Raw genomic sequence first — 54,499 nt, 5'->3', positions numbered from 1 at the left:
ATCAGCCGCCTGACCTCTTCGTGAGGGATCGGCCCGAGCGACACGCAATGCTGGAGACGCGCGTGCTGTCCTTCAGGCCCGTCGAGAGGACCAGCGGCAAAGAAGGGCCATTCCGCGATCGCGGCCGCGGCATCCAGCACCGCGGCATTTTTTCCCTCGTCCCACCAACGGGCTGCCGCGAAGACGAATGTTTCGCGATGCGCGGCCGCCTGGCCTGGCGCCGCACTGTTGTAGACGACGCTCAGGCGGGGGATCGGGCCATAGCAGGTCTCGAGCATATCGGCGTGGCTCCGGCTCGGCGCCACCACGGCATCGGCCCGATCCAGGCCCGCCCTGTTGCGATCCTTCTGCCAGGCCCAATCATTCGCGACCGCCTGGCCGCGCACCGCGTGCAGCCATGTGACGACACAGGAATGCGATACCGCGACCACCGGGCAGGGCAGGTCGAGACCGGCCGCCTGCGCCGGGGCGTTCAGGTGAAGCAGATCGATGGCGTAAACCTTGGCAAGCTCCCGCAATTCCTCGGGAAGCCGATCAAGGTCGCGCTGGTCGTGCGTCATCCAGTCCGGCGGACTCTTGAGCCATTCCAGGGCAGCGAAGGATCGCGCCTCGTCCGCCTGTTCGGCGGAAGGCGGTGGCCCCAGGCCGGCAAGCACGACGCCGTTGCCGGCGGCGGCGAGCTCGCGTGAAAGATCGAGCGAATATTGCCACACGCCGCCGACGGCATCGGTGGTCATCAGAATACGCCTTGGACGGTGGATCAGTGACTGCAGCATGACGCTTCCAACTCGGTCAGCGCGCGCGGCTGCTTGTCCTGGATGTCGCTGAAGGAGGCGAACGAGGCGAGGTAGTGTTCATGGGCCCGCTCCCAGGCGAGGTCGTCGGGCTCGCCCCACAGCGCGCGGTAGCTCGGCGAACTGGGGTAGGGATAGAGCGGCACCGGCTCGTTGGCCCATACGCCGTTGTCGATGAGGTGCCCGCGCCAGTAATCCACCAGCGCGGGATCGTCCTCGACCACGCCGATCAGGTTGGCCTGGACGAACGGGACGTGGCGGCGGGCATTGACCAGCAGCGCGGCCAGTTCCTCGGTACCCAGCCGGCAGCGCTTGGCCAGCATCTCTCGGCCTTCGACGGTGAGGCTTTCGAGGCCTGCTTCGATCGACACACAGCCGGCGGCGCCCAGGAGTTCCAGCAATTCCGGCTTCCACAGGTCGATGCGGGTCTGAACGCCGAACTGGACATCGCGGCCGACCAACGCCTCCAGGAGCGCCTTCTGCGGCAGGAAGATCTCGTCGATGAAGTAGATATAGCCGACGCCTTGTGCAATCAGGCCGTCGATCTCGGCAATGACGGCCTCATGGTTCCTGCGGCGGTAGGCGTCGCGGAAATCGATCTTGGCACAGAAGCTGCAATTGTAGGGGCAGCCCCGCGACGCTTCGACCTCTGCTCCAGCACCGTGCTGCTGGGAGTCGAAACGATGATGGTGGTGCGTGTGGGCGGCGATCCAGTCGGTCGGCCAGCGCAGGGCCGGATGGTCGATGAAACGGCTGGCATGCACGTCGCCGTTGGCGGCCAACGCGCCGCCTTCAAGCCGGGCGGTGTGGGATACCGTGCTCCAGTCGCGCTGCCGGGCAAGTTCGGCCACGACTTCCTCGCACTCCCCCCGAACCACCACATCGACGCCGAGCTTACGCAAGGTCGGAGCAGGCGTGGCCGAGCCGTGCGGTCCGACCGCCACCGTGCGGCCGCCGCGTCCCGAGAGCTGGGCCAGGAATTCCCCCGGCACGCGCAGCTCGGGCGGAGCGCATCGCCAGAACAGATAGGTGGGCGCCGTGGTCACCACCGACATGTCAGGAGCGAAGGCGGCGACCCGATCCGCCAGCATCGCGTTGTCGAGGTTCTGCAACTGCCCGTCGAGCATCAGGACCTCGTGACCGTCTGCCTCCAGCAGCGCTCTGGAGTAGCCGAGTTCCAAAGGCAGATGCGGCTGGCGGCAGCCGAAATAGATGCTGTGCTCGTATGTCCAGTGCGGATTGATCAAGGCGACTTTCATGCGACGTACCTCGTGACTTCCGCTTGCGGCGTGAGACGATGCTGACGCAGCCAATCGGCAAGGTCGCGAATGCCATCGCGCCACGACATATGGGCCTTCCAGCCCAGCGCTGCTTCTATCTTGCGGGTGTCGGCGACGAAGAAGGGTTGGTCGCCGGTGCGCTCCTGGTCGTAGCGGAGTGTGACCTCGTGGCCGGTCATGCGGGCGATCTCCGCCAGAAGCGTGCGCAGGCTGACGGCGTTTCGTGGCCCGCCGCCCAGGTTGAAGGCCTGCCCCTTGAATTCGCCGATCCTGGCCAGCACGGCGCGATAGGCCGCCACGGCATCGGAAACGTGCAGGATATCGCGCACCTGCCTGCCATTGCCGTAAATGGTGATCGGCCGGCCGCGGAGCGCGCTCAGCAGGAAATGGGCAACCCAGCCCTGGTCCTCGGTGCCGAACTGGCGCGGACCGTAGATGCAGCTCATGCGCAGCACGGCGGTGGGCAGGCCGTAGGACTTGGCGTAGTCGAGCACATACTGGTCCGCGGCACCCTTGGAGCAGCCGTAAGGCGTGCAAAAATCGAGCCCGATCGTTTCGTCGACACCGCTGGCGGCGATCGTCTCGTCGCAAGGCTCGTAGCGATCGTCCACTTCCCGCACGGCAATCTGCGGCAGGCCGCCATAGACCTTGTTGGTGCTGGCGAAGATGACAGGCGCCCCGGTCCGGCGCGCGGCCTCGAGCACGTGGAATGTGCCCCGGAGATTGATGTCGAGGTCTTCTCCCGGCTGCACAAGGCTCGTGGTGACCGCGGTCTGCGCGGCCAGATGGAAGATAGCCTTGGCCGGGGCCAGAGCCGCCAGCATGGCGCCGGCGTCGCGCACGTCCACCGTCTTAACCGTGAGGCGGCTACCATGTTTGCCCGCAAGCCATTCGAGGTTCTGTTCGACGCCCGACCGGCTGAGATTGTCGACGACCAGCACCGGCTCGCCATCCGACAAAAGGCTGTCGGCAAGGTTCGAACCAATGAAGCCGCTGCCGCCGACTATGGCCACCGGCGCCATGCGCGGATGCTGCGTCATGACACCAGCCCCCGCTCTTCCAGCTCCCGCTTCATGTCGGCGCCGCGGTCCACCGCGCCGGTGTTGCGCACCCAGGTGACGAATTCGTCGAGTGAATTCTCCAACCGGTGCCGGGGCTCGAAGCCGAGCAGCTCACGCGCCTTAGAAATGTCGGCGAAGCAATTGCGGATATCGCCGGAGCGCGCCTTGCCGAGAATCTCGGGCGAGCGTCCCGACTGTCCCATCGCTTCGGCAAGCAGGCGCGCGACCTCGCTGATCGGGTAGGCGTGGCCGCTGCCGATGTTGATCGCGTGCCCGGCCGCCTGGCGCTGTTCCAATGCCAGCCGGAAGGCTCGGGCGACATCGAGCACATGGACAAAGTCGCGCTTCTGGCGGCCGTCCTCGAAAATCATCGGTCGCTTGCCGTTGGCAAGCCGCGAGGCGAAATTGGCGAGCACCCCGGTATAGGGATTGGACAGCGCCTGCCCGGCGCCGAAGACGTTGAACAGGCGCAGCGCCACCGCGTCCATGCCATAGGCCTGGCCGAAGATAAGCACGGCGCGTTCCTGCGCGTATTTGGTGAGCGCGTATATCGACGCGAGATCGGCCTGTTTTTCCTCGTCGGTCGGGACCGGTGAAAGCCTTTCGCCATCGGCCGACAAAAGGTCCCACTGGCCGCTCTTGATGTCGTCTGGCCTGCGGCGTGCATTGTCGATGCGCCGTCCGTCCGGCGTTTCGTAAAGACCCTCGCCATAGATGCTCATCGAAGACGCCACGACGATGCGTTCGACCGGCCGCTTGATCAATGCCTCGAGCAGGGTTGCGGTGCCGAGATCATTGGTGCCGACATAGCGCGCGATCTCGTACATGGATTGCCCGACGCCGACCTCCGCCGCCAGGTGGATCACGGCATCGACATCGGAAACAGCCTCGGTCACCGCGCCCCGGTCGCGGACGTCACCCTTTATCAATTCGCTGCCGGCGGGCAGGCTGATCGCCTCGGCGCCATGCACCTGTTCCAGAAGGACATCCAGAACACGCACCGTATAGCCATGTTCGACGAGTTCCTGGGCGACGTGGCGGCCAATGAAGCCGCAGCCTCCCGTAATCAGTACACGTTTCACGATAGCTCCCTTGCAGAGTAGGCGTTGGGGCCCCGAACTGCCGGGCAAAAGGTTTGTTCCCTGACTTCAACAAAGTTCCTTCCCGTTGAGGGACAAATGGGCGCCGTCTTCCGTTCCGGCACCGGGAACAATGCCGCATTTGCGCTGTTAGGCCGCTAATCAACCTGCACCGAGAAAGGGAACCGGCATGTCCGAGGCCAAGACGACCACCAATCACGATGAGATCCGCAAATGGGTGGAGGAGCGCGACGGCCATCCGGCCGTGGTGCGGACAGGAGGCAAGGGCGGCATCCTGAGGATCGATTTCGGCGAGCCGGAGGAGACGCTGGAGCCCGTGGAATGGGACGAGTTCTTCCGGATCTTCGACGAGAATGACCTCGCCTTCCTTCACCAGGACAGAGCGGGCAGCGGCGGAACCAGCCGCTTCAACAAGTTCGTCGAGCGCGGCTCCAAGGGCTAATCCACAGGCAGGCGACAGGCCAGGTCTACGGTGCTGTCGGCGGGAGAGGCGGCCCCTGAGGTCCTTAGCAGCCGCTGTCGCGATCGTCCTCGATGGCCGGATCGGCGACCTGATTGCAATGTATGTCGCCCTTGCCGTGCTATGTCAGCGCTTTCATGGGATGCTCCCTCGTCCGAACCTGCGCTTTCCAGAAATGTTGGCTTCCAGAAATGTTACTGGCGCGTTGCCGCGCTCAGCTTCTGCTGGCTGAGCCGGGCTCGGCCATGCGGCGATACCGCTCGGCCAATATCCCTGCCGGGGTGAAGCGGGAGCCGGCGACCTGCATCTTGTTGGTCCAGCCGCTAATGACCTGTTCTTCGCCGGCCATCACGGCGTCATAGCCGTCCCTGGCCACGTCGGCGGGATTGTCTTTCTCATCGGTTGCGATCTTCGTATCCATCATGTCGGCGCGTTCAAAAAAACGGGTTTGTGTGGCGCCCGGCATCAGCAGCGTGACCGTGACGCCGCTGTGCTTCAGCTCGTGACGAAGCGCGATCGCGAACGAAGCGATGAATGCCTTGGTGCCGTTGTAGATGGCCTGGAAGGTGCCGGGCATGAAGCCCGCGATCGACCCGGTGAACAGGATCCGGCCGCGGCCCCGCCTCACCATCCGGGGGGTAAGTCGGTGCGCGAGGTGGATCGTGCCGGTGACGTTGGTGTCGATGACGCGGCGCACCTTGGCCCAATCCTGATCCACGAAGCCTCGGCCCAGCCCGCGTCCCGCGTTGAGGAACAGCAGGTCGATGTCACGGTCGCCGATCCTCGAGATCAGCTGGTCAACGCCGTCCTCGGTGGCAAGGTCCGCTTCCACCGCGTCGACGGCAACACCTTGAGATCGAAGCGCCTCGCCGGCATCCTCGATCGCCGGTTCATCGGCGACAATGACGAGATCATAGCCGTCTTTCGCGCACAGTTTCGCAAGTTCCTTGCCGATGCCGCTCGAGGCGCCGGTGACGACGGCGAGTTTAGCGTTTCCCATTCTGTCCTCTCGACTTGAAGTGCTGGCCAACCTGAAGTGTTTGGCCGAACAAGCAGCTGGCTCGAATGTTCCCCCGGCGCACGCGAAACGGTCAGGCTGGAAATCCTGGGAGTAACATGGACGACGACACCGGATCCTGACTGCGTCTCACCAAGTTCCGGCAGCAGGGAAACCAGGCTCGTCGGGCCTGTCGGCAGCCCGGCACAAAATCTTCCTGCCGGTGGAACATCGATGGATGTTGGCAGTTTTGTCCCGCCTCAGACACCGCGTCCCGATGTCTGTTGAAATCTGTGGGCCACAGCCGACAGCACGTGCCGCCGATATTCTCGCCACGGCTTCAGGGGCGGCTTGGAGCCGCCCTTCGCCGCGACAACTCTTCATGAGCGTGCGCCGACAAACGATGACAGGAGCCAGTTATGAAACACCAAACACTCGAACACCTCCAATCAATAGCCGACATCACACCGCTTGCCTCGGTCTCGTTGACGACCAGAGCACAGCGAATGGAGCGTTGGGCGGAACTGCTCGACCAGCATCCGTCCCGTTGCCTCGCCGCGCTCTCCGGGACCGAACATCTTCACTCGGCGGTGCGGGAAGTGGCGCGGACGGCTGGATCGCCGCTCACCGTTGCCTTCGAGGACCCGCTGCTGCGTGCATCCGGCTTGAAATCCGACACGTATGGAGAAGCCAAGCGCTTCTTCGAACTATCGGATTGGGAATTGCACGACATCGTCTGCAGCTGCCATGTAGGTACAATGATGCAGGCAAACTGGGTTGCAGGCCGGGTCCGCAGGGTTGTTGGCGGGAACAGGATTGTCGCTTGGCTGAGACGGCTGATGGTGAATTGACGTTTTCATGCGCGCGAGATTGAGGCTGCAACGGTATAGGTGACAGGCATTGGCTAATTGAGCAGGTCGGCAGCTTTACCGGCGGATATTTGCAGCAGGTAATTCAGCCATTGTTCCGTCGAGATATCAGCAGGACGATCCCCGACTTCGCGGATGGCGAGTTCCAGTGTCGTTTCCACCAGCCGGTCCGCGGCACTGGCATCGCGAAGCATCAGGCGCGCCGCCAATCGAAGTTTGGGCAGCAGCGACAGGACATCGGCAGGTTCGTCGATTTGATCCTGTCGGGCCTCAGCGGGGAAAAGCGCCGCGATGATCTTCCTGCGATCGGCTGACTTCAAAAGATTGGCGGCGTGCTCGAGGCGGGAAGGGATGACGTTGCGGTCATGGGCACTGTAGAAGACGAAGGGAACGCCACGTTCGACCAGGCGGTCGGCAATGGGAAAGACGGGGGTTCCGTTCAAGTCTATATCCAGTACGGCCGCGTCCGCCTGCTCGGCATAAGGCCGGGCCTGCACAACGCTTTGGGCCGGCCCCAGGATGGTAGCCCCGAGCCCTGAGAAATAAAGCGCGAGGTCCTCGGCGACGACGAATTCGTCCTCGACGATGAGAACCTTCGCGCCGGTAAGAAACTGCACTCGGCCCTCCCGTTTAGCTCCCAACAGGCTTCGCCGGGGCGTCCAGCAGACGTGTCACCGGATCGATGCACTGTGCTGTAAGGACGGTTGCTAGCTGCACGAAGCCTGAAACGTTGATATTTCCTCAGTCGATTCAACGTCGCGCAACATACGAGGTTCCAATCCTATTGCGACGCTTCGGCTCAACCCGGTTTTCCCCGGACCCCGTGGCCCGCATGGGGAAAGCCGTGGCCGCACTTCAATCGTATGGATCATAGCACGACCAGGCGCACGCAATGCCGCCGCCCGACATGGCTAAGATGAGCCGGGGCTTACGAAAAACGCCTTGCGTCCTAAAATTCTGGCAGGCGCGAAAAAAAAAAAAAAAAAAAACGCATAGGGTAGCCTGCTGTCGCTGCCGCCTTATCTATCTTAGGCTGCCCAGAGAAAGACGGCCTTCGTGTCACAAGAACCGAGACACCCTATTGTCGGCATTGGCGCGTCCGCTGGCGGCGTCCCCGCCATGGAAAGCTTCTTCCGAGGCCTGCCCGAGGCTTCCGGCATGGCTTTCATAATCATCACCCATCTCAGCCCCGAAAGGGAAAGCCTGCTCCACGAGGTGCTGAGACGATATACCAGCATGCCGGTGGCGGTCGCGAAAGACGGGGCGGGAGCGGAGCCGGATCACGTCTATGTCATGCCGCAGAACGCCGTCCTGTCGATCAAGGATGGCACGCTGAAGCTTCAGCAAACCAATTTGAGAAACCGGGAGCGCAAGCCCATCGACGTCTTCTTCAGCGCCCTGGCCGAGGACCAGGGCGAATACGCCGTCGGCATCATTCTGTCTGGTGGCGACGGTGATGGAACCCTGGGCGCTAAAATGATCAAGGAACACGGCGGCTTCGTGCTGGCGCAGGCTGGCGACGGCTCCGGTCCCCGCAACCCCGACATGCCGCAAAGCGCCATTGTCAGCGGCGTCGTCGATATCGCTCTTCCGGCGGAAGAGATGGGTGAGAAGCTCGTCGAATTCGCACGCGGCTTCGGCGTGCTCGACCTTTTGAGCGAAGGCAACGGAAAGGGCCCGGCGGAGGACACCGATCGCGCCCGCGAGGAAATCTACGGCATACTGCGCGACCGCTCCGGCCATGATTTCTCCGGATACAAGACCAAGACCTTCATTCGTCGGGTCAAGCGGCGCATGCAGATCAACCAGATGAAGTCCATGAATGGCTACATCGACCTGCTGCGGAAAGATCCGCGCGAGGTCACGTCGCTGTTTCGCGACCTGCTCATCAACGTCACCAATTTCTTTCGCGACGCGGAAGCCTTCGAACTGCTTGAGCAGAAGGTCATTCCGAATTTGTTCGAGGGCAAAACCGCATCCGATACGGTCAGGGTCTGGGTTCCGGGTTGCGCCACCGGCGAAGAAGTCTATTCGCTCGGCATCCTGCTGCGCGAGCATATGGACAAACTCTCGACGGTGCCCAAAATACAATTGTTCGCGACCGACATCGATGAGCCGGCGCTCACCGTCGCGCGCGCGGCACGCTATCCGGCCAACCTGCTCGAAGGCGTCTCGGAACAAAGAAGAGAGCGCTTCTTCGTCAATGAAGGTGGCAGCTTCGCCCTGACCAGCGAAGTGCGTGAACTCTGCATCTTTTCGCCGCACAGCGTCATCAAGGATCCGCCGTTTTCGCGCATGGATCTGGTTTCATGCCGCAATCTTCTGATCTATTTCGGGCCCGACGTTCAGAATCGGGTTCTCCCTATTTTCCATTACGCCTTGAAACCTGGCGGCTATCTTTTTCTTGGTACGTCGGAGAGCGTAGGCCAACACTCCGACCTCTTCTCCACCGTGGACAAGAAACAGCGCATCTTCAGGGCCCGTAAGGACGTCGCGCCGAAATCGCGCCTTCCGTTGCTGGTGGGCGAGAACGTCAAAGGCGCTCACCTCTTCTCGGATGGAAGGACGGGGAAGGGCAGCGAGATCGGCAATGGCGCGTTCCGCCAGTCCGTTGAAGCGCAGGTTCTGGACCGCTATGCGCCGCCGCATGTGGTCGTCAATGCCGAGGGTGACGTGGTCTACTATTCCGCGCGGACCGGAAAATATCTCGAAGCCGCTCAAGGCATACCCAGCCGCCAATTGCTGAGCATGGCGCGGCGGGGGCTCCGGCTCGATCTGCGGGCGGCCTTGCGCGAGGCCGCCGCCGGCCGTCAAATCGTCATGCGCGAACACATCGCCATGGATGGCGAGGACGAGCGGGTGCAACTGGTGAACATAATCGTCGAGCCGCTGTCTGAACAGAGCTCCGGCGAGACGTTTTACCTTGTCCTGTTCCAGCCGGTCGGTCCGTCTCGCGACAAGGCGGAAGCCCAGCACGCGAGCCAAAGCCCAGACGAAATCGCACATATCGAGCGCGACCTGCGCGACACCCGCGAACGGCTGCAATCGACGATTGAAGAGTACGAAACCGCCTTGGAGGAGGTGAAGTCCTCCAACGAGGAACTGGTCTCGGTCAACGAGGAAGCCCAGTCGACCAACGAGGAGCTGGAGGCCTCGAAGGAGGAGATGCAGTCCCTCAACGAGGAGCTGAACACCATAAATGCCGAGCTCACGAATAAGATCGAAGAGCTCGACCGCGCAAACAGCGACCTCAGGAACCTGTTCGAAAGCACGGAGATCGCAACGGTGTTCCTCGACCGCGATCTGGTGATCCGTACCTTCACGCCCGCGGCCTCCGCCTATTTCAACCTGCGCGCCTCCGACGTCGGGCGTCCGCTAACCGATCTGTCCAGCCAGTTGGACTATCCGGAAATGCACAACCAGATCCGGCGCGTGTTCCAGACGGGCGAGCCGATCGTGCATCACCTTGCGCGCGATACGCAGGGCCGCTTTCATATGGTCAGGCTTGTTCCCTATCGTGACAAAGGCGGCCGCATCCACGGCGTCGTGGTGACCCTGGTAGACGTCACGACCCTGGCCGAGGCGGAGGAGCATCAGAAGGTGCTGATCTCCGAACTCAACCACCGCGTGAAGAATATGCTCGCGGTCATTACCAGCATCACAAACCGCACGGTCGAGAGTTCCACCACCAAGGAAGATTTCGCCACAGCCCTGCTCGGCCGACTCAACGCGATGGCACGCGCCTATGGCGTGCTCTCGCGCGAGAACTGGACGGAGGTTTCGCTCGGCGAACTGCTCGCTCAGGAAGCCGCGGCCTTCGATCCGGAACGCTTCTCGCTCCATGGCCCGGCGCTTAAATTGAGGCCCCAGCAGGCTTTATCGATCGGCATGGTAATGCACGAACTCGCCACCAATGCGGCGAAATACGGCGCGCTGAACAAGGAAGGCGGCGGGGTTGAGGTCGAGTGGTCGGTGCATGAGCAGACACTTCAGCTCATCTGGCGCGAGATCGGAGGGCCGCCCGTCACGGAGCCGAAGCACGGGGGCTTCGGCCTCTCGCTGGTTAGAGGCGAGATAGGGTACCGATTGCGCGGCACGGCTGAAACAATCTTCCATCCGCAGGGTTTGGAGGTAAGGATCTCGTTTCCGCTCGACAAAAAGGCCTGAACGCGATGACGCAGTTGCGCATTCTTATTGTCGAGGACGAGTGGCTGATCGCCGAGGACCATGCGGCGATGCTTAGAGCCGCCGGACACCTGGTCGTGGGACCGGCCGCTTCGGTCAAGGCTGCGATCGATTGCATGGAAGGAGAAGAACTCGATGCCGCGCTTTTGGATGTTCAACTGAGCGGCGAGGTAAGCTATGGGCTGGCAGACACACTGCGTGAGAAAGTCGTACCGTTCGCATTTGTGACCGGTTACTCCCCCTCCGAGATGCCGGCCCGATTTGCCGGGGTTCAGGTGCTGCAAAAACCTGTCGTGCCGGCAGTGCTGATCGCAGCGATCATGACACTCTTCGACCAGCAGTCCGCGGGGAAGGAGGAGGCTGGCCAAATGGATGGGAATTCCTGACGGTCAAACGTCCTTGCTCCCGTCCTTCGGTACGACCTTGCCGCTCCCGGATTGATGAGCGCATCATTTGATGCGTCCTTGTCTCCTGGCCTGGCCGCCAGCTGATCCGGTCCACGGCTGCCTGTTCAATCGGCGGCCTGTCCCCCCTACATCGAACGGGAACCCTCTTCCGACAGCGGGATTATTCTTCATCGGGTCACTCATCACTCAATTGGAGACTGGTCATGAATGAAGAGAAAAACCGCCGTGAAACAAGGGCCACGAAGTATCCCGCCAACACCGACGCGGATCCCTCCGATCAGTTCTCCCAGGATGCCGCTGGGAATAAAAAGCCCGCCAGCGGAATGGGACTTACCCGTCCGAGCGGGCAAGTGGAGGACGAGACTCACCAGTCGGACGGCCAGAACCCCCGGCGGCAGCCGACGCCCAGTCCGGCGACGGAGAAGACTTCCGGAGCAGGTCCTTCGATCGCCGAACATTCCAAGGACGCCAAGGCGGCGAAGGGTGGCCGGCAAGCTGGAGCCTATGTGAAGGACTGACGCGAAGTCGACCCGGTCCTCGGCTTCGGGCTCGCCTCGACGTCCATCAAGAGATTGGAACAGGATGTCCATCAAGATTGGAACAGGATTAAAAATTAGGAGGCCCGCCTAGTCCCGGCGGGCCTTGCTCGTGCGTATCAGTTCCATGCATAGCGGCGCCTGCACGGCGCTACTTGTTGCAATTCTGCATGTTCGACGTGGTATTGCCAGTGGCGGTGTTGTTGTCGATATCATTGCCTGCGGCGTCCTTGCAACGATCGGACATTCCGTTGGAATTCGTCGTCGAATTGGTGGCATTGGTATCCGTATTTCCGCTGCCGGTGCCAGTCCCGGTCCCGCTGCCCGCGGTGGTGCCGCCGGACCCAGTGTTTGTGCCGGTGCCACTCCCGGTGCCGTTGGATTGCGCCATGGCCGAAGTCGCAAGGACGATGGCAAATACCGATGCTGAGAGAAGTTTGATCATTGGAGTATCTCCTACGTTGATCGCTCGATTGCGACATCCCCCAACCTTGATCTATCGGGGATGTTCCGGACAAAGTTGGGATCGACACCGGGCCCGTTACTCCGCCGGACGCCTCAGAACCATCAAGGCCGCCTGTCTTCAAGGCCTCTTGTCTTCGTCGTACAGGCGTTCCGTGGCCTGCTTGCTCGCCTGACGCTCGGCGGGTCCTCGCCGCCGCCGCGTGAGCAACACAAAGACCAGCAGGATTGCAAGCAAAACGGGGCCACCAGCTACGACGACCAGCCAAAGGTTACTCTCCAACATCGGTGGCGTCTCCTTGCATTCCGGCCATGGCGGCGAGACGTGACACGCTCACCGGGCGCTATTTTTCGGCCCGCTGCCCTGGATGGCTTCCAACGCTGCCGGAGCCTTATTGGCGGCTGTCGATCCGCGCTCGGTGCGGCCTCATCCCTGAAGCGCGTCTTTCCAACAGGCTGGGGGGGCCGAATGTTCCAATTCCGACAACGATTTGAGGCGGATGACCATGGCCATAAAGACTGAAGCTTGCCGGCACGCATCCAGCCTGTCGTCCTGCTTTGTCTGGACGGGACAAACGCCTTGTCGCGGAAGTTGCGAGATGGCCTTGTTCTGGCGATTGGAACTATTTGTTCGTCAATGGGTTAGGGTCGATGGCCAACAAATGTCAGGCGGCGGCAATGGCACGAAAAACCCGTGAAGCCCCCAAATTGAACCACGAGAACCCAAGGGCTGCGATCATCGCCCTGAAAATGGATACGGCGTTGGATACGCTCAAGGATGAGGATGTGCCGCCGCGCATGTTGGAACAGGCCCGCCGTCTCGAGAAGGCCATCAACATCAGGAAAAAACACCAGCTGAACTGACCCCTCTCAGGGGCAGGCCGCCACCCGCACAAGCCAATATGCCTCGTGAAAGGGGCGGCCATGGTTATGGTCGCCCTCTCAGCGTAAGCCTCTGAATATATTAGAAAATTTTGGTAGCGGGAGAGGGACTTGAACCCCCGACCCCAGGATTATGATTCCCGTGCTCTAACCAACTGAGCTACCCCGCCAGGGCGGCGAAAGGCCCGAAATCCACCTTAAATCGAAAGGCAGTTCGAGGCGTTCGCCAAGGTCGCGCGGATATAAGGTTGGGAGGGCGAGCCTGTCAAGCTTCGAAGCATTCTATATCGGCGCATATTCTCATTGCCGAAAAAGCTTTGCCGCGTGGCCATTTGGTTGCAACCGCCGGGGTTGAGTTCGAAGGGGCACGTCGCTATGTCTCGGCCACGAGTTTTTAGAGTTTGAAAAACAGATGAAGCCGCGCATTGCAGTCCTCGGTTGCGGATACTGGGGCAGCAACCACATCCGCACCCTCAAGGCGCTCGGCGCGCTGCATGCGGTTTCCGACGCCAACCGAGCCCGCGCCGAAGGCTTTGCCAGCGAACAGGACTGCCTGGCGATCCAGCCCGACCAACTGTTCGTCCGCGACGATATCGACGCCATCGTCATGGCCTTGCCGCCGCAGTTCCATGCCGCTCTTTCCGTGCGGGCCGTCGAGAGCGGCAAGGACGTGCTGGTGGAAAAGCCGATCGCGCTGACGGTGCCGGACGCCGAGCGCTCCGTGCAGGCGGCCAGGGACAATGGCCGCGTCTTCATGGTTGGCCATGTCCTGCGTTTCCATCCCGCCTTCGAGACGTTGAAGGGGCTGATCGACAATGGCGAACTCGGCGAGGTCCGCTACATCCATTCGCATCGGCTCGGCCTCGGCAAGTTCCATACCGAGAACGACGCGCTGTGGGACCTGGCGCCGCACGATCTGTCGATGATCCTGGCGATCACCGGCACAGAGCCGATCGAGGTGCGCGGCGAGGGCGCGGCGCTGCTCGACAACCTCAGCGATTTCGCGCATCTGCACATGCGCTTTCCCAACGGCCTGCGCAGCCATCTTTTCACGTCGCGGCTCAACCCCTATCGCGAGCGGCGGCTGACCGTGGTCGGCACCAAGGCGATGGCGGTGTTCGACGATGTCGAGCCGTGGGAGCGCAAGCTTGCCGTCTACCGCCACGCGGTCTGGCAGGACAGCGGCCAATGGGCGTTCACCACCAACGAGCCCTCCTATGTCGCGGTGGCGCAAGGCATGCCGCTGACGCGCGAACTGGAGCATTTCATCCAGTGCATCGAGACGCGGGCCGAACCGCGCACCAGCGGCGAGGAAGCGATCAGGGTGTTGCGCATCCTGACAGCGGGCACGGTCACCCACACCAAGTCCAAATCCTGAGACCGTTTGGAAATTCTGCCCTGGCGGCCAGAGCGGATTTCGCACGGCCGCTGAGAGGATAGCGTCCTATTCGGCGGGAACCCGCGCTGGCTGCGCGGCGAGCCGGCTCAGCATGGCTTCGGCCTCGGCGCCGCGCTCGGAGCGCTCGATGAAGCCGCCGCCGAAGACACGGGCCTCGTTGCCATCGTCGGAATAGAGCACGCAAGCCTGTCCGGGCGCGATGCCGGACTCGCCATCGGCCAGTTCGACCGAGGTCACGCCAGCCTCATGGCGCAGCACCGCGGGACGTGGCGGTCTGGTCGAGCGGACCTTGGCGAACAGCTCGAGGCCGCCGGCGGGGACATCGGCCAGAGGTCCGTCGCCAAGCCAGTTCATGTTGCGCAGGTAGATCTTGTGCGTCTCCAGCGCCTCGCGCGGACCGACCACGACGCGAGCCCGTTCGGCGTCGAGATGGACGACATAGAGCGGCTCGCCGGACGCGATGCCGATGCCGCGGCGCTGGCCGATCGTGTAGCGCAGGATGCCTTCATGACGGCCAAGCACGCGGCCGTCGATGTGGACGATGTCGCCCGGATTGGCGGCCGCCGGCTTCAGCTTGGCGATAATGTCGGAATATTTGCCCTGCGGCACGAAGCAGATGTCCTGGCTGTCCTGCTTGGCAGCCACCGTGAGCCCCATCTCCTCGGCAATGGCGCGGACCTGCGGCTTCGACAGGCCACCGAGCGGAAAGCGCAGATAGTCGATCTGCGCCTGCGTGGTGGCGAACAGGAAATAACTCTGGTCACGGTCGGCATCGACCGGCCGGAACAGCGCACGGTGCGCGCCATTGGCGCCGGAGCGGATATAGTGGCCAGTGGCGAGCGCATCGGCGCCCAGCTCCTTGGCGGTGGCCAGGAGATCGGCGAACTTCACTGTCTGGTTGCAGGAGACGCAAGGAATCGGGGTCTCGCCGGCGACATAGCTTTCGGCAAAGGGATCGATGACCGCCTTGCGGAAGCGCTCCTCGTAATCGAGCACATAGTGGGGAATGCCCAGTGTTTCGGAGACGCGGCGGGCATCGTCGATGTCCTGCCCGGCGCAGCAGGAGCCGGCCCGGTGGGTCGCAGCACCATGATCGTAAAGCTGCAAGGTGACGCCGACGACATCATAGCCCTCGCGCTTCAACAGGCCGGCGACCACGGACGAATCCACGCCGCCCGACATGGCGACCACGATGCGGGTATTTTCGGGATGTCCGGGAAGATCGAGACTGTTCATGATGCTTTCATTCTGCGCGGCGCCTCAATGCCAATGTCGAGAATATAGGTCAAGCTTTCCCACGGCGCCAGCTTGCGGGGCGATTCACTGGATGTGGCCAATGCCGAGAGCGGACAGGTTTCCTCAGCCGATTCAAGGCTTGCAGCCGGATGTTTCAAATGCTTGCGAAAAGACTAACGCCGCGTTCACGATCCTTACCTAGTCATTAGGGACTGCTTAGGCAATTTTTAAAGCTGTGGCGGTAACGTGGCGGGGATTGGGTCTTTGATGTTTTTGTAGAGAGTACGATGACCGATCTGGTTAGACCTAGAGTTAAATATGTTATCGGGCCCGACGGCAGCCCACTTACGATCGCCGATCTGCCGCCGACGAACACGCGTCGCTGGGTTATCCGGCGCAAGGCGGAAGTGGTTGCGGCGGTGCGCGGCGGGCTTTTGAGCCTTGAAGAGGCATGCCAGCGCTACAAGCTGACCACCGAGGAATTCCTGTCTTGGCAGGCGTCGATCGACGAATACGGCCTCGCCGGGCTGCGCACCACCCGCATCCAGCAATACCGGCACTGACTGTAGAGAGTTTGGAAAAAGGGGCGCGGACTCCGCGCTCTTTTGTTTTCCATCGCGATTCTTCATTACTGGAAGCGCGCCTTCTGGCGGTCAGACCGCCAGCACCACCTTGCCAATCGGCTTGGTGGCCAGGAAGGCGTGGGCGGCACCGGCGAGGCCTTCGCGGTCGGGCACGACCGACATGCGCTCGACCCTAGTGCCCTCAGCGCTGGCCTTGGCCTTCATGGGCCGAACAGCACGCGCCGGACATCAAGGATGCCCGTGCAAGGGCGATTGCCGCAAATGAGGGGGAATGGGCCGCTTAGACCGGAGATCTTCCACGGCAATTCGGCCGGAGCCGGTTCGAGGTCGCCCTCAAGAACCGCGCGGAGCCGCGCACCGGCCGGGCGGGCCCGACGGTGCGGATTCCGGCCGCTTCAGCCGATCATCGCGCTGCGGCCGCCGGTTTCTGCGTCGCGGATCTTGGTGTCGCGCGATTCCAGCATTTCAGCCTTGGAAAGCTCCGCTTCAGCTTCGCCGAGTAATGATTCGGCGGCGCTTCGCTGTTGGGCGAGGTCGCTCTGCGAGTTTCTGAGGTTGTCGCGGCGCAAGCGCGCCGCCTTGGCGAAGGTCGGATAGGCGAAATGATTGATGTCGGTGATGCCGGCTTTCTTTTCCTCGGCGGTGATCTGAAGCTCCAGTTCGACGGCCATGCGCTCGAACTCGGCGATCATCATGTCGAGCTGCAGCAGCTGCCGCCGCTTCTCATTCACCTGAAACTGTTTCAGCCGAACGAGGTTTTCACGTGACTTCATGATTCGGTACTCCCGGAAACGCACACCCGCAAATATCGTCCAAACCACTTGGAAAGGCCCAAGCGCTGCCCGTGTCCACCGGCTTTCCCCGCACTATGGGAAACAAAACCCTAAGGTTTTTTGCCGACGGTAACCATTCGTTTACGGGCATTGTTAATCATACGGGTCAGGACTTAAGGCCGGGTAAAAATTCCGGCCGCCGAAGCGAAGGCGCGTCGATGAGTCCCTGGAGTCGCTTAGTCCAGGTTGTTAATGTGTTGCATTAGGAATTTGGGTCCGTGATTCATTATTAGATTCAAGAGGGTGTAGAAAGAGGTTAAAAAATCTGATACCGTCATGGACGGGAAATTAGGATTTGTTAACCATTCGATGGCAGCCTCTGCACAAGGCAACCACTGCTCCGGGGCACAACGGGTCGTGAAATGGTCCGGCAGCAGAAAAGGGGAATGAAATGCGTGTTCTGCTGATAGAAGATGACAGTGCAACCGCACAAAGCATCGAGCTGATGCTGAAATCGGAAAGTTTCAATGTCTATACCACCGACCTCGGTGAAGAGGGCGTCGATCTAGGCAAGCTCTACGACTATGACATCATCCTTCTCGACCTCAACCTGCCCGACATGTCTGGCTACGAGGTCTTGAGAACGCTCCGCCTCTCCAAGGTGAAGACGCCCATCCTCATCCTTTCCGGCATGGCCGGCATCGAGGACAAGGTACGCGGCCTCGGTTTCGGCGCCGACGACTATATGACCAAGCCGTTCCACAAGGACGAACTGGTGGCGCGCATCCACGCCATCGTGCGGCGCTCCAAGGGGCACGCCCAGTCGGTCATCACCACCGGCGACCTGGTGGTCAACCTCGACGCCAAGACCGTCGAAGTCGGCGGCCAGCGCGTGCACCTCACCGGCAAGGAATACCAGATGCTGGAGCTGCTTTCGCTGCGCAAGGGCACCACGCTCACCAAGGAAATGTTCCTCAACCACCTCTATGGCGGCATGGACGAGCCGGAACTGAAGATCATCGACGTTTTCATCTGCAAGCTGCGCAAGAAGCTCGATGCCGCCTCCGGTGGCCAGAACTACATCGAGACGGTCTGGGGTCGCGGCTATGTGCTGCGCGAGCCCGAAGACATCCGCGTCAGCGCCTAAGCGGCGAGCGCGGCCCGAATATCCAATTCGACAAAAACCCGGCTCCGGCCGGGTTTTTTGCGTCGTGAGCCGGCAATAAGGTGGGGTCGGCAATGAGGGTGGGCTGCTGCCGAATCAGGCGGCGATCTTCAGCGTGCGGAAGCGCTCGAGCAGCTGCGGGCGATTGAAGGGCTTCAGCAGATAGCCCTGGGCACCAGCGCGCTTGGCGCGCATGATCGACGCGATATCGAGCTCGACCAGCGAGATCAGGATCTGCGGCTTTATCGGGCTTTCCATGGCGCGCACGCGGCGGATGAGGTCAACCGCCTGCACATCCGGCAGGGCGCCGTCGACGATGATGATGTCGGGCATGTCGGCGGCGCACATCTCCAGCGCATCAAGCCCGCTGGCTGCCTCGATGACCATCATGTCGGAACCGCCCAGGATGCGTTTTGCAACCTTTCTGATGACGCTTGAATCGTCGACGAACATGCAGCGTTTCATTTCCGGGTCCTCTTTTGCCCTGGGGCAATCCGGTCGTGTCGGGCATCTGGTGTGCATCCTAGACCGATCCGGTAAAGAAGCCGAAAAGCCTTTGGGTAAAATTTTTGCAAAGATGCCATCCGACAGGCTTTTCTTTGCGGATGCTTCGATGCCGCCACTTAGGAAAAGCTCAACGCTTCCGGTCGAGCTGTCGCGGCAATATTTCGCGGCTGAAATACTTTGCGCTCCCGTCGAACCGGCCGGGTACTCAGGCTACCGAAAGCACGATTTCTTCCGCCGTCGCGTGGATCGATATCGCCATGCCGGCCTCACGGGCCAGAAGCAGCGTGTAATAGGGCTGTACCGAATGCGCATCGATCGGCTCTTCCGGCTTGTTCCCGGAATGCAGTTCGAGGAATTTTGGCGGCACGCGCAGCATCGGCCCGCTTGCCGAGAGGGAAAAGCGCGGCTCGGTTTCGAGATTCTCGAGGGTCACGACCAGCTTGCCGCCGCGCGGAATGGCGGCATTGGCGACCAGAATCAGGTTGAGCAGAAGCTTGACCTTGTTCTTGGGCAGCAGCGCGCGGGCCCCTTTCCAGGTCAGCTCCGGCTTTTCATTCTTGAGGAAAGCAATGGCAACGGCTTCGGCGTCGCCGGTGTCGATCAGCATTCCAGCAGAACCGGCCGCGCCAAAGGCGATGCGGGCGAACTGCAGGCGGGCCGAGGCATTCCTGGCGCTCTGGCGGATGAGCCGCATGGCGTCTTCGTCGGCGCCGCCTTCGTCGAGCAGTTCAAGCCCGTTGTTGATGGCGCCAACCGGCGAGATGATGTCGTGGCAGACGCGGCTGCACAGAAGCGCCGCCAGGTCAGGGGCGGAAAGGGTGAACAAATCGGCCATCGGTGAAAATCCCTGCAAAATTCCACAATTCGTGGCCGAGCGATCGATTGTCGCGCCTGCCCACACGAATCACGCTCCAACCCGAGGCTTTCTGAATACACAGCACTCGTATGTACAGCAACAAATCCAAAATTGTCGTCGAGCCAAATGGCGTGTTCGCGCAGGCTGCCAGCGCCGCGCGCCCCCAAGTCAGCCTTCGAACCGCCATCTTCCTGTGGGAGTTAATGGTTGAAAAAGAATTACGGCATAGTTTGCCCCTAACAGTCATCCTTAACGGCCGCCTAAAGAGCCGGACCGGGTGCGAGGCGTCGGCGAAAGTGCTCCATGACGGAGATTGGAAGCATGTTTTCCCGATTCTATGACCGGAGTTTCCTCCGCGTCCTTACAATGGCGGTCACGCTCATGGGCGTTCTCGTCTTCTCGACTTCAGCCCTGCGAGCCCAGGAATACACCGCTCAGGAGATTATCGATTCCGGCCACAAGTTCTTCGGCGCGACATCGGGCGGGCTCGCCACTGTCATCGAGAAAATCTTCGCTTCTTACGGACTGCCCAATGGCTATCTGCTTGGTGAGGAAGGGTCGGGCGCTCTGATCGGCGGCCTGACCTATGGCGAAGGCACGCTCTACACCAAGAATGCCGGCGATCACAAAGTGTTCTGGCAGGGCCCGTCGCTGGGGTGGGATTTCGGCGGCGAGGGATCCCGGGTGATGATGCTGGTCTACAATCTCGACGATGTCGGCAACCTCTACAACCGCTATGGCGGCGTGGCCGGGTCGGCCTATGTGGTGGCGGGTATCGGCTTCAACGTGCTGAAGAACAACAATGTGCTTCTGGTGCCGATCCGCACCGGTGTCGGCGCCAGACTCGGCGTTAATCTCGGCTACCTGAAGCTGACCGAGCGGGCGACCTGGAACCCCTTCTGATTCCAATCCGTCATGATCGCAAAGCCGGCTTTTCGATGGGATTTGTAGGCCCGTGACCCCCAATGCGCTGTGGCAAGACCTTGCCGCGGCGCCGGATTTCCGCCATGCCAGTATGATGCGGTCCAGTTCAGGCGGTTGCCGCCGATAGCGGGTAGTCCTTTGGTTCAGTCAGTCCTGTTCTTCGCCCTCGGCTTTCTCTGTGCCGGCTTTCTGGCGCTGATCGTGGCTCCTGCCGTCTGGCGGCGCGCCGTCACGCTGACCCGCAGGCGCATCGAAGCCTCGATCCCGTTGACGCAATCCGAGATCCAGGCCGACAAGGACCGGATCCGCGCCGAGTATGCCATGACCACGCGCCGCCTCGAAATGAATGTCAAGGCGCTGCGCGAGAAGGCGGCCGAACAGCTCGTCGAGATCAATCGCGGCCGCGAGGCGTTGAAGGGGCTGGCGGTCGAGCGCACGGACAAGAATCAGGCGCTCGCCGAACTCGGCGCCAAGAACGAGACGCTGCGGCAGCGCGAAGAGGAATTGCATCAGCTTTCGGAGCGGCTCAAGGAGACCGAACGCAAGCTGGAGAAGCGGGCGCTCGAGTTCGAAAAGCTGGAGCTCATGTATGATGACGCCAGCTTCTCCTCCAGCAGCCGCCAGATCGAACTCGTGGCGCGCGAATCCGAGTTGCAGAAGCTCGCCAGCGACATTGCGCTGCTGCGCGGCCAGCGCAAGGAAGCAGACCGGCGCCATCAGGAGATCGCGGCCGAAAGCAAGGCCGTGCGCGATGCCCTGAAGGCCGAGAAGAAGAGGGCGGCGGAACTCGACAAGAAAGTTGAACGGCTGCTCGCGACACTCGCCGATCGCGAAGACAAGCTTGATCGCCGCGAAAAGGAATTGGCCCGGCTGCGTGAAAAAGCGAAGGCCGAGGGCGGCGCCCCGGCCTTGCGGCTGGTTGGCAAGCCGGATGAAGCGGACCGGCATGACGAGGCCAGCAGGCGCGACGACGTGGACCGGGCGATCGCCAAGCTCGACAGTGATCGCGAACGGCTGGAGGCCAGGCTGACGGCGCTGGCGCGTGAGAACAAGCGGCTGAAGACGGATCTCGCCGCCATGGCATCGTCAGGTTCGACGAATGGCAGCGCCGCGTTGCGCGAGCAGATGAACGAGCTGGCGGCCGAAGTCGTCCACCTGACAGCGAAGCTCGAAGGACCTGACTCGCCGATCGCCAAGGCGCTGGCGGCGCCCACGGACAGCCGATCCGATGGCGGCGACCGCAGCCTCGCCGACCGCGTGCGGGCCTTGCAGAAGGCGGCCGCGAACTGACGTGGTTGTGCGGCTATCGGCGGTGCGCCCGTGACATGGCATCACCATCTGGAAGTCCATGATCCTTTACACGGTGCTCGCGATTGGATGGCTGGCGGCATGGTACTTCCATCCTGTGCTTTTCGCCCTGCTGGATGGCGCGACATCGTTGGTCGACGCGACAAGAATAGCGCGTGATGCGCGCTGGAAGTCTTCGGGTGCTCCTATACCGATGGCCGACGACATGCAGGCCTTCGTCGTGGAAGTTGCACCGAGCGACACCGGCACGACGCGGAGCGCAGGCTTGGCGAAAACACGTCGCCTTGATGCATCACGAAGGCGGCCTGCCTAACGAGGCGAGAAATGATGCAGCGCAATGGCTGAGGCCGCCGCGACATTCAGGCTGTCGAAGCCGTTCGACATGGTGATCCGTACGGTTTGCAGGCGTTCAAGCAGGGTCTCGGGCAGGCCTTCGCCCTCGGTGCCGAGATAAAGCGCCAGGCGCGCGGCTGGCCTTGCATCGCGTATGTCGGTCTTTCCACGGGGCGAGAGCGCGAATTGTTCAAAGCCCCGATCGGCGAGCATCGCCGTGAAGCCCGCGGTGTCGGTGAAGGACGCGAAAGGGATCTTGAGCGCGGCGCCGACCGAAACGCGGATCGCCTTGCGATAAAGCGGATCGCAGCATGTCGCATCCATCAATACCGCATCGGCGCCGAAGGCGGCGGCGTTGCGGAAGATCGAGCCCATATTGTCGTGATTGGTAATGCCGACGAGCACCACGACCAGGGCTTGAGCGGGCAAGGCGTCCAGCAATAGCCCGGCGGGCTGCGGCGTCCCCTTGCGGCCGATGGCCAGGATGCCGCGATGCATGTGAAAGCCGGCAATCGCGTCCATAACCGCGCTGGCGACGACGTAGACCGGCAGGTCCGAGGGCGCCTTGTGCAATATGTCCTTCAGGCCGCCGAACCGGTTTTCCAGGACCAGCACGGATTCCGCGCCGAAGCGGCCGGACGACAAAAGCAGGTCGAGCACCACCTTGCCTTCGGCGACGAAGCGGCCTTGCCGACCGGCGAGATCGCGTTCGCGGATATCGAGATAGGCTGCGACGCGTGGATCCCGTGGATCGTCGATGCGGATCGGGTCCAAAGATGTCCTTTGCTCAAAGATCCAAAGCGCGGTTGGTGCGTCGGGAAAGACGCACGAACCGCGCTCCTGAAATCGTCAGCGAGGTAAAAGGCCGCGGGAGCGTCCGGTCAAGTCCCGGCGCGGCGCAATCTCTGCGCCATCTGGGACAGGTCCTCCTTGCCGCTGCCGAAAATACCGTCCAGCATGACAAGCAGTTCGCGCACCGCATCGGATTTGCAGGAGTAGTAAATCATCTGACGGTCGCGGCGGGTGTCCACGAGGTCGAGAGCCCGCAACTTGGCCAGATGCTGCGAGAGCGCGGATTGGCTGAGCATCACCTTTTCGGCGATAGCGCCGACCGACATCTCACCGTCGATCAGATAGCTCATGATCAACAGCCGTTTTTCGTTGCCCATCAGCATAAGAAATTCGGCCGCCGATTCGGCGTTGGCGATTAGCTTTGTCGAGACCATGAATGCCCCATGCTGTTTGCTCATCGAGGCACCATGGGGGCAATGGTGCCTGAATCCATAAATTCACTCGCGAAAGGCCGCTGACGAGTCAGCACCATAGCTAAAGCCTAGAACATTTCTTTCAAATCTCAAGCGTTGCTTTTGATCAAATGCAATTAAATCTCGCTCTGTGTCCGCGCTGCCGCGCTGCCGCTCCTGGCCATATCGACCAGAACGGGCCGCAATTCCCGTGCGGCCGCCAAAGGTTGCGGGAAGAATACCCGGCAAACATTGTCCCCGGAGACCAGATCCATGCCATCGGCGTCCAAACCGGCGATGGTCCAGCCGTCACCGGCTGCCCCGGCAAAATGATGTGCATAAACGGCGATCGCGTCGAGATGATCGGCATTCATATGCTCGACGGCGGATTGTTCACTCGCCGCAAGCTCTTCGACGACCGGTCCGCCGGTGACGAGATCGGGCCGATCGAGCAGATAGGCCTTGCCGAAGCCGCCGTTGAGGCTGGCGCGTTGCGGCTCGAGGCGAAAGATGGAGAAGTCGCCAAGTCCGGCATAGAGCCCCGCCTTGGGATTGCGGTTGAGATAGCGGCGCTCGGCGCGGACGTGCGCGTCCGACCCACGCTCGAGCCATGACGCCTGGCAGATCAGCGTCAGGCGCGGATGTGCCAGCGGGTCGCCCTTGCCAGGCTCGCCGAGCAGCAGGGAACAGCGCGGATCGGCAAGCAAGGCAGGCGTATGCGCCGACAGCATCGACACCAGGATCAGTGGCGCGCCGTCAATGTCGGTGGCCACGCCGACCCGGCTCGCCAGCGGCGATCCGGTTTGCGGCTCCAGCACGGCCAATGCGCCGAAGCGGGCACTGCGCAGAAGTGTTTTCGCCAACCGGATCGCTTTGGCGTCGGTTTCGCGGATCACATCCTTCTTTTTATCGTCCAAGGTTCTCGCCCTGCTAAGTTGATTTTCCCATTCCACTTATCAGACGATGATGCCGGTCCTGGCAAGCGCTCCCGGTACGTCGTTATCCCAAAACCGCTCGCACCCTCGGGTCAAGCCCGTGCGCATGCTTTTGGCCGAGGTGCATTACTTCGGCGCCATGCGGATGGCGCCATCGAGGCGGATGGTCTCGCCGTTGAGCATCTGGTTCTCGATGATGTGCAGGGCGAGGGCGGCATATTCGGATGGTTCGCCGAGGCGGGGCGGGAAGGGTACGGCGGCACCGAGCGAATCCTGCACGTCCTGCGGCATGCCGGCCATCATCGGTGTCTTGAAGATGCCTGGTGCGATGGTGCAGACCCGAATGCCCGAACGAGCAAGGTCGCGCGCGACGGGCAGCGTCATGCCGACCACGCCGCCCTTGGAGGCGGAATAGGCCGCTTGGCCGATCTGGCCGTCATAGGCGGCGACCGAGGCGGTGTTGACGATGACGCCGCGCTCGCCGCCTTGCAGCGGCTCGAGCCTGGCGGCGCGGTCGGCGACGAGGCGGATCATGTTGAAGGTGCCGATCAGATTGACCTCGATCACCTTGCGGTACTGGTCGAGCGGATGAGGCCCATCCTTGCCGATCGTCTTCACGCCAATGGCGATGCCGGCGCAGTTGACCAGGATGCGCGGCTCGCCAAGCTTGCCCGTCACCTCGGCGACGGCGGCGGCGCCACTGTCGGCGCTGCTGACGTCGCATTGGACGGCAATACCGCCGATCTCGGCCGCCACTTTTGCGGCGCGGTCGATGCCGACATCGAAAATGGCGACGCGGGCGCCCTTCGCGGCAAGCGCACGCGCCGTTGCCTCGCCAAGGCCGGAGCCGCCGCCGGTCACGATCGCGATCTGGCCGTTCGGGTTCATGGCGTTATCCTTTCCTGGAGCGGTTCATCGTTTCATGGAAGCGCCGAACCGCTCATCTTTGTTTTGACGCAATTCGTGACGGAAAAACCGTTTCACACTTTTCCTGGAATTGCTCCAAGAGAACAGGGATGGATCAGGCCCAGATCGACGGGCAAGGTCAAGCCATCGCCGACATATGCTCGGCGACCCTGGCCTGACTGGCATGACAGACCTCGCCCGTAAGCCTGGCAACCGCGCCCGGCGTGATCTCATGTGACAGCAGGCGGTCGAGATCGACAGGGCGGGGCATCGAAATCTGGCCGCGCGGAATGCGCTTGAAGCCGAGCGGCCCGTAATAGGGCTCGTCGCCGACCAGCATGACGGCCGGGGCGCCGGCTTTGGCGGCCGCTTCCAGCGCGATCGCCACGAGGCGGCGGCCAATGCCGAGATTCTTGAAGGCAGGCCGCACCGCGAGCGCTCCGAGCATCAGGGCGCGGCCGGCACCGGCGGCGATGCGGGTCATGCGCACCGAAGCGACGACAAGATCGCCATCGACGGCGACAAAGGACAGCGCGCGCTCGTGGCCGCCGGCCTCGCGGATCTTGTAGGCGGCCAGCACGAAACGGCCAGGCCCGAAGGCCTCGTCATTGATGGCTTCGATTTCAGGGTCGTGCGCCGGAGTTTCCGGCAGGTATTTAACGTCGGCAAGGCTCATGGTCTTTGCGATCCGGTCAGGAGGAAAGGTTGCTGCAAACGGCAGCATTCGCCAGTCAGCGCTTCATCAAGCGCGGGCGCCCTTTCGTCGTCGGTCGAACCGGATCAAAGCAAAGTTGAACATGCGGAGTGTCCGCTAGCATCAATTTCCGGCCGCCGCAATCGACCCATTGCGTGGCCTATCGATTGACGATCTGTTCAGCCTGGATGATTTCCACCTGGGCCTGTCACGCTCTACATGAGGCGAAAGGCGAAAGGACACCCCATGGGATTGCTGGTCGAAGGCAAATGGCAGGACCGCTGGTACGACACCAAGAGCAGCGGCGGCAAGTTCGTGCGGACGCAATCGCAATGGCGCGACTGGATCACCCGCGACGGTAAGCCCGCCGGAGGCCGCAGCCGCGGTTTCAAGGCGGAGCCCGGCCGCTATCACCTCTATGTTTCGCTCGCTTGCCCTTGGGCGCACCGGACGCTGATCTTCCGCGCACTGAAGAGACTCGACAGCATCATATCGGTGTCGGTCGTGCATCATTTCATGGGCGCCAATGGCTGGACATTCTTGACCGAGGACGGCGCGACCGGCGACTCGCTCTACGGCCTCGATTTCCTGCACCAGATCTACACCAAGGCCGATCCCATCTATTCAGGGCGGGTGACGGTGCCGGTGCTGTGGGACAAAAAGGATGAGACCATCGTCTCTAACGAATCTTCCGAAATCATCCGGATGCTCAATTCAGCCTTTGACGAATGGGGCGATGCCAGCCTCGATTTCTACCCGGAGGCCTTGCGCGGCGAGATCGACGCGATCAACGCGCTGGTCTATCCCGCCGTCAACAACGGTGTCTACCGCGCCGGCTTCGCCACCACGCAAGACGCCTATGAGGAAGCGTTCGGCGAGCTGTTCGCGGCGCTCGACACGCTGGAGGATCGGTTATCGACGCAACGCTATCTCGTCGGCGGCCGCATCACCGAGGCCGACTGGCGGCTGTTCACCACGCTGGTGCGTTTCGACCCGGTCTATGTCGGCCATTTCAAATGCAATTTGCGCCGCATCGCCGACTATCCAAACCTGTCGAACTATCTGCGCGACCTCTATCAGGTGCCCGGTGTCGCCGACACGGTGAACCTGCATCACATCAAGGCGCATTATTACGGCAGCCACGAAACGATAAACCCGACGCGGATCGTGCCCGTGGGGCCGGAACTGGACTATGGTGCGCCGCATGACCGGGCGCGGTTCAACGAAGCGGCCTGATTTACCAGTAGGACGATACGACTTCACCTCCAAAAACCTCGGCGATTCGCCGCAAAGTCGCCGGCGTCGTGCCTTGCGGCAGGTGGTCGAGCGGGAAAAAGCCGGCCTCGGCGATCTCGTGATCAGGCAGCTTCGGCGTCGTTTGGCTGAACTGCTCGATCAGATAGAAACCGACATGGTCGCGGCGGCTGGCGCGGCGGTTGAAATGCATCGATTTGAAAACCGGCGGCGTGGTCATCGCGATGTTGCCTTCCTCGGCCAGTTCGCGGGCCAGTGCCTCGGCCATCGTCTCACCGACCTCGACGCCGCCGCCGGGAAGCTGCCAGCCGGGCACATAGGTGTGGCGTATGAGAAAGACGGAGTTGGAGGCGGTGTCGAAAACGAGACCGCGCACACCGAGCGTCATCGGTCGCCGCAGCACGAAATAGAGATGGAACAGCCTTGCCCTGAACCCCGCCCAACCTGTCTGGCGGAAGGCGTCTTCCGGGTCCGCCATCAGGTGCGAAACCGGGGGTGGAAAGACAAGCTGTTGTGGAAAGGGGGGCGCCGGTCGCCTATGAAGGATCCATGTTCAGGCTCGCGCATATTTCCGATGTCCATCTGGGGCCGCTCCCCGATGTATCCTATCGCGATCTCGCCTCCAAGCGCGTGCTCGGCTACGTCAACTGGCAACGCAATCGCCGCCGCCACATGCATGATGCCGTCATCGACAGCATCGTCGCCGACGTCAAGGCGCAAAATCCGGACCATCTCGCCGTCACCGGCGACCTCGTCAATCTGGCGCTCGATGGCGAGATCGAGATGGCCAAGCATTGGCTGGAGACGCTGGGACCGCCGCACGACGTTTCGGTGGTTCCAGGAAACCACGATGCCTACGTGCCCGGCGCCTTCGACAAGATCTGCCGGTCGTGGGCCGCCTGGATGAGCGGGGACGGCGTCAACACACCGGTCGATCGCAATGCATTCCCCTATCTGCGCGTGCGGGACAATATCGCGCTGATCGGGGTCTCGACGGCGCGCGCCACGGCCCCCTTCATGGCCAACGGCTTCTTCATGGAACGGCAGGCGGAGCGGCTCGGCAAGATCCTTCGCGACACCGGCGGGCAAGGCCTGTTTCGCGCCATCATGATCCACCATCCGCCGGTGCGCGGCGCCGTCTCCCAGCACAAGCGGCTGTTCGGCATCGCGCGCTTCCACAAGATCATCCGCCGGCACGGCGCCGAACTCGTCCTGCACGGCCATTCGCATCTGCCGTCGCTGTTCCAGATCGGGGCCCGCAGTGCCAAGGTTCCGGTGGTCGGTGTCGCCGCGGCCGGCCAGGCGCCGGGCGGCAAGCATCCGGCAGCACAATACAATCTGTTCGATATCGATGGCGAAAAAGGCGATTGGCGCATCCGCCTGACGCGGCGCGGGCTGACCGGACCCGCAATACCGCCCGCCGACCTGCAGACGCTGGAGATCGGCGTCGAGGCCGCGGCGGCTACCGCCGCAGGCTGAGCCCCATCGCCACGAGGCGGTCCCAGAACAGGGCGATCGACACAGCCAGGCCGACCAGGGCGCCGGCGGCGATCAGGCCAACGCCAGAAAGGAAGGCCGACCAGCCCTTGCCGTGTTGCGGCGATCGCAGCGGCGGCTCGGCTTCCGCCACCTCGGCCCGCCGGATGCCGGCCACGGCCGGTTCGACCCCGCCTTCCATCATCCTCTGGCGTTCGACGATGCGCTCGGCGACGTAGCGTGTGACGGAATCGGCAACCGGCTTCATCTCGGTCGATTCAGCCAGCACCACGCGGCCGATGCGGGTGTCCTTGAGGAAGCGGTAGGTTCGGCGGTCGCGCCCCATGGCGACATGGCTGACGGCGTCGATCCACAGGCGCGACTGCAGTCCGGAGGAAACGACGAAGTCGAAATTGTCCATGTCGGCCGGAACATCGGCGAAGACGGGCGCGAGTTCGGCGGCCAGCAGATCGAGGCGCATGCGATGCGCCTCGCGCATGTCGACGACGACATCGTCGCGATCGGCGAAGGCATTCTTCACATCACGGATGGCATCGGAGAGTTTCCCTGACGGATCGATCTTTTCGCCTGCGTCCTTCATCGGCGTCTGCCTCGCGGGTTGGTTAACAGCGAGTTAACACAGACGCCGGCAAAATGCACTGGCGAGATCACAGGGATCGGGGCGCCCAGCGGATGCCGGATGCGAAAAAGTCAACCGGTCGCGGCGATGAGTTTCGGGCGCGGCGGCCTGGCGCGGCGGCTCGTATTGCGCCGAATGATGCTTGCAACCAGATCAGGCGCTTCCTCGATCAGCATATGGCCGGCCTCCAGCACGTGATGCACATGAAAGTGCGCCGGCAGGTCATCCGACTGGGCAATGGGCAGCACCGCGTCGTCACTTCCCCACGCCACCATGACCGGCATGGTCAGCCTGTCCAGCTGGTCACGCGGGATGACACCCTGCCGGTCGTCCCTTGTCATGGCGGCAGCGATCTCGACGAGTTTCCGCAACTGGCCAGGTCGCCCGCGCATGTCGCGGAGGACGTCGATGGTGTGATCGAATGGCCGGGTCAGTGGACCCGACATGGCGGCGAGGCACGCCCGGATCTCGGACAGGTCCTTTGCGGCGGCAAAGCGGCGCAACAGCGGGCCGTTGATCTCGGGGCCGAAGCCGCCGGGCGCCAGAAGTGTCAGCGAGGCCACCTTTTCCGGCTCTGCCAGCGCCATCAGCGCCGCCACCGCGCCGCCCATCGAGTGGCCGACCAGATGAACGCGCTTCAGTGCCCGTGCGGAGAGATCGGCCAGAATGGCCCTTGCCGCCACTTTGGCCGGGCCGGCACCCGGGAAATCGAGCGAGAGCCCGTGGCCCGGCAAATCATAGGCAAGCGTGCGCGCGGGAGGCGCAAGCAACGAGATCACCTCGCGCCAGACATCGTGGCAGCCGCCGAAACCATGCAGCAGGACGATGGCCTTCGAGCCAACACCCTGTTCGGCGGCATGAAGCGATGCGACCATGAATCTGAAAGCTTTATTGCGGGCGTTGGGAATGCGGCTGGATTGCTCCTTGTCCAGCGCGATGGCCAGTAAAATTTTCGCGATTGGCGGGAGCTGTCGACAGCAGGCCGGCCTTTTTGAGTTCTTGTCCCCACATGTCGCTATCCCACCCGTCGGCCCCTCGACGCGACATGCTAGCTCGCATTGCCGAGCCCGGCCGCGCGCAAAGCGCCAACCAGCCGCTCGATCAGATCGGCCGGGTATTTTCGGTCGATGAAGGTCGCGCGTGGATTGGCGGCGAATTTCGGGAATTTGACGGTCAACTCATCGAGCAGCTTGTGCGCCAGTTTGTCCTGACCGGCGATCCTGGCGCCGATCAGGCGGGCGGCGAGATAGTGTGATTTCGTTGCGGTTGTTCTCAGCGAGGAGCTGGCGATCGCGGCCTTGTTCGTGTCGCCAAGCATGAGTTCGCCGGCGAAAAGTCCGAAGTCCCACCATGTCGGATGACCGCTTGATGCGTCGACCGCATGGGCCAGGATCGGCGTGCCCTCGGTGTATCGCCCGGCGAAAATCAGGCCGTAGCCATAAGCGGCGGCCATGGCGAGATCGTAGGGGTTGAGGTCATAGGCCTTGCGCATCCAGCGCAGCGCTTCGTCGGCGTTGCCAAGACGCGAATTGATGTAGCCGTAGGAGCGATGCGCATAGGGGCTGGTCGGTCCCATCTGCACGGCGCGATGGGCGAATGTCATCGCCTTCTCGACCGTCGCATCCGGCGGATAGGCGTAGTGGTCGTTCACTGCTTCCAGGTGCAGCGAGGCGAGCTCCGAATAGACCAGCGGTGATTTGGCGCCATTCTCGGCAAGGGTTTCGAGGCAGCGATAGGCGGCCTCGTGAGTCTGGGCGTTCTGGTCGAGATAATATTTGTCGTTGAGCAGCAGGCACTGCGTCAGCGCGGTCTGAATGCCGCTCTGCTCGATATAGCTGTAGATCGTGCCAGACGCGGGCAGCGCCGAACTCAGGATGCCGGCGATACGGTCCTCGATGGCGGATGGCGCGCTGTCGGTGGCCTCCAGGTTGCGCGACATAAGCACCCGTCCGGTCGCCACGCTCTGCAGTTCGATGGTGATATCGCCCGCGTCCGGTCCAGGCAGGATGTCGAAGATGAAGCTCGTCGCGCTGGCGACCGGATCAGTCTCGTCGATGGTGTCGCGACCGATGAAGTCGATCGTGTCGAAGCCGCTCAGGCCGGCGCGCAGCGAGGCGGCGACACGGCTGGCGTCAGGGCCATCGGCCTTGACGGCGATATAGACGAGCGGCAAGGCCTCACGCGTGGAGGGCGGCGCGATGCTGCTGGTCAGGCCGGCGGCCTCGAACGTAGCCGGGATCTCGCCGCCCGCCAGCAGGACGCCGCCGCCCTGACGCAGGATCAGAACACCGAGCATGGCGATGACCAGGGCGATCGCCATCCAGAAGAACCTGAGGTGGCGCGCCACCGAGGGCGCCGATGCGGCAGCCGGTGCCAGCAATGCAGCGGCCGCAATGGCATCGCCGGCAGCGCCGGAGTGCTCGGCCGGTGCCGTTGCCGCGTCCGGCCGCCCGGCGGGTTTCGCCGTTTCCGGCAGACGGATCGCGTTGAGCTCATAAGCGGGGACGTAGCCGCCGCGCGGGATGGCGATGCGGACGGGCTCGGCGATGCCTTCATTGGCGAAATACTGCTGCAGCAACTCGCGCAGCCTGCCAGCCTGCACCCGCACGACGGCGTCGGTCGACGGATCGAAATCGCCGTCCTTGCCGAAGACATCCATGGCAATGGAAAAGCCCTTGAGCCTGTCGGCCTCGCCGGCCTGTTCGCGTTCGACAAGATAACGGAGCAATTTGCGCGCACGCTCGGACCTTCCGAACGTTTCGCTGGCAAGCAGTCGCTCTAATGTCTCGCGCACTGCGGGGGCGGCAGGCGTGGCATGCTGCAAGTGTCGATCCTTTCGAAGTCGGCACAGGTTAAGCCACGATCATATAGTGCCCGCATCGCCACACAAGTATGCACCCATTATGCGATCGCGTACCTAACGGGATAATTTTCCGGTGGTTAATGGCCGGGGCCGCCGCTGGCTACGGAATAACGGTCGCGAGGCGCGGCCAAGGCCTTGTTCGGGCTCGAAAAAATGCCGACACGAGAGGCCGGTGCGGCCTCTCGTGCCGATCATCGGCGGACGCTATCCTGCCTTGCGGCTCACGATACGGTTGGCGGCCGACATCACCGCTTCCAGCGAGGCTGCGACGATGTTGGTGTTGATGCCTGCGCCGAACAATTTGCCCCCGGGATATTCCATCTCGACATAGGAGATGGCCGAGGCATTGGAGCCGCGCTGCATCGAGTGTTCGGAATAGTCGAGCACCGACATTTCGACGCCGACATGGCGCGACAGCGCGTCGACGAAGCCATCGATCGGGCCGGTGCCCGTGCCGGTGATGGTCACCTCCTTGCCATTGTCGAGGATGACCGCCTCGACCACCCGCCGGCCCTTCACCTCGGTGTCGGGATAAGTGTGGTGGTCGAGGAATTTCAGGCGCGCGCCCGGCTGGTCGACATAGGTCTCGAGGAAGCGCTCATAAATGCGCTTGGCCGGAACCTCCTTGCCCTCGGCATCGGTGATCGCCTGGATCGCCTGGCTGAACTCGATCTGCAGGTTGCGCGGCAGGTTGAGGCCGTAATCGGCCTGCAGCACATAGGCGATGCCGCCCTTGCCCGACTGCGAGTTGATGCGAATGATGGCCTCGTAGCTGCGGCCGACATCGGCCGGGTCGATCGGCAGGTAAGGCACTTCCCACAGGCTGGTGTTGGCTTTCTTCAAGGCCTTCATGCCCTTGTTGATGGCGTCCTGGTGCGAGCCGGAAAACGCCGTGTAGACGAGTTCGCCGACATAGGGGTGGCGCTCGGGGATCTTCAGCTGGTTCGAGTATTCGTAGACGTCCTTCATCCGGTTGATGTCGGAACAGTCGATGCCCGGATCGACGCCTTGGGTGTACATGTTGAGCGCCAGCGTGACGATGTCGACATTGCCGGTGCGCTCGCCATTGCCGAACAGCGTGCCCTCGACGCGGTCGGCGCCGGCCATCAGCCCGAGCTCGGTTGTGGCGATGCCGGTGCCGCGATCATTGTGCGGATGCAACGAGATGATCAGGTTTTCGCGGTTGTCGAGATTGCGGCACATCCATTCGATGCGGTCGGCATAGACATTGGGCGTCGACATCTCGACCGTCGACGGCAGGTTGATGATCAGCTTGTTGTCTGGTGTCGGCCTGACGATCTCGGTGACGGCATTGCAGATTTCCAGCGCCACCTCGAGTTCGGTGCCGGTAAAGCTTTCCGGCGAATATTCGAAGCGATAGCCGCCGCCGGCCCTGGCCGCCATGTCGGTAATCATCTTGGCCGCGTCGGTGGCGATGCGCTTGATGCCGCCGACATCCTTCTCGAAGACGACGCGGCGCTGCAATTCGCTGGTCGAATTGTAGAAATGCACGATCGGGTTGGTGGCGCCCTTGAGCGCCTCGAAGGTACGGGTGATCAGCTCGGGCCGGCACTGCACCAGCACCTGCAGCGACACGTCGGCGGGCACATTGCCTTCCTCGATGCACCAGCGGGCGAAGTCGAAATCCGTCTGCGAGGCCGAGGGGAAGCCGATCTCGATCTCCTTGAAACCCATGTCGAGCAACAGCGCGAACATGCGCGCCTTGCGCTCATGACCCATCGGGTCGATCAGCGCCTGGTTGCCGTCTCGCAGGTCGACCGAACACCAGATCGGCGCCTTGTCGATGACCTTCGAAGGCCAGGTCCGGTCGGTGAGGCCGACGGTGGGATAGGGTTGATACTTGCGGGCCGCGTCCGGCATGCCCCGGGCTGACCCCGTCATGCCCCGGGCCGACTCGGTCATGCCCATATCCTTGCCGGCTGCCGCGGCATCAGGGCGGATTTCTTCTCGTGCGTTCATCGTCTTGTTCTCCCGGCGGCCCTCGGATCCGCCTCGGACGGATTGATGGCGAGTGGCGCCTTTACCAGATTTTCGTTCGCTTGATGTGACTGCCAATTTTGAGACTGGCTAAGGAGCATGCGCTTGCGCGACGGTTCGACCGCCGGGCGCTCCTTCAGCGAACCCGGCGATCGCCGATAAGGCCGAGAAGAAGCAGCGTCGAGGCCAGCGCGCGCACGGTCTCGCCGGCAAAGCCGGTCTGACGAGAAGCGGTGGTGGCGCGCGTGTTCATGGCGGTTCTCATACAGGAGCGGCCTGTGGGAGGCAAGCGGGGCCGGCATACGCCGCATATTATCCCTATTGCGGATGCTCTTCCCCGCGCGCCGCAAATGCGCCAGACTTGAGCGCCGGCGGGGCTGCGGTGCTCAGCCGTGGAGAGGGGTTGTCCATGAATTTCGTGTTCTTCTCGCCGCATTTTCCCGCCAACGGCGCCGATTTCTGCGACCGGCTGAAGAAGGCCGGCGCCACGGTGCTCGGCATTGGCGACGCGCCCTATGACGCGCTTGACCGCAAGCTCAAAGCGGCCCTTTCGGAATATTATCGCCTCCCCGACATGGAGGACTACGATCCGGTGTTCCGGGCGATGGGGCATTTCATCCACAAATGGGGCCGCATCGACCGGTTCGAATCGCTCAACGAGCATTGGCTGGAGCTGGAAGCCAACATCCGCACCGATTTCAACATCTATGGCACCAAGCTCGATTTCGTGAAGAATTTGAAGCGCAAGAGCCGCATGCGCGCCTTCTTCCGCAAAAGCGGCGTCGAGACCATCGCGCAGCGCAAATGCTCCGACAGGGCGGGGGCCATGACCTTCATCCGCCGCGTCGGCTATCCCGTGGTGGTAAAGCCGGATTCGGGCTCCGGCGCCTCGAACACCTTCAAGATCTCCAATGCCAGGGAGCTCGACCAGTTCTTCCGGGACAAGCCCGAGGATGTGACCTTCGTCATGGAGCAGTTCATCGAGGGGCTGGTGGTGACCTATGACGGGCTGGTCAACCGCGACGGCGAAGTGGTGCTGGCGGCCAGCCACCGCTACGACCAGAGCGTCATGGAGGTGGTCAACAAGGACCGACACATGAGCTACACCTGCTTTCCCCACATCAGGCCCGTGGTCGAGGAAGCCGGCCGCAAGATCCTGAAGGCATTCGATGTGCGCGAGCGCTTTTTCCATATAGAGCTGTTCGAGACCCGGGATGATCGGATCATCGCGCTGGAGGTCAACATGCGGCCGCCCGGCGCCTGGATGACCGACGCGATCAACTACACGTTCGATATCGATGTCTATGCGGCATGGGCCGACATGGTGGTCAAGGACGCCGCTGGCGGGCCCTATGAGGGCAAGTATTTCACCGCCTATGCCAGCCGCAAGCGGCACCTCCACTATTTGCACAGCCATGAGGACGTGCTAGCCGCCCACAAGGACAAGATCGTCCATCATCAGCCGATAGAAGAGGTTTTCAGCCGCGCCATGGGAAATTACGCCTACCAGATGCGCTCGAAGGATCAGGTGGCGCTGCGCGAGGCGGTCGCCTATATCCACGCGGAAAAGGCTTGAAGCCGATGGATATTTCCTATCACAAGGGCTTCGCTCGCAATCTCGGCCGCGACATGGAATACAAGCGCTACGGCCATGCCGGCCGGCCGGTGGTGGTGTTTCCGACCTCGCAGGGGCGGTTCTACCAGTTCGAGGATTCCGGCGGGGTGGGCGCGCTGGCCGAGTTCATCGACACCGGCCGTATCCAGCTGTTCACGGTCGACGGCATCGATTCGGAATCCTTCTTCGACAAGCATGCCGATAAGGCGCATCGCATCGGCCGCCATGAGGCCTATTTCCGCTATGTGCGCGAGGAGGCACTGCCGGAGTTCCTCGCCACGGCGGCGCAGGCCAATGGCGGGCGCAAGCTGAAGCCGCTGTTTTCAGGCTGTTCGATGGGCGGCTATCATTCCTCGAACTTCGTCTTCCGCTTTCCGGAACTGGCCAGCGGCGTCATCGCGCTGTCGGGCGTCTATTCGGCCCGCGATTTCTTCGGCAAGGCGCTGGAGGGCGACATCTTCTACAACTCGCCGCTCGATTACCTGCCCGGGATCGTCGACCCGAAGCTGCTGGCCCGGCTGAAGGCGCTCAGGCTGATCTTCTGCTGCGGGCAGGGCGCTTGGGAAGAGCGCATGCTGATGGAGACGCGCCAGCTCGAACAGATCCTGCGCCACAAATCCATTCCCGCCTGGGTCGACTATTGGGGCGGCGACGTCAGCCATGACTGGCCGTGGTGGCACAAGCAGCTGGTCTATTTCTTCGGCCGCTGGCTGGATGAGGATCTGATGCACAGGCTGGATTGAACTCCAAGCCGGCTCGGTCAGGAGAGCGATGGAGAAGGTACCTATTCCCGGATGCTTCTGGCCACCAGCCGCGCGACGCTCGGGCCGACAAGCAGGACGATCAGGAAGCGCGCCGACTGCAGCGCCATGACGAAGGAGATGTCGACATGCTGCGCGGCGGCGGCGATGATCGCCACGCTGTCCATGCCGCCGGGGCTCGTCGCGAGATAGGCCGTCAGCGGGTCGATGCCAAGCACGCGGCTGATGACGAAGGCGAGCCCGCCGCAAAAGGCGATCAGCGCCACGATCGAGGCGATGATCTGTGGCAGCGCGCGTGTCGCGTGGCGCAGGATCGGTCTGGTGAAGTTCAGCCCGATCGACCAGCCGACCATGGCGTAGCTGATTGCCAGCAGCCAGGGCGGCAACTGCATCCCGACGCCAAGGCCAAGATGGATGACGGTGCCGAAGATGAAGGTGCCGAGGAAAAAGGGCGAGGGCAGCCGGCAGAGCTTCCCCGCCAGCCCGCCGACCAGCGCGATGCCGATGGTGGCGGCGAAAGCCTGGTGATCGATCGGCGGAAACCAGATGACGGGCGGGATTTCGACGCCCGACGTGTCGACCCACATCTTGGCGACGAGAGCCGCCGTCATCGACACGAAGATGACGCGCAGATACTGCATGAAGGCGACAAGCCGCTGATCGGCGCCAAAGGCGCCTGCCATCAGCACCATGGCGGTGGCGGCACCAGGCGAGGAACCCCAGACGGCGGTGGTGCCGGGCAGGATGCGCCAACGGCTGATCAGCCAGCCAAGCAGGCTGGAGGCCGCGACCGTGGCGATCACCACGCCGAGAAACAGCGGCCACTCGGCGTAGAAGACGGGAAAGATGTCGGCCGAGATCGAGGCGGCGACGAGGCAGCCGACAACTGCCTGGGCGGAACCGAACAAAAGGCGCGGCACGCGCACGGTGGCGCCATTGGTCCCTGCGATGATGGCCGCCAGCATCGGCCCGATCAGCAGCGCCGCCGGCATAGCGGCGAGTTCGAAGGCTCCGGCGAACAAGGTCGAGATGACGAGGAGGATCAGCCATTGCCAAGGCTTGCGCAAACGCGCGATGCGCTCGGTGACGGGCGGATCCGGGATTGGCTGCTCGGGCGAGGAATCCATCTTCTGGTCTTAGACCGAGGCACGAAAAATGCGAACCCCGTATACCTAAAAGAGTATGTTTCCGCGCTTCAGCCTTGCTGCCTAGGGGCTCCGGGTCAGAGCTTTCGAATAGGGCCTGGGTAGCGGGCTACAATATTGTCCGTAGTCAACAAGGTAATGCCTTCTATATTAGCCTGAGCTACAAGGATTCGATCGAAGGGGTCTCTGTGGATCGGCGGAAGTCCATCGACGGCAACGGCGTGCTCGCTGGTGACGGGCAACTCACGATAGCCGTTGTCGAAAAGGCCTCGCCTCAGTAAGCGCGGGTCCACAGTGAAGTCGTCTCGCCCAAGCCCTCGTTTGATCGCCACTTCCCACAGGCTGGCAGCGCTGAACAGCAATTCGTTCGACGGGTCTTCAATCTCGGCGAGGGCAGCAAGGGGCAGCCGGTCCGGTTCGCTGGCCGCCCACAACAGCAAATGGGTGTCGAGCAGCAGCTTCACGTCTTGATGCCGAATAGTTGCTCGATCTCCTCACTGCCCATGCGGTCGAAATCGTCGGGGACAGAAAACCGTCCGGCCATGAAGCCGACCCGCCGTATCTGCGCCGAAGCCTGCTGATCGATGGGCACGACTTTGACCAGTGGCTTGCCAGCCTTGGCGATAATAAACGGCTCACCTTTGGCGGCCTGGTCAACGAGACGCGACAAGTTGGTCTTCGCGTTATGAATGTTCACAGTTTGCATCGGGATTGTCCCAGCGGACTTAGTCCACAGAACTTAGTCTTTCCCACCAATGTTGCAAGTACATAATCGGGACGAGCCGACAGCAGCAATGCCGGGCCCCTGTCGAAGATCAATACAATGGACGAAGAGCAAATGCGCGGAGCTGCGCTCTGCGCGCTTCGCCTTGAACCTTCCGACAGGATCAGCCCGTCTTACCGTCGGCCAACCCAAAGCCGCCGACAGGATGGGTCTCCACCTGAAATTCGAACCCGGCGATGAAGGGCCGGGCCTTGGCGATGGTCGCCTGGACTTCCGGAAGCTGCAGCGAGGCCTTGTGGCTTGCCTGATCCGCCCACACTTCGGTGACCCAGATCGCATCGGCGTCGGCCGGGTCGGTGGCGATGATATAACTCAGGCAGCCGGGCAGGGCGACCGTGCTTGCACGAAGCAAATCCATGACCTCGTCGCGCTGGCCGCGTGCCGCCCGCATCTTGCCGATCAGTCCGTACATTCCCTTCGTCTCCCTTTGAAGTCTCCGACAAGAGTAGGCGGATCGCCAGTATGCAGTTCGCCGGTCACGGCATCAACTGGCCGCCATTCACCTCGATCACCTGGCCGGTGATGTAGCCGCTCAGGAGATCGGACGAGAGGAACAGATAGGCGCCGACGCAGTCTTCGGCGGTGCCGGCGCGCCCTTGCGGAATGGTGGCGACCATGCCCTTCATCTGTTCGTCGGTCGAATAGCGCTCGTGGAAGGGTGTGAGGATGGTGCCCGGCGCCACGGCGTTGACGCGGATGCCGAAGCCGATCAGCTCCTTGGCCATGCCGCGCGTCAGGTTGGAGACGAAGGCCTTGGCCGAGCCGTAGAGGCCGGCGCCGCCGCCGGCGCCATTGCGCGCGGCGATCGACGAAGTGTTGACGATGAAGCCGCCCTGCTTCTTCAGCCACGGCATCGCCTTGCGCGAGGCGGTCAGCACCGAACGCGCGTTGAGGTCCATCACCGCGTCGTAATGCGCCTCGGTCTGCTCGGCGTAAGGCACGCGGCCGAGCATGCCACCGGCATTGTTGACCAGCCCGTCAAGGTGCCCGAAGTGCCGCGCGCTGTCCTCGACGACGCGCTCGACATCGGCGGCAACGGAGAAATCTCCCTGGACGAGGAAGACCTCGCCGCCATTCCCGGTGATCGTCTTGGCGAGCTTTTCGGCCGCCTCACGGCTCGAATTGTAATGCAGCCCTATCCGGCACTTCTGAGCGGCGTAGGCCAGCACCAAAGCCGCGCCTATGCCGGTCGAGGCGCCGGTGACCAGCACCGCCTTGTCGGCGAGATCGGGGATGGTGAGCGCGGTCGTGGCGGGCAATGCCGGTCCTCCGGAGGTTCAACGGGGCCAGTCGTTCCCGGCCCATGGTCAAGACTGTGCACTATGGCCTGAGATAGGCATAGCCCTGGCTTTGCAATTCCGCGAGCTTGACGACGCCGCCCTTTTCGGCGGCATGGAAGCCTTCGAGGAGGTCGGCCAGAGAAATATCCATGCCATGCATGGTGTTGGCGCAGGCCTGCGGCTCCAGCCCCTGCTGCACCAGGCCGGCGAAGCGGCCGGAGACCGCGGCCGATATGCCTTTCGACTTGAAGGCGGCAAGAGCTGGGCCATGCACGACCAGCACGATGTCGACCTTGCCGCCCGTGCCCTCATAGTGGTTCTTAATGTTGCCGAGCACGAAATTGACCTTGTCGAGGTCGCTCAGGTGATAGGCGACCTTGAGCCTTGTGGGCTCGGTCGCCGCCGCCCGCACCACGCGCAGGCCAAGGAACGTTCCGGTTCCGGCAAGAACCGCGCGGAACATGTCGCGCCGGCGCATGGCATCCTCCTCCGCTTGGCGGCCCACCGCAAAATCCGTGGCTCCCGCGGCGATACTAGCATAAAATGACGCAGCGTCTCGTCGAGGCGAGGGGGATCACATGGCGTTCAAGGGGCTGGATTGGAGGGCCGTCTTCACCGCCGGATTGGGCGCAGCGCTGCTCGGCGCGCTTTCCGGTCCGGCTTGCGCCGATGATGCACCGAAACTCACCGAACTCAGCCCGAACGGGGCGGATGCTTGCTTCGGCCGTGTCTATGACGCGGCACAGCTGAAGGCGCACCCGAAGCAGAAGGTGGCGCGGATCTTCTTCTATTACGGGCACGATCCGGTCAGCCGTCCGAACGAGGAACCGGCGCCGTCCGACACCTCCTACAATGGCTTCGTCACCACCACCGTGCGCGGCGCCAAGGCGCCTCAATGGGCGGGCGGCTGGTGCAACCGCCAGTCCGAGGACGGCAAATCGGGCCCCATCCATTGCGGCATGGACTGCGACCGCACGCTGGCGTCGCTGAAGGTCGACGACAAAGGCCGGCTGATGCTCTCGGACCTGCAGCCCGACATCTATCTCGATGCCGATTCGGAGGAGGAACTCGGCACGGCGGAATACACCAGGCGGGCGCTCGGCTCGGAGGACGACAATTTCCGCCTCGACCCGATGCCGGCCGCGACCTGCAAGGCCGAGTTCGCGCGCATAGATCCGATCGATCCGGCGCTCGGCCCCCCGTTGCGCGAGCGGCTGAAGCCCGACCAGGCCTTTTGCTACGGCCGCGACTATGATGCAGCGCATCTGGCCTCGCACCCCAATCAACTGGCGCAGTCGATCCGGGTTTTCCGCGGGCCGGTGGAACTGGCATCCTTCGCTTCTGGCGGCGACGCCACCAACTGGCCTGACGGCGCCGACATCGCGGTTTCGGTCACCGCTAGGCAGAAGTCGGGAAAGGTCACGCAGACCTATTCCTGCCAGGGCGAGGCCGATCAATGGCGCTGTGCCGCGAGCTCGAAGATGAGCGATTTCTCCTGCGACATCGCGCAAAAGGAAATCTTCCTCAAACGCGGCGCCAACGGCACGATGATGCTGGCCAATCCCAACAGCAGCCTGGCGGTCGTCGATTTTTGCTCGAAGGCCGCCGACGGCAAGACGAAATCGGACGACAAGGTCTACCGGCTGGAGCCGATGCCGCAATCGGCCTGCGCGCCGTAACCGCCTATCTTGTCCGCGGTGCCCAGATGGCATATATCTTTGCTATATCTCATCTGAGGATAGAGTGATGGAAAAGGCAAAGGTATTCTGGTCGGGTCGTTCGCAAGCGGTACGCTTGCCGAAGGAATTCCGTTTCGAAACCGACGAGGTTTCGATTCGGCGCCACGGGAAAACTGTTATTCTCGAACCGCTGGCGCAAGACTGGGCATGGCTCGACCAACTCACCGGGCCGGTGGACGACGATTTTATCGAGGCCGCTTCGGAGCAACCCGCTGAACAGGTGCGGCCGGCTCTCGACGATGTATTCAAGTGATCTATTTGCTCGACACCAACGCTATTATTGCGGTCGTAAAACGAGATGCGGATTTGTTGAAGCGGCTCAAGCGGCACGGGCCACAGGACTACGCGCTTTCAACGATTGTCGCCCACGAACTGTACTACGGCGCTTACAAGAGTTGGCAACAAGCCGGCAATCTGGAGCGAATTGAAGCGCTTCGGTTTCCGGTACTTGAGTTTGACCATGAAGACGCAAGACATGCCGGTGAAATTCGTGCGATGCTAGCGGCTTTCGGAACCCCTATTGGACCCTATGATGTTTTGATCGCGGGCCAGGCGCGCGCCAGAGGGCTAACCCTGATAACCCGCAATATCCGGGAATTCGAGCGGATCAAGGATCTCTCACTCGAAACGTGGTGACGTCAGGCGAACGGCACCGCCGTCGTGCCCTTCGGCAGCTTGGCTTCGTCGTCCGGTTCGACATGGATCGTCACCCGCACCGAGGGGATCTCTGCCTTCAGCGCGTCCTCGATGCGGTCGCAGATGACATGGCTGGCCCCGACCGACATGTCGGCGTCGACGACCAGATGGAACTCGATGAAGGTGGCGCGGCCGGCGATGCGGGTCTTGAGGTCATGCACCTCCAGCGCGCCCTTGCAATTGGACGAGATGATGTCGCGGATGCGCATGTTTTCGGTCGTGTCGACGGCGCGGTCCATCAATCCGTTCATCGACGAGCCGATGACATGCCAGCCCTGCCACAGGATGTTGAGCGCCACGATGACGGCCAGCGCCGGATCGAGGATCCGCCAACCGGTCAGGATCGCCCCGACCAAGCCGCCGAAGACGCCGATCGAGGTCACCACGTCGGTCATGATGTGATTGCCGTCGGCAACCAGCGCCGGCGACTTCTCGGTCCTGCCGGCACGGATCAGCGTCCAGGCCCAGAAGGCATTGATGACAGTGGCGATGCCGTTGACGGCAAGACCTTCCCAAGGCTGTTCGAGCGGCGCGGGTGCCTGCCAGGAACGCCAGACTTCGTTGAGGATCAGAAGCGCGGCGAGCACGATCAGCACGCCTTCCAGCACGGCCGAGAAATATTCGGCCTTGTGATGGCCGAACGGATGGTCCTGGTCGGCCGGCTTGTAGCTGACCTGGATCGCCCATAAGGCGGCGACCGAGGCAATGACGTTGACGATCGATTCCAGCGCGTCGGAATAGAGCGCGACGGAGCCGGTGATGTACCAGGCGGCTGCTTTCAGCGCGAGCACGACAAAGGCGACCACGATCGACCAGAAGGCGAGCCCGGCGACCTTTTGCTTCGCGGCCGCCTTGGCCCCGATCGCCATCGAGTTCTCGGCTTCGGCCATCAGCGTCAGGCTGCCTTTTCCTTGGCCTTGCGCGGCAGGTGGGCGACGATGTTCTCGATGATGCGCATGCCGGCATTGTGGCCGAGCGTCATGATCGATTCCGGATGGAACTGCACAGCGGCGATCGGCTCCTTGCGGTGCTCGAAGGCCATGATGACGCCGTCCTCCGTTTCGGCCGTGACGATGAAGTCATCGGGCAGGCGCACCGGATCGGCGAAGATCGAATGATAGCGGCCGACGGTGACTTCCTTGGGCAGGCCGGAGAAGATGATGCCCGGCTTGGAAACGCGGATGCGCGACGGCTTGCCGTGCATGGGAATATGCAGCTGCCGCAGTTCGCCGCCATAGGCTTCGGCCAGCGCCTGCAGGCCAAGGCAGACGCCGAAGATCGGCAGGTCGCGGGCGCGCGCCTTCTTGATGGTCGCGGCGCAATCGAAGTCCTTCGGCGTGCCGGGACCGGGCGACAGCACGACAAGGTCGGGCTTCAGCCGCTCGAAGACTTCCTCCGGCACTGGCGAGCGCACGGTCGAGACATTGGCGCCGGTCTGGCGGAAGTAGTTGGCCAGCGTGTGGACGAAGCTATCCTCGTGGTCGACGAGCAGGATGTTGACGCCGTCGCCGACGCGCGCGGTGGTACGCTCGGTGCTGGTCGAATTGCCCGATTTGGCGTCGCGGATGGCGGAGAGCATGGCGGATGCCTTCAGTTCGGTTTCGGCTTCTTCTTCCTCGGGAATGCTGTCGAAAAGCAATGTGGCGCCGGCGCGCACCTCGGCGATGCCGTCCTTGATGCGGATGGTGCGCAGCGTGAGCCCCGTATTCATGTCGCCGTTGAAGTTGACCATGCCGATCGCACCGCCGTACCAGGCGCGCGGGCTCTTCTCGTTCTGCTCGATGAAGCGCATGGCCCACAGTTTCGGCGCGCCGGTGACGGTGACCGCCCAGGCATGCGAGAGAAACGCGTCAAAGGCGTCCATGCCTTCGCGCAGGCGCCCTTCGATGTGATCCACGGTGTGGATCAGGCGCGAATACATCTCGATCTGGCGGCGGCCGATGACGCGCACCGAGCCTGGGTCGCAGACGCGCGACTTGTCGTTGCGGTCGACATCCGAGCACATTGTCAGCTCGGATTCGTCCTTCTTGGAATTGAGCAGTTTGATGATCTGCTCGGAGTCCGAGATGGCGTCGTCGCCGCGCTTGATAGTGCCGGAGATCGGGCAGGTCTCGACGCGGCGGCCGTTGACGCGCACGAACATCTCCGGCGAGGCGCCGATCAGATATTCGCCTTCGCCCAGGTTGATGAAGAAGGAATAGGGCGAGGGGTTGATCGACTTCAGCTTGCGCGAGATCTCGGACGGCTGTGTCTCGCAGCGCTCGTAGAACATCTGGCCGGGCACCACCTCGAACAGGTCGCCGCGCTTGAAGCTCTCCATCGCGCGGCGCACCAGATTGGCGTATTCGCCGGGCTCGTGGTCGCCGCGCGGTGGGATGCGGTCGGCAGTCTTGAACGGCTCGGCCACCACATCGCGCGGCAGACCTTCGGTCGAAAAGCCTTCGCCCGAATAATCGTAGCGGTCGGTCCAGGCCTTGGCCGAATAGTGGTCGACGACAAGAATCTCGTCGGGCAGGAACAGCACCAGGTCGCGCTGGCTCTCCTTGCGGACGAGGGTGTGGTCGATCGGGTCGAACTGGAAGGCGAGGTCGTAGCCGAAGGCACCGTAGAGGCCGAGATTGGCGTCCTCGGCGGTCTTGAACAAGGCGGTGATGGCGCGCAGCACGGTGAAGACGGAGGGAACGCGGCTGCGCTCCTCCTCGGTGAAGACACGGCCGGGTTTGGCAACGTCGAGACGGATCAGCTTCTTGGAGGTCTCGGCGATCGTGACCTCAGGGAGAGCGCCGAGCGTCTTGCCGATGACCGGCAGCAGCGCCTGGCCACGGCTGTTCAGCGCCTCGACGCGCATGGCGCGGCCGCGGGCCGAGATCACCAAAGGCGGATCGATGATGGCGGTGTCCCAGCGCGTGTAGCGGCCGGGATATTCGTAGTTGGAGGAAAACACCGCGCCGCGCCGGGAATTCAGCCCGTCGACATAGGTGTCGATCGCGCCCTCATAAGGCCGGTCGTGGTGTTCGCGGGTGATGGTGATGCCACCCGCGGTCATGAAGCGCTCAGCGCCGTTTTCCAGAACCTGCATCGTCATTGCCGTCTCCATCAGCTACTTGGGGCAACGGACCCGGGAATGGCTTTAAAAAACAAATGGCCGCCCGGACATTCCGTTGCGGCCACCCTCTCTTTTCACGCGCACGCGTTCGAACAGGCCGCTGTCAGCAGGCCCACCACCAAATGGTCTTGGTCGAACGCATGTTCATCGGGATTCCCATAGCGGCGATTGAGTGGCCACGCAACTGGATTCGGTGCGAAGGCGCCCGGCCTCAATCCTCGAGCGTACCCGATCTTGCGTCGGCGCTCTTCCTGTCGCCGGTCAGTTTCAACAGATCCTCGCCGGCGCGGATGATGCGGCGTGAGCGGCGGGTCAGGATGACGCCATCCTGCGGCGCGAACACCTCCGTGCGGCCATCGGCTTCGCCCGGGGCATGGAGGATGGTGGCGAGACGTGCGCCCCTGACGACGCGGTCGCCGGGCTTGACGTCGTAGAGGACGGCACCGGCGCGGGGCGCCGGCATCATGTCGATGTTTTCGAGCGGTGCGACGACGCCCTTGAAGGAACCTGGAGCGGGCAGGGCGCTGTCGGCGATCACGCCGCGCGCCACCAGCAGCCGGTAGAGCCCTTCGGCGTCGGCCGCGGCCAGCGCGCCATCGACATCGAGGATGCCGCGATATTCGACCGTGGTGGCAACGCGGCGGTCGAACTTCGCCACATCGGCGGGCGCGTTCTGGTAGGGCATGATCGACGCGCCCTCGAAGGTGCCGTCAGTGTCCTCGCTCCACAGCACCACCGCATCGACGCCCATGGCGGCGGCGCAATCGGCCATCGCCGGCCACAGGCTGGTATGGATGTAGAGATAGGCGAGACCCTCGTCGTCGCAGTGCAGGTCAAGCACGATGTCGTGGCCGAGCGACAGCTGCACCAGACGTGACTTCAGCCGCTGATCGGCGCCGCCAAGCGTGGTGTTGGGCAACAGGGCGGCATCCGGTGCCGGGAGCAGCGGAAAGCCTCTGTTGAAGTTGGTGCGGGTGCCCAGGTGAAAGCGACCCTGGTGCTCGCCGAAATGATATTGCGCGCGGCCGATCGGGTTGGCCCAGGGCACGATGGTGATGTTGCCCCTGATGCGGCCTTCGGCTTCAGCCTTGTTCAGCGCCGGCATCAAGGCGTCGATGGCGACGACGCCCGGCAGTTCGCCGGCATGGAGTGCCGCCTGCAGATAGGCCGAAGGTGCGGCCTTGTCAGCCCCGGCGAAGCGGAACACCGGGAATTCGTAGGAAACGCCCTCGCTGTCGCCGGCGATGCGTTCGATCGATTTCTGCATGACTTCCTCCACTGAAGCGAGAAGACATGCCCATTGAAGGTGCCGATGTCGATTGGTCCAGTCCGCCGCGCTATGGGCGCAAGTGGCTACTCGGCGGCAGGCTGAAGGGCGGTGACGGGCGCGCGCCGGTCCAGTGCCTGCGAAAGCACCGCCACGGTGACCGCCAGCAGAGCGAGCACCGCGCCGACCAGCGGCAAATTGGCATAGGACACGCCGGCGGAAAGAGCCAAGCCGCCGATCCAGGCGCCGCCGGCATTGCCGACATTGAAGGCGCCCTGGTTCAGCGTCGCGGCGAGGTTCGGTCCTTCGGAAGCGGCCTCTACGACGCGGATCTGCAGCGGCGGCACGACGACGAAGATCAGCAGACCCCACAGGAAGACGATGCCGATGGCAACAGTGGCGATCGCGCCGAACTGCATGAAGCAGACGAACAGCAGGGCCATCAACAGCAGCGTGCCGATCACCGTCGGCATCAGCTTCCAGTCGGCCAGCCTGCCGCCGATGATGTTGCCGATGGTCATGCCGGCGCCGAACAGCAAAAGCACCCAGGTCACTGCCGAGGTCGACAGGCCCGACACGTCGGTGAGGTAGGGTTTGATATAGGTGAAAACGGCGAAAAGACTGGCTGAGGTAAGCGCCGCGATCAGCATCGCCAGCCACACCTGCAGCTTGCCGAGCACACGGACTTCGGCGCGCAGGCCGCCTCCGCTCGGTTCAGTGACGTCTGACGGCACCAGCCAGGCGATGGCCGCGACCGAGATCAGGCCGATGCCGACCACGGCCAGGAAGGTGGCGCGCCAGCCGAAGGCCTCGCCCAACGCGGTGCCGGCCGGAACGCCGAGGATGTTGGCGAGCGTCAGCCCGGCGAACATCAGCGCGATGGCGCTGGCGCGCCTGTTGCGCGGCACCAGGCTTGCGGCGACGACAGAGCCGATGCCGAAGAAGGCACCATGGCCAAAGGCGGTGAAGACGCGTGCCGCCATCAACAGCCAGTAATTGGGCGCGATGGCGCAGAACAGATTGCCGACGACGAACAGTGCGGCCAGGCCGACCAGCACCGGCTTGCGCGGCAGATGCGCGGTGGCCATCGCCACGATGGGCGCGCCGAAGACGACGCCCAGCGCATAGCCGGTGACCAGCAGTCCGGCGGCCGGGATCGTCACGCCAAGGTCGGCGGCGACCTCCGGCAGCAGGCCCATGATGACGAATTCGGTGGTGCCGATGCAGAAGGACGCAATGGCAAGCGCAAGGATCGGCAACGGCATGGGGTATCCAGACTGAATCGGTTCAATTTTCAGACTGCGCGAGGATCCATACAGGGCGCAATGGTTATTGCCGCAATGCAGCAATGCAGAAAACGGAGAGCAGAAGAGAACGAGGCGCCGAAGCACCTGGTCCGGGGCATTCGGCAAACAGGCTTCCCGGCATCACAGGGTAACAAGTTCAGCCCAGCGGCTTCAATTCCTGGGCAATCGTGGGCAGCAGTTCCGAGACATTGGGATGGATGTGCACGGCGCGCGCCAGCGTGTCGACGGGTGCCCTGGCGTACATCAGGTCGAGCACGCAATGCACCGCCTCGTCGCCGCCGGGGCCAAGCACCGAGCAGCCGAGGATTTCCCTGGTGTCGGCATCGACAAGGATCTTCATGAACCCTTGCGTCTCGCCCTTTTCGACGGCGCGGCCGACGCGGGTCATCGGCCGCTGGCCGACCAGTGCGCGGCGTCCGGATTTCTTCACGGCCGCTTCGGTCATGCCGCAGCGGCCGAGCGGCGGGTCGATGTAGAGCGCATAGGCCTCGATGCGGTCGCTGACCTTACGTAGGTCGTTGTCCAATAGGTTGGCGGCGACGATCTCATAGTCGTTGTAGGAGGTGTGGGTGAAGGCGCCCTTGCCGTTGCAGTCGCCCATCGCCCAGATGCCCGGCACGCTGGTGCGCAACTGGTCGTCGACGGTGACGAAGCCGCGTGTGTCGACAGCGACGCCGGCTTTGTCCAAGCCGAGATCGTCGGTGTTGGGCACCCGCCCGGTTGCCAGCAGCACATGTGAGCCGACAGCCGGCGGCTGGCCGGCCGAGAAGGTCACGGCGACATCCCCGCCCTGTCTGGCGAAGGCGATGTCGTCGGCGCCGAGATGGACCGATATGCCTTCGTTTTCAAGAATCGACAGGATGGCGGCCGAGACGTCCTCGTCCTCGCGGCCAGTCAACCGGGAGGCTTTCTCGATGACGGTGACTTCGGAGCCAAAGCGGCGGAACATCTGCGCGAATTCGAGCGAGACGTAGCTGCCGCCGACGACGATGAGATGGCGCGGCAGCACATCGAGGTCCATCATCGAGGAATTGGTCAGATAATCGATGTCATGGATACCGGGCAGGTCGGGCACCGCGGCGCGGCCGCCGGTGTTGAGGAAGATCTTTTCGGCGGTCAAAAGGTCGTCGCCGACGCGCACCATGTTGGCGGCTTCGAAACGCGCATGGCCGCGATAGAGCGTACAGCCCTTCATGCTGGCGATCCATGTCTCGAGATTGGTGCGTGCGTCGATCGTCACCTTATCCTTGCGCGCCTTGATCCTGGCATAATCGACCCCGACGGGGCCGGAGAGCGTCACGCCGTAATCGGCGGCGCGGCGGGCGAGATGCGCGGCATAGGCGCTGGCCACCATAGCCTTGGTCGGCATGCAGCCGGTGTTGACGCAGGTGCCGCCGATCAGCTTGCGCTCGACGAGCGCCACGCTCATGCCCGCCGCGTTCAGCCGGCCGGCCAGCGAAGGGCCGGCCTGCCCGGCGCCGATGACGATGGCGTCGAAGGTCCGGGCCGTCACGCCACGGCCGCCACGATCAGCAGGCCGCCGATGATCGCCACCGCGTCCTCGATGAAGGCGGCGGGCGGATCCTTGCCGAAGGCGGCGGCCAGCCGGCCACGCGCCTCGGCACCGCCCAGCGTACCGATGACCGCGCCGATGGCGCCGGCGATCAGGCAGACGATGGTGGCGCCGCCGGTCGCGCCGATCACCGCGCCGCTGAAGGCGCCAAGCAGGATGCGGGCGCCGAATTGCTGCGGCACCTTGCGGCTCGGCGTTGACGGCAGCTGGTCGGTGATGAGCTCGACAATGGCCAGGATGGTGAAGATGCCGACGGCGGCCCAATGGCTCATGAAACTCGCCCAGGTGCCGGCGACCGGCAGCCAGCCGAGATACGCACCCCAGGCGACGGCGGCCGGCGCGGTCATGGCGCGAAGACCGGCAATGACGCCGATCAGAAGTGCAAGAAGATAGAGCATATTGATCCCCTCGATCCCAGGCCGGACGACCTTGAGGCGGCAGGCTACCATAGGTCCAATATTTGACCAGTGTTGAGATCGGCGCTTTTCTGTCAGCTTACTTATTTGCAATGACGTCATTGGAGACCACGCCATGGCCGGAAGCGAGCGCGTAAAGATGGCGGCCGGCCAATGGTACACCTGCCTGGATGATGAGCTGGAAGCGTTGCGCGTCACGGCGCGTGACGCATTGTTCGAGCACAACACGCTGCCGCCGCGACAGCGCGGCAATCTCGGGCTCGCCTTGAAATCGCTGCTCGGCGCGGCGGGCGAGGGCGTCCGGATCGAGGCGCCTTTCCACTGCGCCGCCTATGGGTTCAATCTCTTCCTCGGCGCCGGCGTCTTCCTCAATGCCGGCTGTACCATCCTCGACACGGCAAGCGTGCGCATTGGCAAGGGAACGCTACTTGGCCCCAATGTGCAGATCTATTGCGCCGAGCATCACAGGCAAGCGACCGGGCGGCGAGCCGGGCTGGAGATCGCCAGGCCGGTCGAGATCGGCGCCGATGCCTGGATCGGTGGCGGCGCCGTCATCCTCGGCGGCGTCAGTATCGGCGAAGGCGTCATCGTCGGCGCGGGCGCTGTGGTGACGCGCGACGTGTCGGCCAATGCGACCGTCGTTGGCAACCCGGCGCGATCGGTCAGGCGTGGCTGAGTCTCCTCAACCAATCAGGCATGCGCTATCTGTCCGTCAGCCCGCCTTGAGAATTCCCGCCGGTATTGCGCCGGCGACGTTCTGAGCCTTGCGGCAAAGTGCTGGCGCAGCGAAGTGGCGCTGCCGAAGCCGGCCTCGAAGGCCACCATGTCCATCGATTTTTCCGTGGCTTCCAGCAACCGCTGCGCCAGTTCGATGCGCTGGCTTGTCAGCCAGTCGCCGAAGCTGGTGCCGATCGATTTCTGGAAGCGGCGGGTGAAGGTGCGCCGGGTCAGGCCGGCGGCTTCGGCGACGCTGTCGAGACTGTGCGCCTCGCCGAGCGTGGCGCGCACCGCGTCGAGGGCCCCGGTGAAGCGGTCGGCGTTCGCGCTGTTTGCGACGGGGCGTTCGATGAACTGCGCCTGCCCGCCCTGCCGGTGCGGGGAGAGGACGACGTGCCGGGCGAGCCGCAGCGCCGCCTCGGCGCCGTAACGGGCGCGCACGATATGCAGACAGCAGTCCAGCCCGGCGGCGACGCCAGCGGAGGTGACGATGTCGCCTTCATCCACATAGAGCACATCCGCATCGACTGAAATGTCGGGGTGCAGGGCCCGCAACTGGTCCGTATAGGCCCAGTGCGTGGTTGCTTTCCGTCCCGAAAGCAGGCCGGCGGCGGCGATGGCAAAGGTGCCGAGACAGAGGCCGACAATCAGCGCCCCACGCCGGTGCGCGCGGCCGAGCGCTTCGTGGAGGGGCCTGGCCAGCGGGGCTTCCAGATCCTTCCAGCTTGGGATGATGACGATATCGGCATCGTCGAGCGCGGACAGCCCATGCGGGACAACGATGCTCAGCCCGGCATCGGTCTGGATCAACCCTTGCTCGGTTGCGCAGACACGGAAGTCGAAGCGCGGCAGGCCGAGCCTGGTGCGGTCGGCGCCGAACACCAGGCAGGGCACGGAGAGATGGAACGGGCTGATGCCATCGAAGGCAAGCACGGCAATGATCGGGGCGGTCATGGGCTTTTCCGACAGTTGAACGCGGATTGTCCCAATTCTTTCGAATGATGTCAATCGGGTCACTTTTGGCAGCTCGGCGACCTGCCTATTTTCGGCCCATCGCATTCAAGCCGGAAGGGAAAACACCATGTCTGACCCAGCCACCACAACGCCGCGCCGCGCGCTCGTCCTCGTCGACGTCCAGAACGATTATGATGGTGGCAATCTCGCCATCCAGCATCCGCCATTCCCTGACAGCGTCGTCAATGTGGCGCATGCGATGGACGCGGCGGCAGCGGCCGGTATCAAGGTGGTCGTCGTCAAGCAGATGGCGCCCGAGACGTCGCCGATCTTCGCCAAGGGCAGCCATGGCGGCGAACTGCATCCCGAAATCGCAAGGCGCGGCCGCGACCACTATGTCGAGAAGATGCTGCCATCGGCCTTCACCGGCACCGACCTCGAGGAATGGCTACGGGCCAATGCCATCGATACGATCACGGTCGTCGGCTACATGACGCACAATTGAGACCTGTCGACCATCATCCATGCCGTGCATATGGGCTTTGCGGTCGAGTTCCTGTCCGATGCGGCCGGTTCGGTGCCCTACGCCAACAGCGCCGGCTATGCCTCGGCCGAGGAAATCCACCGCGTGATCACGATCATCCTGCAGTCGCGCTTCGCGGCGGTGCTGAAGACCGCCGAATGGATCGAATGCCTGAAGACGGGCGCTTTGCCGGAGCGTGACACGATCCACGCATCGAACCAGCGGGCATTGGCGCGCGACGCCGCGTAGACGGGTCGTCCCGAATGAAAAAGGGCGCCACCCGGCGCCCTTTTGTCCGTCGATACCACGACGCCTAGAACAAGCCTTCGATCTGGCCGGCCTCGTTGAGGAAGATTTTTTCCGAGGACGGGGCCTTTGGAAGGCCTGGCATGGTCATGACCTCGCCGCAGATGATGACGACGAAGCCAGCACCCGCCGAAAGCCTGACCTCGCGCACCGGCACGGTGTGGCCGGTCGGCGCGCCGCGCAGGTTCGGGTCGGTCGAGAACGAATACTGGGTCTTGGCCATGCAGACCGGGAGGTTGCCGTAGCCGGCCTGCTCCCAGGCATGCAACTGGTCGCGCACCGACTTGTCGGCGATCGCTTCGGAGCCGCGATAGATGCGCTGGACGATGGTGTTGATTTTCTCGAACAGCGGCATGGCGTCGGGGTAGAGCGGCGCGAACTGCGAGGCGCCGGATTCGGCCAGCGCCACGACCTTGTTGGCGAGGTCCTCGATGCCGGCCGAGCCGTTGGCCCAGTGCTTGCACAGGATCGCCTCTTCGCCCATCGAGGCGACATAGTCCTTCATCGCCTGGATTTCGGCGTCGGTGTCGGAATAGAAGTGGTTGATGGCAACCACCGCCGGCACGCCGAACTGCCTGATATTCTCGATGTGGCGGCCAAGGTTGGCGCAGCCCTTCTTCACCGCCTCGATGTTTTCCTTGCCGAGGTCTTCCTTCTTGACACCACCATTCATCTTCATGGCGCGCACGGTGGCGACGATGACGGCAGCTGCCGGCTTGAGGCCCGCCTTGCGGCACTTGATGTCGAAGAATTTTTCAGCACCAAGGTCGGCGCCGAAGCCGGCTTCGGTGACGACATAGTCGGCGAGCTTCAGCGCCGTCGTGGTGGCGACAACCGAGTTGCAGCCATGCGCGATGTTGGCGAACGGGCCGCCATGGACGAAGGCCGGATTGTTTTCCAGCGTCTGCACCAGGTTGGGCTGCATGGCGTCCTTGAGCAGGACGGCCATGGCGCCGTCGGCCTTGAGGTCGCGGGCATAGACCGGCGACTTGTCGCGGCGGTAGGCGACTATGATGTCGCCGAGGCGCTTTTCCAGATCCTTCAGGTCGGTGGCAAGGCACAGGATGGCCATGACTTCCGAGGCGACGGTGATGTCGAAGCCGGCCTCGCGCGGGAAGCCGTTGGCGACGCCGCCGAGCGAGCAGATGATCTCGCGCAGCGCCCGGTCGTTCATGTCCATGACGCGGCGCCATACGACGCGGCGCGTGTCGATGCCGAGCTCGTTGCCCCAGTAGATGTGGTTGTCGATCAGCGCCGACAGAAGGTTGTGGGCGGTGGTGATGGCGTGGAAGTCGCCGGTGAAGTGGAGGTTCATGTCCTCCATCGGCACAACCTGTGCGTAGCCGCCGCCGGCGGCACCGCCCTTGACGCCGAAATTCGGGCCGAGCGAGGCCTCCCGGATGCAGATGATGGCTTTCTTGCCGATGCGGTTCAGGCCGTCGCCAAGGCCGACGGTGGTCGTGGTCTTGCCTTCGCCGGCCGGGGTCGGATTGATGGCGGTGACCAGGATCAGCTTGCCGTCCTTGTTGCCTTTCACCGATTTGATGAACTCGGCCGATATCTTGGCCTTGTCATGGCCGTAGGGCAGGAGGTGTTCGGTCGGGATGCCGATCTTCTGGCCGATCTCCTGGATCTGCTTTTTCTTGGCGCCACGCGCGATCTCGATGTCGGACTTCACTTCGGCCATGACGGCTTTCCTCTGGATTGGACGGTGGAGGGGACGGGGTTGATGTCGCTCGCAAGAAGGCTGGAACCGGACGCGCGGGCATCTAACCCTGTCGCAGCCGTGGCGTCAACTTTCATGCAACTATGTTTCCTATGAAGAAAATTCATCCGCGGCCGGCCGACCTCTCCTCGGTTCTTTCTGGCTCCGCTTGCCGCGCCGTATAGAAGCCAGAGCAGGGGCGTCTCCGCCGTCTCAAAACAGCCGCACAATGCACGGAATGCGACAGAAGCGACGGCGCAAATTCGCCATCACCGGAGGTTGTAACAGAACAGCGTTACTGCGTGAGCACGTTGCTGATTTCGACCATGTTGGAACGCACCCGAAGCACGTAGAAGCCCATGGTCGTAAGATGTGTCGGCAGCAGCCAGCCATCCTCCCGGCCGTTGGCGATGATGAAAGGCTGGATGCGCAGCGCCGAGACGAACTGCGCGTCCATCGTGTCCCACAGGCTCTGCA

At 63.0% G+C, this 54,499-nt stretch carries 59 protein-coding genes and 1 tRNA gene (2 of these 60 running past the window's edge); 22 read left to right on the top strand and 38 right to left on the bottom strand.

Features of this window, described 5'->3' with window-relative positions:
- The 4 genes in view from FJ930_RS15625 to FJ930_RS15610 are tightly spaced (each overlapping or abutting the next) and all read right to left on the bottom strand, a layout consistent with a single transcriptional unit that may run on beyond the window.
- Positions 1-776 carry the 5' portion of a glycosyltransferase family 4 protein gene (locus FJ930_RS15625; protein ID WP_141838813.1) on the bottom strand. 325 nt of this gene lie to the left of the window's left edge, so only the first 776 of its 1,101 coding nucleotides appear in the window; its start codon is at positions 774-776; the stop codon falls past the left edge of the window.
- Positions 761-2,053: a TIGR04295 family B12-binding domain-containing radical SAM protein gene (locus tag FJ930_RS15620; RefSeq protein WP_141838811.1), complete on the bottom strand. Its 1,293-nt coding sequence runs from the start codon at positions 2,051-2,053 to the stop codon at positions 761-763. The genes FJ930_RS15625 and FJ930_RS15620 overlap by 16 nt, the downstream gene beginning before the upstream one ends.
- The gene (locus FJ930_RS15615; protein WP_141838809.1) at positions 2,050-3,114 is read right to left on the bottom strand and encodes an NAD-dependent epimerase/dehydratase family protein; all 1,065 of its coding nucleotides are present in this window, start codon (positions 3,112-3,114) and stop codon (positions 2,050-2,052) included. Before FJ930_RS15615 ends, FJ930_RS15620 begins: the two co-directional genes overlap by 4 nt.
- A complete protein-coding gene (locus tag FJ930_RS15610; RefSeq protein WP_141838807.1) occupies positions 3,111-4,217 on the bottom strand; it encodes an SDR family NAD(P)-dependent oxidoreductase in 1,107 nt (368 codons plus the stop codon). Before FJ930_RS15610 ends, FJ930_RS15615 begins: the two co-directional genes overlap by 4 nt.
- A 187-nt stretch (positions 4,218-4,404) precedes the next feature.
- Here FJ930_RS15610 and FJ930_RS15605 point away from each other — a divergent pair, with 187 nt between their 5' ends.
- Entirely contained in the window at positions 4,405-4,677 is a 273-nt protein-coding gene (locus FJ930_RS15605) for a hypothetical protein (protein ID WP_140607125.1), read from the top strand.
- Positions 4,678-4,909: 232 nt separating this feature from the next.
- Here FJ930_RS15605 and FJ930_RS15595 read toward each other — a convergent pair whose 3' ends face one another.
- Positions 4,910-5,695, bottom strand: a complete 786-nt coding sequence (locus tag FJ930_RS15595; protein ID WP_141838805.1) for an SDR family NAD(P)-dependent oxidoreductase — start codon at positions 5,693-5,695, stop codon at positions 4,910-4,912.
- A 416-nt stretch (positions 5,696-6,111) separates the two neighbouring features.
- On the opposite strand from FJ930_RS15595, the gene FJ930_RS15590 reads away from it, so the two are divergent.
- Positions 6,112-6,543 carry a hypothetical protein gene (locus FJ930_RS15590; protein ID WP_141838803.1) on the top strand — a complete coding sequence of 144 codons (432 nt, stop codon included), beginning with the start codon at positions 6,112-6,114 and terminating at the stop codon, positions 6,541-6,543.
- 53 nt (positions 6,544-6,596) lie between these two features.
- On the opposite strand, the gene FJ930_RS15585 is transcribed toward FJ930_RS15590, so the two are convergent.
- Positions 6,597-7,178, bottom strand: a complete 582-nt coding sequence (locus tag FJ930_RS15585) for a response regulator (protein ID WP_181176502.1) — start codon at positions 7,176-7,178, stop codon at positions 6,597-6,599.
- A 439-nt stretch (positions 7,179-7,617) separates the two neighbouring features.
- On the opposite strand from FJ930_RS15585, the gene FJ930_RS15580 reads away from it, so the two are divergent.
- The 3 genes from FJ930_RS15580 (at position 7,618) to FJ930_RS15570 (ending at position 11,671) form a co-directional block, all read left to right on the top strand.
- A complete protein-coding gene (locus FJ930_RS15580) occupies positions 7,618-10,728 on the top strand; it encodes a CheR family methyltransferase (RefSeq protein WP_141838801.1) in 3,111 nt (1,036 codons plus the stop codon).
- Between the two features lie 5 nt (positions 10,729-10,733).
- The gene (locus tag FJ930_RS15575; protein WP_141838799.1) at positions 10,734-11,132 is read left to right on the top strand and encodes a response regulator; all 399 of its coding nucleotides are present in this window, start codon (positions 10,734-10,736) and stop codon (positions 11,130-11,132) included.
- A gap of 224 nt (positions 11,133-11,356) precedes the next feature.
- Positions 11,357-11,671 carry a hypothetical protein gene (locus FJ930_RS15570; RefSeq protein WP_141838797.1) on the top strand — a complete coding sequence of 105 codons (315 nt, stop codon included), beginning with the start codon at positions 11,357-11,359 and terminating at the stop codon, positions 11,669-11,671.
- 169 nt (positions 11,672-11,840) lie between these two features.
- Here the strand turns inward: FJ930_RS15570 and FJ930_RS15565 are convergent, their stop codons facing one another.
- Positions 11,841-12,134: a hypothetical protein gene (locus FJ930_RS15565; protein WP_141838795.1), complete on the bottom strand. Its 294-nt coding sequence runs from the start codon at positions 12,132-12,134 to the stop codon at positions 11,841-11,843.
- Between the two features lie 668 nt (positions 12,135-12,802).
- On the opposite strand from FJ930_RS15565, the gene FJ930_RS15560 reads away from it, so the two are divergent.
- Positions 12,803-13,015: a hypothetical protein gene (locus FJ930_RS15560; protein ID WP_141838793.1), complete on the top strand. Its 213-nt coding sequence runs from the start codon at positions 12,803-12,805 to the stop codon at positions 13,013-13,015.
- A 111-nt stretch (positions 13,016-13,126) separates the two neighbouring features.
- On the opposite strand, the gene FJ930_RS15555 is transcribed toward FJ930_RS15560, so the two are convergent.
- Positions 13,127-13,203: transfer RNA gene (locus tag FJ930_RS15555), tRNA-Met, on the bottom strand.
- Positions 13,204-13,445: 242 nt separating this feature from the next.
- Here FJ930_RS15555 and FJ930_RS15550 point away from each other — a divergent pair.
- The gene (locus tag FJ930_RS15550) at positions 13,446-14,411 is read left to right on the top strand and encodes a Gfo/Idh/MocA family oxidoreductase (protein WP_141838791.1); all 966 of its coding nucleotides are present in this window, start codon (positions 13,446-13,448) and stop codon (positions 14,409-14,411) included.
- A 66-nt stretch (positions 14,412-14,477) separates the two neighbouring features.
- Here FJ930_RS15550 and mnmA read toward each other — a convergent pair whose 3' ends face one another.
- On the bottom strand, positions 14,478-15,668 hold the full coding sequence (gene mnmA, locus FJ930_RS15545) for a tRNA 2-thiouridine(34) synthase MnmA (RefSeq protein WP_141838789.1): 1,191 nt from the start codon (positions 15,666-15,668) through the stop codon (positions 14,478-14,480).
- 287 nt (positions 15,669-15,955) lie between these two features.
- Here mnmA and FJ930_RS15540 point away from each other — a divergent pair, with 287 nt between their 5' ends.
- Positions 15,956-16,231, top strand: coding sequence for a DUF1153 domain-containing protein (locus FJ930_RS15540; RefSeq protein ID WP_006203587.1), 276 nt, complete (start codon positions 15,956-15,958; stop codon positions 16,229-16,231).
- A 90-nt stretch (positions 16,232-16,321) separates the two neighbouring features.
- Here FJ930_RS15540 and FJ930_RS30735 read toward each other — a convergent pair whose 3' ends face one another.
- A complete protein-coding gene (locus tag FJ930_RS30735; protein ID WP_281408908.1) occupies positions 16,322-16,456 on the bottom strand; it encodes a hypothetical protein in 135 nt (44 codons plus the stop codon).
- Positions 16,457-16,647: 191 nt separating this feature from the next.
- A complete protein-coding gene (locus FJ930_RS15525; protein WP_141838787.1) occupies positions 16,648-17,025 on the bottom strand; it encodes a flagellar export protein FliJ in 378 nt (125 codons plus the stop codon).
- A 451-nt stretch (positions 17,026-17,476) separates the two neighbouring features.
- Here FJ930_RS15525 and ctrA point away from each other — a divergent pair, with 451 nt between their 5' ends.
- The gene (ctrA, locus tag FJ930_RS15520; protein WP_006203583.1) at positions 17,477-18,172 is read left to right on the top strand and encodes a cell cycle two-component system response regulator CtrA; all 696 of its coding nucleotides are present in this window, start codon (positions 17,477-17,479) and stop codon (positions 18,170-18,172) included.
- Positions 18,173-18,286: 114 nt separating this feature from the next.
- On the opposite strand, the gene FJ930_RS15515 is transcribed toward ctrA, so the two are convergent.
- Both FJ930_RS15515 and FJ930_RS15510 read right to left on the bottom strand, forming a co-directional pair.
- On the bottom strand, positions 18,287-18,655 hold the full coding sequence (locus FJ930_RS15515; RefSeq protein ID WP_140746324.1) for a response regulator: 369 nt from the start codon (positions 18,653-18,655) through the stop codon (positions 18,287-18,289).
- Between the two features lie 247 nt (positions 18,656-18,902).
- On the bottom strand, positions 18,903-19,532 hold the full coding sequence (locus tag FJ930_RS15510) for a histidine phosphotransferase family protein (RefSeq protein WP_141838786.1): 630 nt from the start codon (positions 19,530-19,532) through the stop codon (positions 18,903-18,905).
- A 387-nt stretch (positions 19,533-19,919) separates the two neighbouring features.
- Here FJ930_RS15510 and FJ930_RS15505 point away from each other — a divergent pair, with 387 nt between their 5' ends.
- From FJ930_RS15505 to FJ930_RS15495, 3 genes are all read left to right on the top strand, one after another.
- A complete protein-coding gene (locus FJ930_RS15505) occupies positions 19,920-20,456 on the top strand; it encodes an EipA family protein (protein ID WP_226890392.1) in 537 nt (178 codons plus the stop codon).
- A gap of 159 nt (positions 20,457-20,615) precedes the next feature.
- Positions 20,616-21,767, top strand: coding sequence for a hypothetical protein (locus FJ930_RS15500; RefSeq protein ID WP_141838784.1), 1,152 nt, complete (start codon positions 20,616-20,618; stop codon positions 21,765-21,767).
- Between the two features lie 58 nt (positions 21,768-21,825).
- Positions 21,826-22,098, top strand: a complete 273-nt coding sequence (locus FJ930_RS15495; protein ID WP_141838783.1) for a hypothetical protein — start codon at positions 21,826-21,828, stop codon at positions 22,096-22,098.
- Here FJ930_RS15495 and FJ930_RS15490 read toward each other — a convergent pair.
- The 5 genes from FJ930_RS15490 to FJ930_RS15470 form a co-directional block, all read right to left on the bottom strand.
- Positions 22,095-22,892, bottom strand: coding sequence for an RNA methyltransferase (locus FJ930_RS15490; protein ID WP_141838780.1), 798 nt, complete (start codon positions 22,890-22,892; stop codon positions 22,095-22,097). The two genes, FJ930_RS15495 and FJ930_RS15490, sit on opposite strands and share 4 nt — an antisense overlap.
- Positions 22,893-22,999: 107 nt before the next feature.
- Entirely contained in the window at positions 23,000-23,344 is a 345-nt protein-coding gene (locus FJ930_RS15485) for a metalloregulator ArsR/SmtB family transcription factor (protein WP_140610792.1), read from the bottom strand.
- A 155-nt stretch (positions 23,345-23,499) separates the two neighbouring features.
- Positions 23,500-24,279: a HugZ family protein gene (locus tag FJ930_RS15480; RefSeq protein ID WP_141838779.1), complete on the bottom strand. Its 780-nt coding sequence runs from the start codon at positions 24,277-24,279 to the stop codon at positions 23,500-23,502.
- 144 nt (positions 24,280-24,423) lie between these two features.
- The gene (locus FJ930_RS15475; protein ID WP_141838776.1) at positions 24,424-25,185 is read right to left on the bottom strand and encodes a 3-hydroxyacyl-CoA dehydrogenase; all 762 of its coding nucleotides are present in this window, start codon (positions 25,183-25,185) and stop codon (positions 24,424-24,426) included.
- Positions 25,186-25,342: 157 nt separating this feature from the next.
- Positions 25,343-25,879, bottom strand: coding sequence for an N-acetyltransferase (locus FJ930_RS15470; protein ID WP_141838775.1), 537 nt, complete (start codon positions 25,877-25,879; stop codon positions 25,343-25,345).
- A 264-nt stretch (positions 25,880-26,143) separates the two neighbouring features.
- On the opposite strand from FJ930_RS15470, the gene FJ930_RS15465 reads away from it, so the two are divergent.
- Positions 26,144-27,133 carry a glutathione S-transferase family protein gene (locus FJ930_RS15465; RefSeq protein ID WP_141838773.1) on the top strand — a complete coding sequence of 330 codons (990 nt, stop codon included), beginning with the start codon at positions 26,144-26,146 and terminating at the stop codon, positions 27,131-27,133.
- A gap of 1 nt (position 27,134) precedes the next feature.
- On the opposite strand, the gene FJ930_RS15460 is transcribed toward FJ930_RS15465, so the two are convergent.
- Positions 27,135-27,629 carry an NUDIX domain-containing protein gene (locus FJ930_RS15460; protein ID WP_140746347.1) on the bottom strand — a complete coding sequence of 165 codons (495 nt, stop codon included), beginning with the start codon at positions 27,627-27,629 and terminating at the stop codon, positions 27,135-27,137.
- A 71-nt stretch (positions 27,630-27,700) separates the two neighbouring features.
- Between FJ930_RS15460 and FJ930_RS15455 the strand changes: the two genes are divergently transcribed.
- Positions 27,701-28,630, top strand: coding sequence for a metallophosphoesterase (locus tag FJ930_RS15455; protein WP_141838771.1), 930 nt, complete (start codon positions 27,701-27,703; stop codon positions 28,628-28,630).
- Here the strand turns inward: FJ930_RS15455 and FJ930_RS15450 are convergent.
- The 4 genes from FJ930_RS15450 to leuA all read right to left on the bottom strand — a co-directional run bounded on the left by FJ930_RS15450 (position 28,614) and on the right by leuA (position 34,011).
- A complete protein-coding gene (locus FJ930_RS15450; RefSeq protein ID WP_141838769.1) occupies positions 28,614-29,228 on the bottom strand; it encodes a hypothetical protein in 615 nt (204 codons plus the stop codon). The genes FJ930_RS15455 and FJ930_RS15450 overlap by 17 nt on opposite strands.
- Positions 29,229-29,338: 110 nt before the next feature.
- The gene (locus FJ930_RS15445) at positions 29,339-30,142 is read right to left on the bottom strand and encodes an alpha/beta fold hydrolase (RefSeq protein WP_141838767.1); all 804 of its coding nucleotides are present in this window, start codon (positions 30,140-30,142) and stop codon (positions 29,339-29,341) included.
- A 173-nt stretch (positions 30,143-30,315) separates the two neighbouring features.
- Positions 30,316-32,091, bottom strand: a complete 1,776-nt coding sequence (locus tag FJ930_RS15440) for a hypothetical protein (protein ID WP_141838765.1) — start codon at positions 32,089-32,091, stop codon at positions 30,316-30,318.
- Positions 32,092-32,334: 243 nt separating this feature from the next.
- Positions 32,335-34,011: a 2-isopropylmalate synthase gene (gene leuA / locus FJ930_RS15435; protein ID WP_181763388.1), complete on the bottom strand. Its 1,677-nt coding sequence runs from the start codon at positions 34,009-34,011 to the stop codon at positions 32,335-32,337.
- A gap of 526 nt (positions 34,012-34,537) precedes the next feature.
- On the opposite strand from leuA, the gene FJ930_RS15425 reads away from it, so the two are divergent.
- The gene (locus tag FJ930_RS15425) at positions 34,538-35,704 is read left to right on the top strand and encodes an ATP-grasp domain-containing protein (RefSeq protein ID WP_140746365.1); all 1,167 of its coding nucleotides are present in this window, start codon (positions 34,538-34,540) and stop codon (positions 35,702-35,704) included.
- 5 nt (positions 35,705-35,709) lie between these two features.
- Positions 35,710-36,486 (top strand): alpha/beta hydrolase-fold protein, encoded by a 777-nt coding sequence (locus FJ930_RS15420; protein ID WP_141838761.1) that lies wholly within the window; start codon positions 35,710-35,712, stop codon positions 36,484-36,486.
- Positions 36,487-36,527: 41 nt separating this feature from the next.
- Here FJ930_RS15420 and FJ930_RS15415 read toward each other — a convergent pair whose 3' ends face one another.
- The 6 genes from FJ930_RS15415 to FJ930_RS15390 all read right to left on the bottom strand — a co-directional run bounded on the left by FJ930_RS15415 (position 36,528) and on the right by FJ930_RS15390 (position 40,191).
- Entirely contained in the window at positions 36,528-37,631 is a 1,104-nt protein-coding gene (locus tag FJ930_RS15415) for an AbrB family transcriptional regulator (RefSeq protein WP_141838759.1), read from the bottom strand.
- 95 nt (positions 37,632-37,726) lie between these two features.
- Positions 37,727-38,113: a type II toxin-antitoxin system VapC family toxin gene (locus FJ930_RS15410; protein WP_141838757.1), complete on the bottom strand. Its 387-nt coding sequence runs from the start codon at positions 38,111-38,113 to the stop codon at positions 37,727-37,729.
- Positions 38,110-38,355, bottom strand: a complete 246-nt coding sequence (locus tag FJ930_RS15405; protein ID WP_141838756.1) for a type II toxin-antitoxin system prevent-host-death family antitoxin — start codon at positions 38,353-38,355, stop codon at positions 38,110-38,112. Before FJ930_RS15405 ends, FJ930_RS15410 begins: the two co-directional genes overlap by 4 nt.
- 181 nt (positions 38,356-38,536) lie before the next feature.
- Positions 38,537-38,845 carry a putative quinol monooxygenase gene (locus FJ930_RS15400; RefSeq protein WP_140746380.1) on the bottom strand — a complete coding sequence of 103 codons (309 nt, stop codon included), beginning with the start codon at positions 38,843-38,845 and terminating at the stop codon, positions 38,537-38,539.
- A 64-nt stretch (positions 38,846-38,909) separates the two neighbouring features.
- Complete coding sequence (locus FJ930_RS15395) at positions 38,910-39,692, bottom strand: SDR family oxidoreductase (protein WP_141838754.1); 783 nt, start codon at positions 39,690-39,692, stop codon at positions 38,910-38,912.
- 61 nt (positions 39,693-39,753) lie between these two features.
- Entirely contained in the window at positions 39,754-40,191 is a 438-nt protein-coding gene (locus tag FJ930_RS15390) for a DsrE family protein (RefSeq protein ID WP_141838752.1), read from the bottom strand.
- Positions 40,192-40,291: 100 nt separating this feature from the next.
- On the opposite strand from FJ930_RS15390, the gene FJ930_RS15385 reads away from it, so the two are divergent.
- From FJ930_RS15385 to FJ930_RS15375, 3 genes are all read left to right on the top strand, one after another.
- Positions 40,292-41,392: a hypothetical protein gene (locus tag FJ930_RS15385; RefSeq protein WP_141838750.1), complete on the top strand. Its 1,101-nt coding sequence runs from the start codon at positions 40,292-40,294 to the stop codon at positions 41,390-41,392.
- Positions 41,393-41,459: 67 nt separating this feature from the next.
- Complete coding sequence (vapB, locus tag FJ930_RS15380; protein ID WP_141838749.1) at positions 41,460-41,705, top strand: type II toxin-antitoxin system VapB family antitoxin; 246 nt, start codon at positions 41,460-41,462, stop codon at positions 41,703-41,705.
- Positions 41,702-42,088, top strand: a complete 387-nt coding sequence (locus tag FJ930_RS15375; protein ID WP_141838747.1) for a type II toxin-antitoxin system VapC family toxin — start codon at positions 41,702-41,704, stop codon at positions 42,086-42,088. Before vapB ends, FJ930_RS15375 begins: the two co-directional genes overlap by 4 nt.
- A 2-nt stretch (positions 42,089-42,090) precedes the next feature.
- Here the strand turns inward: FJ930_RS15375 and FJ930_RS15370 are convergent, their stop codons facing one another.
- The 6 genes from FJ930_RS15370 to FJ930_RS15345 all read right to left on the bottom strand — a co-directional run bounded on the left by FJ930_RS15370 (position 42,091) and on the right by FJ930_RS15345 (position 49,799).
- Complete coding sequence (locus tag FJ930_RS15370; RefSeq protein ID WP_141838746.1) at positions 42,091-43,038, bottom strand: cation diffusion facilitator family transporter; 948 nt, start codon at positions 43,036-43,038, stop codon at positions 42,091-42,093.
- 5 nt (positions 43,039-43,043) lie between these two features.
- A complete protein-coding gene (locus tag FJ930_RS15365) occupies positions 43,044-45,233 on the bottom strand; it encodes an anthranilate synthase (RefSeq protein WP_141838744.1) in 2,190 nt (729 codons plus the stop codon).
- 232 nt (positions 45,234-45,465) lie between these two features.
- Entirely contained in the window at positions 45,466-46,521 is a 1,056-nt protein-coding gene (locus tag FJ930_RS15360; RefSeq protein WP_141838743.1) for a succinylglutamate desuccinylase/aspartoacylase family protein, read from the bottom strand.
- Between the two features lie 86 nt (positions 46,522-46,607).
- The gene (locus FJ930_RS15355; RefSeq protein WP_141838741.1) at positions 46,608-47,786 is read right to left on the bottom strand and encodes an MFS transporter; all 1,179 of its coding nucleotides are present in this window, start codon (positions 47,784-47,786) and stop codon (positions 46,608-46,610) included.
- 178 nt (positions 47,787-47,964) lie between these two features.
- Complete coding sequence (locus FJ930_RS15350; protein WP_141838739.1) at positions 47,965-49,341, bottom strand: FAD-containing oxidoreductase; 1,377 nt, start codon at positions 49,339-49,341, stop codon at positions 47,965-47,967.
- Positions 49,338-49,799: a DUF4126 domain-containing protein gene (locus tag FJ930_RS15345; protein ID WP_140746413.1), complete on the bottom strand. Its 462-nt coding sequence runs from the start codon at positions 49,797-49,799 to the stop codon at positions 49,338-49,340. Before FJ930_RS15345 ends, FJ930_RS15350 begins: the two co-directional genes overlap by 4 nt.
- Positions 49,800-49,932: 133 nt before the next feature.
- Between FJ930_RS15345 and FJ930_RS15340 the strand changes: the two genes are divergently transcribed.
- Positions 49,933-50,493 carry a sugar O-acetyltransferase gene (locus FJ930_RS15340; protein WP_141838737.1) on the top strand — a complete coding sequence of 187 codons (561 nt, stop codon included), beginning with the start codon at positions 49,933-49,935 and terminating at the stop codon, positions 50,491-50,493.
- 14 nt (positions 50,494-50,507) lie between these two features.
- Here FJ930_RS15340 and FJ930_RS15335 read toward each other — a convergent pair whose 3' ends face one another.
- Entirely contained in the window at positions 50,508-51,488 is a 981-nt protein-coding gene (locus FJ930_RS15335) for a helix-turn-helix domain-containing protein (protein ID WP_141838735.1), read from the bottom strand.
- 127 nt (positions 51,489-51,615) lie between these two features.
- On the opposite strand from FJ930_RS15335, the gene FJ930_RS30495 reads away from it, so the two are divergent.
- Positions 51,616-51,993: an isochorismatase family protein gene (locus tag FJ930_RS30495; RefSeq protein ID WP_246676923.1), complete on the top strand. Its 378-nt coding sequence runs from the start codon at positions 51,616-51,618 to the stop codon at positions 51,991-51,993.
- A gap of 30 nt (positions 51,994-52,023) precedes the next feature.
- A complete protein-coding gene (locus FJ930_RS30490) occupies positions 52,024-52,260 on the top strand; it encodes a hypothetical protein (protein ID WP_246676922.1) in 237 nt (78 codons plus the stop codon).
- Positions 52,261-52,324: 64 nt separating this feature from the next.
- Here FJ930_RS30490 and FJ930_RS15325 read toward each other — a convergent pair whose 3' ends face one another.
- Together FJ930_RS15325 and FJ930_RS15320 are read right to left on the bottom strand one after the other, a co-directional pair.
- Positions 52,325-54,004: a formate--tetrahydrofolate ligase gene (locus FJ930_RS15325; protein WP_140692086.1), complete on the bottom strand. Its 1,680-nt coding sequence runs from the start codon at positions 54,002-54,004 to the stop codon at positions 52,325-52,327.
- Positions 54,005-54,317: 313 nt separating this feature from the next.
- Positions 54,318-54,499, bottom strand: the end of a protein-coding gene (locus tag FJ930_RS15320) for a DUF2333 family protein (RefSeq protein ID WP_141838733.1). 937 nt of this gene lie beyond the right edge of the window; 182 of the gene's 1,119 nt are visible here — the last part of the coding sequence; its start codon lies off the right edge, out of view; the stop codon is at positions 54,318-54,320.

This window comes from Mesorhizobium sp. B2-4-15, assembly GCF_006658505.1.
GTDB lineage: Bacteria > Pseudomonadota > Alphaproteobacteria > Rhizobiales > Rhizobiaceae > Mesorhizobium.
This window is presented reverse-complemented; position numbering and strand designations above follow the sequence as displayed.

What these genes read in the sequence shown, in the direction of transcription:
- FJ930_RS15550 (WP_141838791.1), top strand. Translation starts at nt 13,446, where the DNA reads ATGAAGCCGCGCATTGCAGTCCTCGGTTGCGGATACTGGGGCAGCAAC.
- FJ930_RS15590 (WP_141838803.1), top strand. Translation starts at nt 6,112, where the DNA reads ATGAAACACCAAACACTCGAACACCTCCAATCAATAGCCGACATCACA.
- FJ930_RS15505 (WP_226890392.1), top strand. Translation starts at nt 19,920, where the DNA reads ATGGCGGTCACGCTCATGGGCGTTCTCGTCTTCTCGACTTCAGCCCTG.
- FJ930_RS15540 (WP_006203587.1), top strand. Translation starts at nt 15,956, where the DNA reads ATGACCGATCTGGTTAGACCTAGAGTTAAATATGTTATCGGGCCCGAC.
- FJ930_RS30495 (WP_246676923.1), top strand. Translation starts at nt 51,616, where the DNA reads ATGTCTGACCCAGCCACCACAACGCCGCGCCGCGCGCTCGTCCTCGTC.
- FJ930_RS15560 (WP_141838793.1), top strand. Translation starts at nt 12,803, where the DNA reads ATGGCCAACAAATGTCAGGCGGCGGCAATGGCACGAAAAACCCGTGAA.
- FJ930_RS15365 (WP_141838744.1), bottom strand. Translation starts at nt 45,233, where the DNA reads ATGACGATGCAGGTTCTGGAAAACGGCGCTGAGCGCTTCATGACCGCG.
- FJ930_RS15450 (WP_141838769.1), bottom strand. Translation starts at nt 29,228, where the DNA reads ATGAAGGACGCAGGCGAAAAGATCGATCCGTCAGGGAAACTCTCCGAT.
- FJ930_RS30490 (WP_246676922.1), top strand. Translation starts at nt 52,024, where the DNA reads ATGGGCTTTGCGGTCGAGTTCCTGTCCGATGCGGCCGGTTCGGTGCCC.
- FJ930_RS15345 (WP_140746413.1), bottom strand. Translation starts at nt 49,799, where the DNA reads ATGCTCTATCTTCTTGCACTTCTGATCGGCGTCATTGCCGGTCTTCGC.
- FJ930_RS15325 (WP_140692086.1), bottom strand. Translation starts at nt 54,004, where the DNA reads ATGGCCGAAGTGAAGTCCGACATCGAGATCGCGCGTGGCGCCAAGAAA.
- FJ930_RS15485 (WP_140610792.1), bottom strand. Translation starts at nt 23,344, where the DNA reads ATGGTCTCGACAAAGCTAATCGCCAACGCCGAATCGGCGGCCGAATTT.
- FJ930_RS15615 (WP_141838809.1), bottom strand. Translation starts at nt 3,114, where the DNA reads ATGACGCAGCATCCGCGCATGGCGCCGGTGGCCATAGTCGGCGGCAGC.
- FJ930_RS15415 (WP_141838759.1), bottom strand. Translation starts at nt 37,631, where the DNA reads ATGGATTCCTCGCCCGAGCAGCCAATCCCGGATCCGCCCGTCACCGAG.
- FJ930_RS15495 (WP_141838783.1), top strand. Translation starts at nt 21,826, where the DNA reads ATGATCCTTTACACGGTGCTCGCGATTGGATGGCTGGCGGCATGGTAC.
- FJ930_RS15400 (WP_140746380.1), bottom strand. Translation starts at nt 38,845, where the DNA reads ATGTACGGACTGATCGGCAAGATGCGGGCGGCACGCGGCCAGCGCGAC.
- FJ930_RS15360 (WP_141838743.1), bottom strand. Translation starts at nt 46,521, where the DNA reads ATGCAGAAATCGATCGAACGCATCGCCGGCGACAGCGAGGGCGTTTCC.
- FJ930_RS15570 (WP_141838797.1), top strand. Translation starts at nt 11,357, where the DNA reads ATGAATGAAGAGAAAAACCGCCGTGAAACAAGGGCCACGAAGTATCCC.
- FJ930_RS15565 (WP_141838795.1), bottom strand. Translation starts at nt 12,134, where the DNA reads ATGATCAAACTTCTCTCAGCATCGGTATTTGCCATCGTCCTTGCGACT.
- ctrA (WP_006203583.1), top strand. Translation starts at nt 17,477, where the DNA reads ATGCGTGTTCTGCTGATAGAAGATGACAGTGCAACCGCACAAAGCATC.
- FJ930_RS15595 (WP_141838805.1), bottom strand. Translation starts at nt 5,695, where the DNA reads ATGGGAAACGCTAAACTCGCCGTCGTCACCGGCGCCTCGAGCGGCATC.
- FJ930_RS15465 (WP_141838773.1), top strand. Translation starts at nt 26,144, where the DNA reads ATGGGATTGCTGGTCGAAGGCAAATGGCAGGACCGCTGGTACGACACC.
- FJ930_RS15390 (WP_141838752.1), bottom strand. Translation starts at nt 40,191, where the DNA reads ATGCGCCGGCGCGACATGTTCCGCGCGGTTCTTGCCGGAACCGGAACG.
- FJ930_RS15425 (WP_140746365.1), top strand. Translation starts at nt 34,538, where the DNA reads ATGAATTTCGTGTTCTTCTCGCCGCATTTTCCCGCCAACGGCGCCGAT.
- FJ930_RS15575 (WP_141838799.1), top strand. Translation starts at nt 10,734, where the DNA reads ATGACGCAGTTGCGCATTCTTATTGTCGAGGACGAGTGGCTGATCGCC.
- FJ930_RS15420 (WP_141838761.1), top strand. Translation starts at nt 35,710, where the DNA reads ATGGATATTTCCTATCACAAGGGCTTCGCTCGCAATCTCGGCCGCGAC.
- leuA (WP_181763388.1), bottom strand. Translation starts at nt 34,011, where the DNA reads ATGCCGGACGCGGCCCGCAAGTATCAACCCTATCCCACCGTCGGCCTC.
- FJ930_RS15605 (WP_140607125.1), top strand. Translation starts at nt 4,405, where the DNA reads ATGTCCGAGGCCAAGACGACCACCAATCACGATGAGATCCGCAAATGG.
- FJ930_RS15385 (WP_141838750.1), top strand. Translation starts at nt 40,292, where the DNA reads ATGGCGTTCAAGGGGCTGGATTGGAGGGCCGTCTTCACCGCCGGATTG.
- vapB (WP_141838749.1), top strand. Translation starts at nt 41,460, where the DNA reads ATGGAAAAGGCAAAGGTATTCTGGTCGGGTCGTTCGCAAGCGGTACGC.
- FJ930_RS15445 (WP_141838767.1), bottom strand. Translation starts at nt 30,142, where the DNA reads ATGGTCGCATCGCTTCATGCCGCCGAACAGGGTGTTGGCTCGAAGGCC.
- FJ930_RS15620 (WP_141838811.1), bottom strand. Translation starts at nt 2,053, where the DNA reads ATGAAAGTCGCCTTGATCAATCCGCACTGGACATACGAGCACAGCATC.
- FJ930_RS15510 (WP_141838786.1), bottom strand. Translation starts at nt 19,532, where the DNA reads ATGGCCGATTTGTTCACCCTTTCCGCCCCTGACCTGGCGGCGCTTCTG.
- FJ930_RS15470 (WP_141838775.1), bottom strand. Translation starts at nt 25,879, where the DNA reads ATGAGCCTTGCCGACGTTAAATACCTGCCGGAAACTCCGGCGCACGAC.
- FJ930_RS15455 (WP_141838771.1), top strand. Translation starts at nt 27,701, where the DNA reads ATGTTCAGGCTCGCGCATATTTCCGATGTCCATCTGGGGCCGCTCCCC.
- FJ930_RS15515 (WP_140746324.1), bottom strand. Translation starts at nt 18,655, where the DNA reads ATGAAACGCTGCATGTTCGTCGACGATTCAAGCGTCATCAGAAAGGTT.
- FJ930_RS15460 (WP_140746347.1), bottom strand. Translation starts at nt 27,629, where the DNA reads ATGGCGGACCCGGAAGACGCCTTCCGCCAGACAGGTTGGGCGGGGTTC.
- FJ930_RS15405 (WP_141838756.1), bottom strand. Translation starts at nt 38,355, where the DNA reads ATGCAAACTGTGAACATTCATAACGCGAAGACCAACTTGTCGCGTCTC.
- FJ930_RS15335 (WP_141838735.1), bottom strand. Translation starts at nt 51,488, where the DNA reads ATGACCGCCCCGATCATTGCCGTGCTTGCCTTCGATGGCATCAGCCCG.
- FJ930_RS15525 (WP_141838787.1), bottom strand. Translation starts at nt 17,025, where the DNA reads ATGAAGTCACGTGAAAACCTCGTTCGGCTGAAACAGTTTCAGGTGAAT.
- FJ930_RS30735 (WP_281408908.1), bottom strand. Translation starts at nt 16,456, where the DNA reads ATGAAGGCCAAGGCCAGCGCTGAGGGCACTAGGGTCGAGCGCATGTCG.
- FJ930_RS15475 (WP_141838776.1), bottom strand. Translation starts at nt 25,185, where the DNA reads ATGAACCCGAACGGCCAGATCGCGATCGTGACCGGCGGCGGCTCCGGC.
- FJ930_RS15370 (WP_141838746.1), bottom strand. Translation starts at nt 43,038, where the DNA reads ATGGCCGAAGCCGAGAACTCGATGGCGATCGGGGCCAAGGCGGCCGCG.
- FJ930_RS15340 (WP_141838737.1), top strand. Translation starts at nt 49,933, where the DNA reads ATGGCCGGAAGCGAGCGCGTAAAGATGGCGGCCGGCCAATGGTACACC.
- mnmA (WP_141838789.1), bottom strand. Translation starts at nt 15,668, where the DNA reads ATGAACAGTCTCGATCTTCCCGGACATCCCGAAAATACCCGCATCGTG.
- FJ930_RS15355 (WP_141838741.1), bottom strand. Translation starts at nt 47,786, where the DNA reads ATGCCGTTGCCGATCCTTGCGCTTGCCATTGCGTCCTTCTGCATCGGC.